53 protein-coding genes (1 of these 53 running past the window's edge) are annotated in these 56,153 nt (G+C 68.8%); 21 read left to right on the top strand and 32 right to left on the bottom strand.

Features of this window, described 5'->3' with window-relative positions:
• From cysD to E5679_RS16575, 5 genes are all read right to left on the bottom strand, one after another.
• Nucleotides 1–286: the beginning of a sulfate adenylyltransferase subunit CysD gene (gene cysD, locus E5679_RS16595; protein ID WP_249336193.1), read on the bottom strand. The gene continues 656 nt to the left of window position 1, outside the view; the window shows 286 of its 942 coding nt (coding positions 1–286); it begins with the start codon at nucleotides 284–286; the stop codon falls past the left edge of the window.
• Entirely contained in the window at nucleotides 283–987 is a 705-nt protein-coding gene (locus E5679_RS16590; RefSeq protein WP_138417896.1) for a phosphoadenylyl-sulfate reductase, read from the bottom strand. The genes cysD and E5679_RS16590 overlap by 4 nt, the downstream gene beginning before the upstream one ends.
• Nucleotides 984–2,708 carry a nitrite/sulfite reductase gene (locus E5679_RS16585; protein WP_138417894.1) on the bottom strand — a complete coding sequence of 575 codons (1,725 nt, stop codon included), beginning with the start codon at nucleotides 2,706–2,708 and terminating at the stop codon, nucleotides 984–986. The genes E5679_RS16590 and E5679_RS16585 overlap by 4 nt, the downstream gene beginning before the upstream one ends.
• Nucleotides 2,709–2,793: 85 nt before the next feature.
• Nucleotides 2,794–3,993, bottom strand: a complete 1,200-nt coding sequence (locus tag E5679_RS16580; RefSeq protein ID WP_249336192.1) for an MFS transporter — start codon at nucleotides 3,991–3,993, stop codon at nucleotides 2,794–2,796.
• The gene (locus E5679_RS16575; protein ID WP_138417892.1) at nucleotides 3,990–4,676 is read right to left on the bottom strand and encodes a sirohydrochlorin chelatase; all 687 of its coding nucleotides are present in this window, start codon (nucleotides 4,674–4,676) and stop codon (nucleotides 3,990–3,992) included. The genes E5679_RS16580 and E5679_RS16575 overlap by 4 nt, the downstream gene beginning before the upstream one ends.
• A 58-nt stretch (nucleotides 4,677–4,734) precedes the next feature.
• On the opposite strand from E5679_RS16575, the gene E5679_RS16570 reads away from it, so the two are divergent.
• Entirely contained in the window at nucleotides 4,735–5,163 is a 429-nt protein-coding gene (locus tag E5679_RS16570; protein WP_138417890.1) for an SMI1/KNR4 family protein, read from the top strand.
• 271 nt (nucleotides 5,164–5,434) lie between these two features.
• Here E5679_RS16570 and E5679_RS16565 read toward each other — a convergent pair whose 3' ends face one another.
• From E5679_RS16565 to E5679_RS16550, 4 genes are read right to left on the bottom strand one after another with little or no spacing between them, the layout of a single operon-like run.
• Entirely contained in the window at nucleotides 5,435–6,535 is a 1,101-nt protein-coding gene (locus tag E5679_RS16565; protein ID WP_138417888.1) for a polyprenyl synthetase family protein, read from the bottom strand.
• 13 nt (nucleotides 6,536–6,548) lie between these two features.
• Entirely contained in the window at nucleotides 6,549–7,811 is a 1,263-nt protein-coding gene (locus E5679_RS16560; protein WP_138417886.1) for a geranylgeranyl reductase family protein, read from the bottom strand.
• A 10-nt stretch (nucleotides 7,812–7,821) separates the two neighbouring features.
• On the bottom strand, nucleotides 7,822–8,589 hold the full coding sequence (locus E5679_RS16555; RefSeq protein ID WP_275092560.1) for a demethylmenaquinone methyltransferase: 768 nt from the start codon (nucleotides 8,587–8,589) through the stop codon (nucleotides 7,822–7,824).
• Between the two features lie 40 nt (nucleotides 8,590–8,629).
• The gene (locus E5679_RS16550; RefSeq protein ID WP_138417882.1) at nucleotides 8,630–9,646 is read right to left on the bottom strand and encodes an L-idonate 5-dehydrogenase; all 1,017 of its coding nucleotides are present in this window, start codon (nucleotides 9,644–9,646) and stop codon (nucleotides 8,630–8,632) included.
• 90 nt (nucleotides 9,647–9,736) lie between these two features.
• On the opposite strand from E5679_RS16550, the gene E5679_RS16545 reads away from it, so the two are divergent.
• From E5679_RS16545 to E5679_RS16525, 5 genes are all read left to right on the top strand, one after another.
• Nucleotides 9,737–10,471: a GntR family transcriptional regulator gene (locus E5679_RS16545; protein ID WP_138417880.1), complete on the top strand. Its 735-nt coding sequence runs from the start codon at nucleotides 9,737–9,739 to the stop codon at nucleotides 10,469–10,471.
• A gap of 31 nt (nucleotides 10,472–10,502) precedes the next feature.
• Entirely contained in the window at nucleotides 10,503–11,795 is a 1,293-nt protein-coding gene (locus E5679_RS16540) for an isochorismate synthase (RefSeq protein ID WP_138417878.1), read from the top strand.
• A 173-nt stretch (nucleotides 11,796–11,968) separates the two neighbouring features.
• Nucleotides 11,969–12,910 carry an ABC transporter substrate-binding protein gene (locus tag E5679_RS16535; protein ID WP_138417875.1) on the top strand — a complete coding sequence of 314 codons (942 nt, stop codon included), beginning with the start codon at nucleotides 11,969–11,971 and terminating at the stop codon, nucleotides 12,908–12,910.
• Between the two features lie 5 nt (nucleotides 12,911–12,915).
• Nucleotides 12,916–13,935, top strand: coding sequence for an amino acid ABC transporter permease (locus E5679_RS16530; RefSeq protein ID WP_138417873.1), 1,020 nt, complete (start codon nucleotides 12,916–12,918; stop codon nucleotides 13,933–13,935).
• Nucleotides 13,932–14,759, top strand: coding sequence for an amino acid ABC transporter ATP-binding protein (locus E5679_RS16525; protein ID WP_138417871.1), 828 nt, complete (start codon nucleotides 13,932–13,934; stop codon nucleotides 14,757–14,759). Before E5679_RS16530 ends, E5679_RS16525 begins: the two co-directional genes overlap by 4 nt.
• 102 nt (nucleotides 14,760–14,861) lie before the next feature.
• Here E5679_RS16525 and menD read toward each other — a convergent pair whose 3' ends face one another.
• Entirely contained in the window at nucleotides 14,862–16,568 is a 1,707-nt protein-coding gene (gene menD / locus E5679_RS16520) for a 2-succinyl-5-enolpyruvyl-6-hydroxy-3-cyclohexene-1-carboxylic-acid synthase (RefSeq protein ID WP_138417869.1), read from the bottom strand.
• Nucleotides 16,569–16,808: 240 nt separating this feature from the next.
• On the opposite strand from menD, the gene E5679_RS16510 reads away from it, so the two are divergent.
• On the top strand, nucleotides 16,809–17,546 hold the full coding sequence (locus E5679_RS16510; RefSeq protein WP_275092559.1) for a uracil-DNA glycosylase: 738 nt from the start codon (nucleotides 16,809–16,811) through the stop codon (nucleotides 17,544–17,546).
• Between the two features lie 7 nt (nucleotides 17,547–17,553).
• Here the strand turns inward: E5679_RS16510 and E5679_RS16505 are convergent, their stop codons facing one another.
• Nucleotides 17,554–19,599, bottom strand: coding sequence for a PhoX family protein (locus E5679_RS16505; protein ID WP_138417867.1), 2,046 nt, complete (start codon nucleotides 19,597–19,599; stop codon nucleotides 17,554–17,556).
• Between the two features lie 77 nt (nucleotides 19,600–19,676).
• On the opposite strand from E5679_RS16505, the gene E5679_RS16500 reads away from it, so the two are divergent.
• The gene (locus E5679_RS16500; protein ID WP_138417865.1) at nucleotides 19,677–22,331 is read left to right on the top strand and encodes an MGH1-like glycoside hydrolase domain-containing protein; all 2,655 of its coding nucleotides are present in this window, start codon (nucleotides 19,677–19,679) and stop codon (nucleotides 22,329–22,331) included.
• Here the strand turns inward: E5679_RS16500 and E5679_RS16495 are convergent.
• Together E5679_RS16495 and E5679_RS16490 are read right to left on the bottom strand one after the other, a co-directional pair.
• Nucleotides 22,315–23,337, bottom strand: coding sequence for an o-succinylbenzoate synthase (locus E5679_RS16495; RefSeq protein ID WP_138417863.1), 1,023 nt, complete (start codon nucleotides 23,335–23,337; stop codon nucleotides 22,315–22,317). The two genes, E5679_RS16500 and E5679_RS16495, sit on opposite strands and share 17 nt — an antisense overlap.
• Nucleotides 23,334–24,050, bottom strand: coding sequence for a M50 family metallopeptidase (locus tag E5679_RS16490; protein ID WP_138417861.1), 717 nt, complete (start codon nucleotides 24,048–24,050; stop codon nucleotides 23,334–23,336). The genes E5679_RS16495 and E5679_RS16490 overlap by 4 nt, the downstream gene beginning before the upstream one ends.
• Before the next feature lie 69 nt (nucleotides 24,051–24,119).
• On the opposite strand from E5679_RS16490, the gene E5679_RS16485 reads away from it, so the two are divergent.
• A complete protein-coding gene (locus tag E5679_RS16485) occupies nucleotides 24,120–24,980 on the top strand; it encodes a phosphatase PAP2 family protein (protein WP_249336191.1) in 861 nt (286 codons plus the stop codon).
• Here the strand turns inward: E5679_RS16485 and E5679_RS16480 are convergent.
• Genes E5679_RS16480 through pdhA form a run of 5 tightly spaced genes read right to left on the bottom strand, consistent with a single transcriptional unit; the run spans nucleotide 24,971 to nucleotide 30,646 of the window.
• A complete protein-coding gene (locus E5679_RS16480; protein ID WP_249336190.1) occupies nucleotides 24,971–26,131 on the bottom strand; it encodes a MinD/ParA family ATP-binding protein in 1,161 nt (386 codons plus the stop codon). The genes E5679_RS16485 and E5679_RS16480 overlap by 10 nt on opposite strands.
• Nucleotides 26,132–26,182: 51 nt before the next feature.
• Nucleotides 26,183–26,998: an MBL fold metallo-hydrolase gene (locus E5679_RS16470; protein ID WP_138417855.1), complete on the bottom strand. Its 816-nt coding sequence runs from the start codon at nucleotides 26,996–26,998 to the stop codon at nucleotides 26,183–26,185.
• 54 nt (nucleotides 26,999–27,052) lie between these two features.
• Nucleotides 27,053–28,420, bottom strand: coding sequence for a dihydrolipoamide acetyltransferase family protein (locus tag E5679_RS16465; protein WP_138417853.1), 1,368 nt, complete (start codon nucleotides 28,418–28,420; stop codon nucleotides 27,053–27,055).
• Entirely contained in the window at nucleotides 28,420–29,475 is a 1,056-nt protein-coding gene (locus tag E5679_RS16460; RefSeq protein ID WP_138417851.1) for an alpha-ketoacid dehydrogenase subunit beta, read from the bottom strand. Before E5679_RS16460 ends, E5679_RS16465 begins: the two co-directional genes overlap by 1 nt.
• Nucleotide 29,476: 1 nt before the next feature.
• Entirely contained in the window at nucleotides 29,477–30,646 is a 1,170-nt protein-coding gene (pdhA, locus tag E5679_RS16455) for a pyruvate dehydrogenase (acetyl-transferring) E1 component subunit alpha (RefSeq protein ID WP_249336188.1), read from the bottom strand.
• Between the two features lie 142 nt (nucleotides 30,647–30,788).
• Here pdhA and E5679_RS16450 point away from each other — a divergent pair, with 142 nt between their 5' ends.
• Nucleotides 30,789–31,241, top strand: a complete 453-nt coding sequence (locus E5679_RS16450) for an Lrp/AsnC family transcriptional regulator (protein ID WP_138417849.1) — start codon at nucleotides 30,789–30,791, stop codon at nucleotides 31,239–31,241.
• 6 nt (nucleotides 31,242–31,247) lie between these two features.
• On the opposite strand, the gene E5679_RS21625 is transcribed toward E5679_RS16450, so the two are convergent.
• Entirely contained in the window at nucleotides 31,248–32,261 is a 1,014-nt protein-coding gene (locus tag E5679_RS21625; RefSeq protein ID WP_138417847.1) for an HNH endonuclease, read from the bottom strand.
• A 52-nt stretch (nucleotides 32,262–32,313) separates the two neighbouring features.
• Here E5679_RS21625 and E5679_RS16440 point away from each other — a divergent pair, with 52 nt between their 5' ends.
• Nucleotides 32,314–32,535, top strand: coding sequence for a hypothetical protein (locus E5679_RS16440; protein ID WP_138417845.1), 222 nt, complete (start codon nucleotides 32,314–32,316; stop codon nucleotides 32,533–32,535).
• A gap of 134 nt (nucleotides 32,536–32,669) precedes the next feature.
• On the opposite strand, the gene E5679_RS16435 is transcribed toward E5679_RS16440, so the two are convergent.
• From E5679_RS16435 to paaA, 6 genes are read right to left on the bottom strand one after another with little or no spacing between them, the layout of a single operon-like run.
• The gene (locus E5679_RS16435; protein WP_138417843.1) at nucleotides 32,670–33,452 is read right to left on the bottom strand and encodes an enoyl-CoA hydratase/isomerase family protein; all 783 of its coding nucleotides are present in this window, start codon (nucleotides 33,450–33,452) and stop codon (nucleotides 32,670–32,672) included.
• Between the two features lie 10 nt (nucleotides 33,453–33,462).
• Entirely contained in the window at nucleotides 33,463–34,635 is a 1,173-nt protein-coding gene (gene paaE, locus E5679_RS16430; protein ID WP_138417841.1) for a 1,2-phenylacetyl-CoA epoxidase subunit PaaE, read from the bottom strand.
• Between the two features lie 4 nt (nucleotides 34,636–34,639).
• Entirely contained in the window at nucleotides 34,640–35,134 is a 495-nt protein-coding gene (gene paaD, locus E5679_RS16425; protein WP_138417839.1) for a 1,2-phenylacetyl-CoA epoxidase subunit PaaD, read from the bottom strand.
• The gene (gene paaC / locus E5679_RS16420; RefSeq protein WP_138417837.1) at nucleotides 35,128–35,985 is read right to left on the bottom strand and encodes a 1,2-phenylacetyl-CoA epoxidase subunit PaaC; all 858 of its coding nucleotides are present in this window, start codon (nucleotides 35,983–35,985) and stop codon (nucleotides 35,128–35,130) included. Before paaC ends, paaD begins: the two co-directional genes overlap by 7 nt.
• Nucleotides 35,982–36,275 carry a 1,2-phenylacetyl-CoA epoxidase subunit PaaB gene (paaB, locus tag E5679_RS16415; protein WP_138417835.1) on the bottom strand — a complete coding sequence of 98 codons (294 nt, stop codon included), beginning with the start codon at nucleotides 36,273–36,275 and terminating at the stop codon, nucleotides 35,982–35,984. Before paaB ends, paaC begins: the two co-directional genes overlap by 4 nt.
• Entirely contained in the window at nucleotides 36,275–37,270 is a 996-nt protein-coding gene (paaA, locus tag E5679_RS16410; RefSeq protein WP_138417833.1) for a 1,2-phenylacetyl-CoA epoxidase subunit PaaA, read from the bottom strand. The genes paaB and paaA overlap by 1 nt, the downstream gene beginning before the upstream one ends.
• A 104-nt stretch (nucleotides 37,271–37,374) precedes the next feature.
• Between paaA and lepB the strand changes: the two genes are divergently transcribed.
• Together lepB and E5679_RS16400 are read left to right on the top strand one after the other, a co-directional pair.
• Entirely contained in the window at nucleotides 37,375–38,061 is a 687-nt protein-coding gene (lepB, locus tag E5679_RS16405) for a signal peptidase I (RefSeq protein WP_138417831.1), read from the top strand.
• 4 nt (nucleotides 38,062–38,065) lie between these two features.
• The gene (locus E5679_RS16400; protein WP_138417829.1) at nucleotides 38,066–38,758 is read left to right on the top strand and encodes an arsenate reductase/protein-tyrosine-phosphatase family protein; all 693 of its coding nucleotides are present in this window, start codon (nucleotides 38,066–38,068) and stop codon (nucleotides 38,756–38,758) included.
• On the opposite strand, the gene E5679_RS16395 is transcribed toward E5679_RS16400, so the two are convergent.
• The 3 genes from E5679_RS16395 to E5679_RS16385 form a co-directional block, all read right to left on the bottom strand.
• Nucleotides 38,689–40,149: a tyrosine-protein kinase domain-containing protein gene (locus E5679_RS16395; RefSeq protein ID WP_249336187.1), complete on the bottom strand. Its 1,461-nt coding sequence runs from the start codon at nucleotides 40,147–40,149 to the stop codon at nucleotides 38,689–38,691. The two genes, E5679_RS16400 and E5679_RS16395, sit on opposite strands and share 70 nt — an antisense overlap.
• Before the next feature lie 86 nt (nucleotides 40,150–40,235).
• Nucleotides 40,236–41,432, bottom strand: a complete 1,197-nt coding sequence (locus E5679_RS16390) for a hypothetical protein (RefSeq protein WP_138417827.1) — start codon at nucleotides 41,430–41,432, stop codon at nucleotides 40,236–40,238.
• Nucleotides 41,429–41,671, bottom strand: coding sequence for a PqqD family protein (locus E5679_RS16385; protein ID WP_138417825.1), 243 nt, complete (start codon nucleotides 41,669–41,671; stop codon nucleotides 41,429–41,431). Before E5679_RS16385 ends, E5679_RS16390 begins: the two co-directional genes overlap by 4 nt.
• A gap of 146 nt (nucleotides 41,672–41,817) precedes the next feature.
• On the opposite strand from E5679_RS16385, the gene E5679_RS16380 reads away from it, so the two are divergent.
• The 7 genes from E5679_RS16380 (at nucleotide 41,818) to E5679_RS16350 (ending at nucleotide 50,318) form a co-directional block, all read left to right on the top strand.
• Nucleotides 41,818–42,873, top strand: coding sequence for an LCP family protein (locus E5679_RS16380; protein ID WP_138417823.1), 1,056 nt, complete (start codon nucleotides 41,818–41,820; stop codon nucleotides 42,871–42,873).
• A 40-nt stretch (nucleotides 42,874–42,913) separates the two neighbouring features.
• The gene (locus E5679_RS16375; protein WP_138417821.1) at nucleotides 42,914–45,100 is read left to right on the top strand and encodes a S9 family peptidase; all 2,187 of its coding nucleotides are present in this window, start codon (nucleotides 42,914–42,916) and stop codon (nucleotides 45,098–45,100) included.
• 83 nt (nucleotides 45,101–45,183) lie between these two features.
• Entirely contained in the window at nucleotides 45,184–45,645 is a 462-nt protein-coding gene (locus E5679_RS16370; RefSeq protein ID WP_138417819.1) for a hotdog fold thioesterase, read from the top strand.
• A 71-nt stretch (nucleotides 45,646–45,716) separates the two neighbouring features.
• A complete protein-coding gene (gene paaK / locus E5679_RS16365; protein WP_138417817.1) occupies nucleotides 45,717–47,063 on the top strand; it encodes a phenylacetate--CoA ligase PaaK in 1,347 nt (448 codons plus the stop codon).
• A gap of 10 nt (nucleotides 47,064–47,073) precedes the next feature.
• Nucleotides 47,074–47,697 (top strand): TetR/AcrR family transcriptional regulator, encoded by a 624-nt coding sequence (locus E5679_RS16360; RefSeq protein WP_138417815.1) that lies wholly within the window; start codon nucleotides 47,074–47,076, stop codon nucleotides 47,695–47,697.
• 91 nt (nucleotides 47,698–47,788) lie between these two features.
• On the top strand, nucleotides 47,789–49,492 hold the full coding sequence (locus tag E5679_RS16355; RefSeq protein WP_212746993.1) for a phospholipase C: 1,704 nt from the start codon (nucleotides 47,789–47,791) through the stop codon (nucleotides 49,490–49,492).
• 55 nt (nucleotides 49,493–49,547) lie between these two features.
• A complete protein-coding gene (locus E5679_RS16350) occupies nucleotides 49,548–50,318 on the top strand; it encodes a DUF427 domain-containing protein (RefSeq protein ID WP_138417813.1) in 771 nt (256 codons plus the stop codon).
• A 103-nt stretch (nucleotides 50,319–50,421) separates the two neighbouring features.
• On the opposite strand, the gene E5679_RS16345 is transcribed toward E5679_RS16350, so the two are convergent.
• The 4 genes from E5679_RS16345 to E5679_RS16330 are packed head-to-tail and all read right to left on the bottom strand — an operon-like array spanning nucleotide 50,422 to nucleotide 55,389.
• Complete coding sequence (locus tag E5679_RS16345) at nucleotides 50,422–51,312, bottom strand: alpha/beta fold hydrolase (RefSeq protein WP_249336186.1); 891 nt, start codon at nucleotides 51,310–51,312, stop codon at nucleotides 50,422–50,424.
• A gap of 1 nt (nucleotide 51,313) precedes the next feature.
• Nucleotides 51,314–52,486, bottom strand: coding sequence for a mannitol-1-phosphate 5-dehydrogenase (locus E5679_RS16340; protein WP_138417811.1), 1,173 nt, complete (start codon nucleotides 52,484–52,486; stop codon nucleotides 51,314–51,316).
• Nucleotides 52,483–54,507, bottom strand: a complete 2,025-nt coding sequence (locus E5679_RS16335; RefSeq protein WP_138417809.1) for a PTS mannitol transporter subunit IICBA — start codon at nucleotides 54,505–54,507, stop codon at nucleotides 52,483–52,485. The genes E5679_RS16340 and E5679_RS16335 overlap by 4 nt, the downstream gene beginning before the upstream one ends.
• Nucleotides 54,508–54,561: 54 nt before the next feature.
• On the bottom strand, nucleotides 54,562–55,389 hold the full coding sequence (locus E5679_RS16330; RefSeq protein WP_138417806.1) for a TetR/AcrR family transcriptional regulator: 828 nt from the start codon (nucleotides 55,387–55,389) through the stop codon (nucleotides 54,562–54,564).
• A 174-nt stretch (nucleotides 55,390–55,563) separates the two neighbouring features.
• Here E5679_RS16330 and E5679_RS16325 point away from each other — a divergent pair.
• The coding region (locus tag E5679_RS16325) for a phosphoenolpyruvate-utilizing N-terminal domain-containing protein (protein ID WP_249336185.1) at nucleotides 55,564–56,153 on the top strand (590 nt) is incomplete at its 3' end.

Here is a 56,153-nt window from a genome sequence, read left to right as displayed (position 1 = left end):
GCCGCGCGACCGTCCGGTCGCGGAAGTCGAGGACCTCGGGGAAGTTGTGGCCCGTGTCGACGTGCAGCACAGGGAACGGGATCTTCCCCGGCCAGAACGCCTTCGCCGCGAGGTGCAGCATGACCACAGAATCCTTGCCGCCCGAGAACAGCATGGCTGGACGCTCGAACTCGGCGACGACCTCGCGAATGATGTGGATCGACTCGGCTTCGAGGGCGTCGAGGAGCCCGAGGGACCCGACCTCGGCGGCAGTGGACCCGACCTCGGCGGTGGTGAGAGTGCTCATACGTGGAGTCCGCATTCTGTCTTGTCGGTGCCGGACCAGCGGCCGGCTCGGGGGTCCTCTCCGGGGGCGACGGCACGCGTGCACGGTGCGCAGCCGATGGAGAGGAACCCCTGGGCAAGGAGGGGATTGACGGGCAGGAGGTTGTCCTCGGAGTACTGGACCAGCTGGTCAAAGGACCAGGGCGCGACCGGGTTGACCTTCACGAGGCCGTTCTTCTCGTCGAACGTGACGAGCGGGGTGTTCGTGCGGGTCGGAGCCTCGTCGCGGCGCACGCCCGTGAACCAGAGCTCGTAGCCCGCGAGCGAGCGGTGCAGCGGCTCGACCTTCCTGAGGGCGCAGCAGCGTGCGGGGTCGCGGGCGAAGAGGTCCTTGCCCTCGGCTGCGTCCTGCTCGGCGACAGTCTGCCGCGGGAGCACGTCCACGATGTTGACGCGCAGGTTCTCCGCCACCTCGTTCCGGGTCTGGTAGGTCTCCGGGAAGTGGTAGCCGGTGTCGAGGAAGAGAACATCAACCCCGGGCAGCTGCTCGGCGACGAGCGCGGGCAGCACAGCGTCCGCCATCGAACAGGCGACGGCGGTGGCCTCCGTGGCGAAGTTCCTCGCCACCCAGCCGATCACCTCGTCAGCCGACGCATCCCAGCCGAGCTCGGCGGACCCTGACTCGGCAAGGGCGCGAAGTTCCTCAAGAGAACGCTTGGTCACTGGAGTGCCTCCTCTTCAGCCGCGAGGGCCCACTCGGCAAAGCTCTGGTTCTCGTCGGTGCGATCGGCGAGGAACCGACGCGTGACGCGCTCCACGTAGTCAGGGAGATCCTCAGCGGTCACCTTGAGGCCACGAACCGTGCGGCCGGTACCAGCCTCCTCGCGGGTCTCCGACGCGAGGCCGCCGCCGAGGTGAACCTGGAAGCCCGGGGTCTGGCCGCCGTTGCCATCCGGCAGCAGCTGGCCCTTGAGCCCGATGTCCGCGGTCTGGATGCGGGCGCACGAGTTGGGGCAGCCGTTGACGTGCAGCGTCAGGGGCTTGAGCAGCTCGTTCGCCGGCACGCGCTTCTCGAGTTCGGCGATGGCGGCGGTGGCCGTGTCCTTGGTGTCCACGATCGCGAGCTTGCAGTACTCGATGCCCGTGCAGGCGATGGTCGAGCGGCGCCACGGGCTCGGGTTCGCGTAGAGTCCCAGCTCCTCGAGTCCGGCGACGAGCGACTCGACCCGGCTCTCCTCGACGTCGAGCACCACGATCTTCTGATGCGGCGTGGTGCGCAGCCGCTGCGAGCCGTGCGCCTCGATGAGGTCGGCGAGCTTGAGCAGCACCTCGCCCGAGACGCGGCCGACGGTCGGGGTCGCGCCGACGTAGAAGCGGCCGTCCTTCTGGGCGTGGACGCCCACATGGTCGCCCGGCGTCGTCGGCTTCTCGGGCGCGGGACCGTCGGGAAGCGGCGCGGAAAGGTATTCGGTCTCGAGGACCTGCCGGAACTTCTCGGCGCCCCAGTCCGCCACCAAGTACTTGAGGCGAGCGCGGTTGCGGAGCCGGCGGTAGCCGTAGTCGCGGAAGATGCTCGTCACGCCGACCCAGACCTCCGCGGCGCGAGACGGCTCCACGAACGTCCCGAGGCGCACGGCGAGGTGCGCCGACGTCGAGAGCCCGCCGCCGACCCAGAGGTCGTAGCCGGGGCCGAGTTCAGGGTGCACCACACCGATGAGCGCGAAGTCGTTGATCTCATGGACCACGTCCTGGCTCGGGTGGCCCGTGATCGCCGTCTTGTACTTGCGCGGCAGGTTCGCGAAGCTCTCGTCGCCGATGTAGCGGTCCGCGATCTCCCGGATCTGGGGCGTGGGGTCGATGATCTCGTCGGCCGAGATGCCTGCGACGGGCGAGCCGAGGATCACGCGCGGCACGTCGCCGCAGGCCTCCGTAGTGCGAAGCCCCACGGACTCGAGCCGCCGCCAGATCTCCGGCACGTTCTCGATCTCCACCCAGTGCAGCTGGATGTTCTGGCGGTCCGTGATGTCCGCGCTGCCGCGGGCAAAGTCCCGCGAGATGCCGCCGATCACCCGGAGCTGCTCGGTGGTGAGCGCACCGCCATCGATCCGGACGCGCATCATGAAGTAGCGGTCCTCGAGCTCCTCGGGCTCGAGCGTTGCGGTCTTGCCGCCGTCGATCCCGGGCTTGCGCTGTGTGTAGAGGCCCCACCAGCGGAACCGGCCGTGCAGGTCCGTGGGGTCGATCGAGTCGAAGCCGCCCTTGGCGTAGATGGTCTCGATCCGCTCGCGGACGCTGAGGCCGCCGTCTTCCTGCTTCCAGACCTCGTTCCCGTTCAGCGGCTCGGTCCCGTCGATCTTCCACTGCCCGTTGGGCTTGGAGGAACGGGGCCGCGCAGAACCCGAGCGAGCGGGTCCGGAACGCGCAGAGAGGGCGGTGTCAGTCATATTTCGAGGGTACGGACCCCCCTCGGCGTGTCCCCACCGTTACTCAACGCGAGGTCACTCGGGGACACATTTCTTCGCATTCGCGTCATGAACCTTGACCGGGCCACGGACTGCGGGCGCCGTAGCGCCGCAGCCACAGCGCGACCCCCACGCACAGCACGTATCCCGTGCCCACGGTGAGCCATCCGACGTCGTACCCGCCCGACGCGTCGGCGAGAAGCCCCATGACGAACGGCCCGAGCGCAAAGCCGGTGTACATCCCCATCGCGAGGACCCCGGACGCCGCACCGACGCGTTCCGCGGGGACCACCACCAGCACGGCCGAGTTTGTGATGACGTTCGCGCCCAGCACCGTCGCGCCGTGGAGTGCCACGCCTGCCCACAGGAGCGCGGGCTGGTGGAGCGCGCCCGCCCCGAGCAGGCACAGGACGCCGACGACCGCACCCGCCGCGAGCGCGATGAGGATCCCGGACGGGCGGCGCCCGAGCGCCATCTGCCGCCCCCAGATCACGCGGCTCGTCACCCCGACCACCCCCGAGACTCCGGCAGCGGCGCCCGCGAGGACGAGCGGGAAGTCCAGGACGCGGACGGCGTAGAGCGGGAGGTACACGTTCGTGGCCTGCATGCCCAGGCCCGAGAAGAACGCGAACGCCGCAAAGAGCCACACCGGAAGCGGAAGGGGCTCGCGCGCGCCCGGGCCGCGTGCCGCCGTCGTCCGCGGTCTGGGCGCCTCCGCAGGAAGCTTGCGCAGCGCATACCAGAGCAGCGCCAGCGCGAGGAGCGCGGCGAGGCCGAACGCGCCATGCCAGCCGAGCCAGAGCGACGCCGCTGGGATCAGCAGGCCCGCCACGAGCTGACTCGCCTGCACGCCCGACTGCTTGACCCCGATCCAGCCCGATCGCTGCGCCTGCGGGACTGCGGTGACGACGAGGCGGTTGGTGGTCGGATTCGAGATCGACTGGGCCGGGCCGGCAATGATCACCGACGCCAGGAGCACCCAGAAGTTCTGGGCGAGCGCCGCGACCACCAGCGCGAGGACGGTCCCGCCGAAGATCAGGACGATCTGTTGGCGGCTTGTTGCCCGGTCGCTGAACCGGCCGAGCCACGCGCTTCCCACCGCCGCGCTCGCGAACACCGCGCCCGCCAGGAGCCCGAACTGCGACTGCGTCATGCCCAGGTCGTGGAGGATGAGCGGGCTCACCGCGCTCAGGCCGTAGTTGAGCAGCGGGCCGACGCCCATCGCGCAGACGAGGACGAACAGGAGGGAGGCGGGGGCGCGCTTCACAGGGCGGCGAGCGCCGCGTCGAAGCGGTCGAGGGCGATGCGCGCGACCTCCGGCGTCGGCAGGAGCGGAGCGGCGACCGCGTCCGCGCCCGCCTTCGCGAGCTGGTCGTGGAAGTAGCCGGGGGCCAGGAGGTAGCTCGCGATGACCACCCGATCGGTTTCCTCGGCACGAAGCTCGGCGACCGCGTCCGGGACGTTCGGCTCCGCGCTCGCGCCGTAGGCGGGCAGGATCCGGTTCGGGATGAGGTGGCGCAGCATGTCGGCGAGCCGCTCGACGTCCTCGGCCGCCGTGGGGTTGGACGAGCCTGCCGCCGCGAGCACGACGGCGTCCTGCCCTCCCAGGCCCACCTCCCCCAGCCGTTCGGCGAGCACCCCCGCAAGGCGCGCGTCGGGACCGAGGGGCGCGGCCGCCGTCGTCTGCTCGCGGGATTTCACGGCGCGCCCGATGTCCACCTTCACGTGGTAGCCGACGCTCAGAAGAAGAGGCACGACGACGGCGGGCACCCCCGCGGGCAGGCCTGCGACGACGTCGGGCAGCTCGGGACCGTGGACGTCGACGTAGGCGTCGAGCACCGTGACGTCGGGGCGTGCGGTACGAAGCTCGTCGACGACCCGGAGGATCGCGGCCTTGCCGTCCGGGTTGCTGGTTCCGTGGGCACACGCGACGAGGATCGGCTGGGTCATAGTCGGAGCCTACAGGGGCGAGGATCCGGCGTCCGGCGGAGTGATTAGGATGAACGTCATGAGCGAGATGTTCTTGGAGAAGTTCCGCGCGCTTGTTCCCAAGTACCTCGGCGATCCATGGAACCCGAGCGATGGGATCTCGGAGGACGAGCTCGATGACGCCCTCGGGGAGCACGCCTTCACAATCCCGCTCGCTCTGCGCGAGTTCTACCTCGCCCTCGGCGGCTCCGAGCTCATGGAGGCCTACCACTACTTCTGGGATCCGGAGGAGCTCGAGGTCGACGAGGAGGGTTTCCTCATGTTCCTCGAAGACGAGGACGAGCAGTTCACCTGGGGCTTCCGCTCCGGCGACCTCCGCGTGCCCGACCCGATCGTGTACCGGAAGAACAACGCGCGCGGGGAATGGGTCTCCGAGGACGGGACGTTCTCCGAGTTCACGTTCGACATGTTCGACTGGGTCTTCTCAGAGGACGAAGAGCACGTCTGACGGCCGCGAAGTCACCTTCTCGCACGCCAGTCACCCTCAAGCGGACTTCTCCGCGAGAGGGTGACTTTTTTGTTGCCGCCGCGGGACTCGGAGGGCCCGAAAAAAAATTTGACGGAAAGCACTGGACTTATGACAGATCTGTCATATGCTTGTTACCGGATCCACTTCAGCCTCCAGTGGATTCGGGTGCGAACGGAAACGGGCCCTGGGAAGCGGTACTCCGCCAACCAGGGCCCAACCGTTTTAAGCCGAACCGATATGAGCGCCGCTCCTAGGCCCTGCGATCGACGACGGCGTCCGCGAACGCCGCGAGCGAGGCCTTCACCACCCCGTCGGGCAGCGGGGACAGGGCGGCCTTCGCCGCGTCGGCCCACTCGCGGGCAGCGGCCCAGGCGTCGTTGGTGACGGGATGCGCGGAAAGCGCCGCGACGGCCTTGGCGAGGGCCTCGTCGGACGTGAGGTCGCCGTCGACGAGGCGGAGCACCTCGGCGGCGGAGGCATCGCCGTCGGACGCGGCCCGGCGCAGCAGGAGCACCGGAAGCGTCGGCACGCCCTCGCGGAGATCAGTCCCGGCGGACTTGCCGGAGGTCACCTTGCCGCCGGTCACGTCGATCACGTCGTCGGCGAGCTGGAACGCCACCCCCACGTTCTCGCCGTACTTCACCAGCACGTCCTCGTACTCGTCGGGAGCACCGGCAAAGATCGCACCCATCTGGCCCGACGCGGCGATGAGCGAACCGGTCTTGTCCGCGAGCACGGAGATGTAATGGTCCACGGGGTCCTCGTCCTCTCGCGGGCCCACGGTCTCGTGCAGCTGGCCAAGGCAGAGCCGCTCGAACGTGCGCGCTTGGATCGCGAGCGCCCGTCCCCCGAGCTCCGAGACGAGGATCGAGGCGCGTGCGAAGATCAGGTCGCCCGTGAGGATCGCCACCGTGTTGCCCCAGACCTCGTGGGCCGTGGGCGCGCCCCGACGGTAGGGGGCCGAATCCATCACGTCGTCGTGATACAGGGTCGCCAGGTGCGTGAGCTCGACGACGGCGGCCGCCTGGAGGACCTCGGGCCGCGTCCAGTCCCCGAGGTGCGAGCACAGGAGGGTGAGCAGGGGACGTATCCGCTTGCCGCCGGCTTCGACGAGGTGGCGGCTCGTGGCGTCCGCGAGCGGATCGGAGTTCGCGATGGCTTCCCGCAGCCGCTTCTCGACGCGGGCCATGTTCGTCGTGATGGCCGGACCGAGCTCGGGATCGCTCGCGATCGCAGCGAATCCGGCGGGCAGCTGGATCCCGGCGGCGATGGCCGTCGTCGTCGGGGCCGGCTCGGACGCCTCTGGGCGCCCATGGCCCGCGTGGGTCCAGCTGTGTTCAGTGTTCGTCACGGGTCAAGCCTAACTAGTGCGTGTTCTTGGTTGCGGGCGTCAACGACTCGAGCAGGCGGATGGCTCGGTCCTCGAGGCCCCCTCTGCGCGGTTCGGTGAGATTGGCGAGCAGCCGGACGACCACGCGCATGAGCGCGGGGATCGGCATCCCGGTCCGCAGCGCAAGGCGCATGACCGCCGGACGGCCGATCAGCGCGGCGAACGTCCGGCCGAGCGTGAAGTGGCTCCCCCACTCGCCCCGCACGTGGTCCGCGTAGGCGCGGAGGCGATGGTCGACGTCGGCCCCTCCGCTCGCGTCGGCGAGGAACTGGGCCGCGTAGCGTCCCGACTCCATGGCGTAGCTGATGCCCTCGCCGTTGAAGGGGCTCACCATGCCGCCCGCGTCGCCGAGAAGCGCCATGCCCGGCACCACGTGCGGGGTGCGGTTGAAGCCCATGGGCAGCGCGGCACCCCGCACCGGACCGACCTGGTTCTGCTCCGCGAAGCCCCACTCCTCGGGCATGGCCGCGGTCCAGTCGCGCAGCACCTGCCGGTAGTCGAGGCTGCCGAACTCCTTGGATGAATTCAGGATCCCGAGCCCGACGTTCGAGGTTCCGTCGCCCACGCCGAAGACCCAGCCGTACCCGGGCAACGGCTTGCCGTCGCGTCCGGGGAGTTCAAGCCAGCCCTCCATCCAGTCGTCCTCGTGGCGGGGGCTGCGGAAATAGGTGCGGTACGCGACGCCGAGCGGACGGTCGTCGCGCTTCGCGAGGCCGTAGGACACGGCGGCGCGCGTCGAATTGCCGTCGGCGGCAAGGACGACGTCGGCTCGAAAGTCGCGCGTCTCCCCCGTCTTCCGGCCGTCCGCGTCGAGGATCTGGGCGCGGGCGCCCACCACGCGCCCCGCGCCGTCGCGCAGCACCTCGCTCACGCTGTGTCCCTCGAGGAGGCGTGCGCCCGCGGACTCGGCGTGCCGGGCGAGCGCCTCGTCGAAGCCGAGACGCGTTCGAATGAGGCCGTAGTCCGGGAACTCGCCGCCCGATGGCCACGCGAGCTCGACCGTCCGCCCTCCCGCGATGAGGCGCAGCCCGCGATTGCGCCGCCAGCCGTCGGCCTCGTCGTGCGGGAGGCCCAAGAGCTGGATCTCGCGGACGGCACGCGGTGTCAGCCCGTCCCCGCAGACCTTCTCGCGCGGGAAACGGGTCTTCTCGAGAACCGTCACGTCTGCCCCGGCTCGCGCCAGATAGTGGGCAGCGGTCGAGCCGGCCGGACCGGCCCCGACGATCAGAACCTGCATTGGAAGAGTTTCAGCCGGCCGAGCGGCGGGCACGGCGGAGCTTCTCGACCGGACCCGAGTGCGCTCCGGCCGGGACCGGCTTCGTGGCGCGGTGCACGGCCACGATCCCGCCCGAGAGGTTGCGGTACGCCACGTCCTCCCAGCCGTCCTCGGTCAGCCAGGCCGCGAGGTGGTCCTGGTCGGGCCAGGCCCGGATGGACTCGGCAAGATAGACGTAGGCATCCGGGTTCGAGGATGCCTTGCGGGCAATCGGCGGGAGGGCCCGCATGAGGTACTCGAGGTACATGGTTCGCCACAAGGGGTTCACCGGCGAGGAGAACTCCGCGACCACGAGCTTCCCGCCGGGCTTGGTGACGCGGAGCATCTCGCGCAGCGCGGCATGCGGGTTGCTGACGTTGCGCAGGCCGAACGAGATGGTGACGGCGTCGAACGCGTTGTCTGCGAACGGCAGCTTCGTGGCGTCCCCCGCGATGAAGTCGATGTCCGGACGACGGCGCTTGCCGACCTTGAGCATCCCGAGCGAGAAGTCACAGGCGATGACGTCGATGCCTGCATCCGCGTACGGCTCGGACGACGTGCCCGTCCCGGCCGCGAGGTCCAGTACCCGCTGGCCCGGCTGGGCGCCGACGGCGTCGAAGACCACCTTGCGCCAGCGGCGGGTCTGGCCGAGGGAGAGGATGTCGTTGACGACGTCGTAGCGGGGCGCCACATCGTCGAACATGCTCGCCACTTCCTCGGGGAGCTTCTGGAGGGATGCCCTCTTGCCTGTGCTGGTCACCCGCCCCATTCTGCCAAACTTCCGCGCGGCTTCTGGCACGTCAGAACTTCAGGAGCACCTTCGAGGACCCCGTGCTGCGGTCGCCCGCGACGCGGAATGCCTCGACCGCATCGTCGACGGGGAACTCGTGAGTGAGCATCGGCTCCACGTCGAGGCCTTCGGCCAGGTACTCGAGCGCCGTCGAGATCTCGTCGATGAAGCGGAACGTTCCGCGGTAGTCGATCTCGCGGAAGACGAGCTCGGCGAGGGACACCTCAAGGGTGCCTGCCGGGAGGTTGCCCACCTGCACCACGACGCCCCCGCGCTTGACCGCGCGCAGCACGCTCGTCACAGCGGGAGGGGCGCCCGAGGCCTCGAAGACGACGTCCGTCTCAGGGAGGGAGCCGCCTTCGGCGAGGTTGACGACGTCGTCCGCTCCCATGCGGCGGGCGATCTCAAGGGACGCGGAGGCCAGATCGCTGGCCACGACGCGCGCGGCGCCCGCCTTGCGAGCCGCGGCCACCACGAGGACGCCGATGGGGCCGGCACCGTTGACGAGGACGGTCTTCCCCTCCACCGATCCCGCGCGGTTCACGGCGTGGATGGCCACGCCAAGGGGCTCGGCCACGGAAGCGAGCCGCGTGCTCACGCCCTCGGGCACCGGCCGGAGCTGGCCAGCGGGGACGATCTTCTGCGCGGCGAACGCGCCTTGGGTGTGCGGGCGGTACGCGGCCGAGCCGAGGTAGCGGACGGAGCCGCAGAGGTTGGGGCGGCCGGACGTGCAGAACTCGCACTCGCCGCACACGGTCGCGGGATGGATCGCCACGGCCTGGCCCACCTCAAAACCGCTGACCTCGGAGCCGAGCGCCGCGATCCGGCCGGCGACCTCGTGCCCGAGGATCAGCGGATCCTTGAGGATGCTGAGCCCCGCGGCACCGTGCTTGACGTAGTGGAGGTCGCTGCCGCAGATGCCCCCGTACTCGATGTCGACCAGAGCGTCCTGCGGGCCGAGCCCGCTGGACTCGATGGGGTCGAGGCGCAGATCTCCGGCTGCATGGACGACGACGGCCAGGCTCATGGGTTCCTCCTGACGGAAAGGGTGGGGTCGAAGCCATTGTACGCACTGCCATACTAGATGTGCCACGTGTGCGCCCCTAGTCTTGGACCCATGGCCCCGTCCCTCCCGGGCGAGCCGACGCCGTCAGCCGTCCGCCCGCCGTCGAACCGCGAGCTTGCCTACGAGCACATCCGCGAGCTGATCGTCCGCGGCGACGAGCCCCCCGGGGCGCTGCTGAGCGAGAACGACCTGGCGCTCCGGCTCGACCTCAGCCGCACCCCAGTGCGCGAGGCGCTCCTCCTCCTGGCACAGGAAGGGCTCGTGGACGTGCGGCCGCAGCGCGGCAGCTACGTATCCCTCATCGATCCCGACATGGTGCGGCAGGCCCAGTTCATCCGCGAGGCCATCGAGATTGCCTCCCTCGAGGCGTGCGTCGCGAAGTGGACGCCCGAGCTGGGGGCGGAGGTCGAGGGGATCCTCGCCGCCCAGGACGCCTGCAGCACGCCGGAGGAGTTCTATCCGCTCGACGAGCACTTCCACCGCACATTGCTCGGGATCGCCGGCCACGACTTTGCGTGGGCAGCCGTGCAGAGCGCCAAGGGACATCTGGACCGGGCCCGGTATCTCGGGCTGAGCGGCTACCGCTCGATCGCCGAGTACGCGGCCGACCATCGGCGGCTCCACGACGCCATCGCCTCGGGGAGCCTCGATACCGCCCAGGAGGAGCTGCGCTCGCATCTCCGGTTCGTGCTCGACGACCTCGATCAGATCCAGACAGCACGGCCCGAGCTCTTCCGAGTCCCCCGTGGGCCGGAGCGGCGCCCTGCGCGGCCCGCGCGCCGGTAGGGCGGCACACAACAAGTACCCTTGATCCATCATGACCTCCCCCCTGCGCGCCCTCACCGTCGATCTGGGCGAGACCTTCCCCCTCGGCGATTTGGCGGACGCGATCACTGAGCCGTCTGCGCTGTGCTGGATCCGCCGGGGCGAGGGCCATCTCGGCTTCGGGGAGAGCGCGCGGTACACGGTCACCGGCCCCGACCGCTTCATCGAAGCCGAAGCGTGGTGGAAGCAGCTCACGCTGGACGCCGACGTCATCGACCCGCTCCAGCATCCCGGCACTGGACCCCTCGCCTTCGGATCATTCGCCTTCTCCCGGACGTCCCAGTACGAGTCGCGGCTCGTGGTGCCCGAGATCGTCGTCGGCATCCGGGACGGCCGTGCGTGGGCCACCCAGCTCACCACGGACGGAACCGCGCCCTCCGAACGCGCGCTGCGTGCCGCCGTCGACCACTGGCTCGAGCCGCGGCCGTCGGGCGTCGCGAACGGAAGCCACCTCACCATCCGCTCGGGGCGGCTCGGGGAGCAGCGCTGGATGGAGGCGGTGGCGTCCGGGGTCCGGCACATCCGCTCGGGGGAGCTTGAGAAGCTCGTCCTCGCCCGAGATGTGGTGGTGGAGGACGACGGCGGGATTTCGCGGGACCGCGTGCTGCGCCGCCTTGCGTCGGCGTACCGCGATTGCTGGGTCTACGGCGTTGACGGCTTGGTCGGAGCGACGCCGGAGATGCTCATCCAAGTCGAGGGGCGTACCGCGCAGGCGCGCGTCCTCGCCGGAACGCTCGATCGTCGGGACGCCGACGGCGCTGGACCGGGCTATGCGGAGCGGGTCCTCGCGGGATCGGCGAAGCAGCGCCACGAGCACCAGATCGCGATCGAGTCGCTCACCACCGCGCTCGAGCCATTCTCGGAGGCGCTCAACGCCCACGACGAGCCGTTCATCCTCGAACTGCCGAACGTGTTCCACCTCGCGTCCGACGTCAAGGCCGAGCTCGCGGAGATCGAGGGGCACGTACCCACCCCGCTCGCGCTCGTGAACGCCCTGCATCCGACCGCCGCCGTCTGCGGGACGCCGACCCGGGTGGCTGGCGAGCTCCTCCGGGAGCTCGAGGAGCTCGACCGAGGACCCTACGCCGGTCCCGTCGGCTGGCTCGACGGCGCCGGCAACGGCGAGTTCGGTATCGCCCTGCGCGGAGCTGTTCTCGAGGGGACGACGGCGGCCCGCCTGTACGCGGGGTGCGGGATCGTGGACGGCTCTGTGCCGCAGGCGGAACTCGCAGAGTCGTGGGCCAAGTTTCGGCCCATGCTCGAGGCGCTCGGAGTTGAGCGCTGACGTCTGGCATTCCAGAAGCTTCCCCGCGCGGTGGGCTTGCGCGGTATCCCCTTTTGTTGTCCAATGGTGAAACGAAAGTTGCATGTGACGAACATCTCACCGGTCTGAGGACCGGCTAGGATGGATGTCGCTCTAGCACCTGATTGCCAGTACCTCCAAGTAAGGGACGACATATGACTTTCTCCACGAAGTTCGCTGCCAAGGGCGCCGTGGTCCTCGCCGTGGGCGCGCTTGCGCTCACCGCCTGCACGAACGCTTCCGAGACGGGCGGCGGTGCGAAGCCGGCGGGCTCGGGCTCGGCCGCCGCCAGCTTCGATCCGAGCACCGTCCAGAAGGACGACTCGCTGGCGTCGCAGGTGCCCGCCGCGATCAAGTCCAAGGGCACGCTCGTCGTCGGCTCCGACACGACGTACGCTCCGGCCGAGTTCCTCGGCGGTTCGGACAACCACACCCCGATGGGCTACGACGTCGACTTCGCCAAGGCGATCGCGGCGACTCTCGGCCTCAAGGCCGACGTCCAGACGGCCGACTTCACGGGCATCCTCCCGGCCCTCGGCCCCAAGTACGACCTCGGCATCAGCTCCTTCACCATCACCAAGGAGCGCCTTCAGGCGGTCAACTTCGTGAGCTACTTCAACGCCGGCGTCGCCTGGGCGGTCCAGAAGGGCAACCCGAAGAACTTCTCGGTTGACGACGTCTGCGGCAAGACCATCGGCGTCCAGACCGGCACGACCGAAGCCGACGAAGTGAAGACCCTCAGCGACAAGTGCATGTCGTCCGGCAAGAAGGCGATCGACATCGTCTCCCTCGCGGCGCAGACCGACCTCAACACGCGGCTCGTCAACGGCGCTCTTGACGCCATGTCCGCCGACTCGCCCATCATTGGATATGCGGTCACCCAGACGAACGGTGCCGTGCAGAAGATCGGCGACACGACCGAGGTCGCCCCGGAGGGCATCGCCGTCGCGAAGAGCGACACCGCGCTTGCCGACCTCATCCAGAAGGTCATGACGAAGCTCATGGCCGATGGCACCTACAAGAAGATCCTCGACTCCTGGAACAACGCCGACGGCGCCGTCTCCAAGGCCGAGGTCAACCCGTCCGTCTCCTCGTGAATGTCATGACTGCTCGTCAGGCGGAGACCGCCGAAGCCACCAAGAGCGGCGCACCGGAACTGATCAAGGCGGTTCCGGTGCGCCACCCGGGCCGGTGGGTCGCAGCCGCCATCATCCTGATCCTGGCCGCCCTGGCGGTCCAGAGCCTGGCGACCAACCCGCGCTTCGGGTGGGGCACGGTCGCCGCGTACATCCTGGACGTGAACATCGTCCGCGGCGTGGGCTGGACGCTGCTGCTGACCGTGCTGTCCATGCTGATCGCCATCATCCTGGCGATCGTGCTGGCCTTCATGCGCCAGTCGGACAACCCGATCCTGCGCTGGTCGTCCTGGTTCTGGGTCTGGTTCTTCCGCGGCACCCCCGTGTACACCCAGCTGATCTTCTGGGGCCTGGTCACCGTCCTGTACCCCACGATCTCCTTGGGCATCCCCTTCGGCCCCGCGCTGGCCACCTACATCCTCAGCGACCCGACCAAGGGCTTCATCCCCGCCATCCTGGGCCTGGGCCTGAACGAGTCCGCCTACCTGGCTGAGATCTTCCGGGCCGGGCTGAAGTCCGTGGACAAGGGCCAGGTCGAGGCCGCCGAGGCCCTCGGCATGCGCGGGACCAAGATCATGTGGCGCATCGTGCTCCCCCAGGCCATGCGCGTGATCGTGCCTCCGACCGGGAACGAGACCATCGGCATGCTCAAGACCACCTCCCTGGTCCTGGCCGTGCCGTTCACCCTGGATCTGACCTTCGTCTCCAACGCCCTGGCCAACCGCACCTACCAGCCCATCCCGCTGCTGATCGTCGCGGCCGCCTGGTACCTGCTGGTCACCAGCATCCTCATGGTCGGCCAGCACTACATCGAGAAGTACTACGGCAAGGGCGTGGACAACCTCGTCCCCGCCGCCGTCAACCCCGCCGCCGCCAAAGCCGCAGCAGCGGGCGGTACCGGGGCCGGCTCGGACCTGGGCACCGGCACCACGATCCCCGGCGGCCCCACCGCCGCCGGGCCGACCATCGAGGAGAGCGGCCGATGAGCACCCCAGCCCAGACGACGCCGAACAGCCAGCCCGCCCCCGCCCCCGCCTCCCTGCGCGGGGCCAAGGACCTCGTCCGGATCGAGGGAGTGCACAAGTACTTCGGCGAGCATCACGTCCTGCGCGGGATCGACATGACCGTCAAACAGGGCGAGGTCTCCGTGCTCATCGGCCCCTCGGGGTCAGGCAAGTCCACCCTCCTGCGCTGCGTGAACCACCTCGAGACCATCAGCGCTGGACGGATCTGGGTCAATGACGAGCTCATCGGCTACCGGGAGCGCGCCGGAAAGCTGCACGAGCTGCATGTGAAGGAGATCGCCGCCCAGCGCCGCAACATCGGCATGGTCTTCCAGCGCTTCAACCTCTTCGGGCACAAGACCGCCCTGGAGAACATCATCGAGGCCCCCATCCAGGTCAAGGGCCAGGACAAGGCCACCGCGAAGAAGCGCGCCCTCGAACTCCTGGACCGGGTCGGGCTCTCCGAGCGGGCCAACCACTACCCGGCCCAGCTCTCCGGCGGCCAGCAGCAGCGCGTCGCCATCGCCCGGGCCCTGGCCATGGACCCCGAGCTGATGCTCTTCGACGAGCCCACCAGCGCCCTGGACCCTGAGCTCGTCGGCGATGTGCTCAACGTCATGAAGGACCTAGCCAAGTCCGGCATGACCATGGTCGTCGTCACCCACGAGATCGGCTTCGCACGCGAGGTCGGGGACACCCTGACGTTCATGGACGGCGGCGTCGTCGTCGAATCGGGCAACCCCCGCGACGTCATCGCCAATCCCCAGCACGAACGCACCCGCAGCTTCCTCAGCAAGGTCCTCTGAGCCCGCAAGTCCTCGGAGTACCGCCCGAAGAAGACGCCTTGTCGCCCTTCAAGACGCTCGTCTTATCGGCGCCAAGGCGTCTTCTCGTGCGTCGCGCCGGGATTATCTGTACCCGAAACGGTGCTGCGGGGAGACGGATTCCGTGACCGCCGAGCGCAGGCGCTCGTGCAGGCCGCGCAGGCCGGAACGGTCCACGCGGGCCTCGATGATCTCCCGGCCGCCCGTCCGCGGCGCGCAGAGAGCGGCAGAGGCCTCCGCCGTCGTCCGTACCATGGTGTGCCGCACGCCGTATCCGGCGGCGAGCGCGCGGAGATCGGCCTTGTGCGGCGTGCCGAAGAGCCGTTCGACGGCGGCCGCTGCGGCGGGGCGCTCGCCGTCGTCGCCGCCCACGCGGCCGTGCTCGAGGAGCCCGAAGATCGCTCCGCCCGAGTCGTTGAGCACGACGATGCGCAAGGACGGCTCGGCCTCCCCGGTGCCGAGGAGAAGCCCGCCGATATCGTGCAGGAACGTGAGGTCACCGAGGAACAGGGTCGTGTCGGTGCGGTTGCCCAGCCAGAGTCCGGTCGCGGCGGACACCGTCCCGTCGATGCCTGCGAGCCCGCGGTTCGCGAAGACTCGCGCGCCGGGCTCGGCGGGAGGCGGCGCGGCGAGGTCCACGTCCCGGATGCCGTTCGAGGAACCGAGCATGAGCTGCCCTCGCGCGTTCCTCCACACGAGCTGCGCCAGCCGAGGTCCTGACAGCGGCGCGCTCGCGAGCACGCGGTCCACGGACTCCTGGGCGGCCGCGCCGGCGATGAGCCACGCGTCGAGCCAGCCCTCCGCGCCGCGGCCGGCAAAGTCTGAGAGCTCGTCGAGGTCTGCCACGAGCCGCTCGCGACGTCGTCCCTCCTCGAACCATGCGACGGGCCGCGGGTGGAACAGCGCGGTTTCCACACCAGGTCGCGCGAGGAGTGCCGTGACGGGGCGGCTCAGCGTGGGCCGGCCGAAGAGGACCACGCGGTCTATACCCTCGCCGGGATGCCCGTCGAGCAGCAGCCGATACGGCCCGACTGCGTGCGAACCGAAACGCGCGTTCGATGACGGCTCAGCCAGGAGCGGCAGGCCGTGCGCGACGGCGAACGCCTCTGCGAGCGGCCCGGCCCCGTGCCCCGCGAGCACCACGGTGCGCCGTGGCGGAAGGCCGCCGAGCGCGGCGACCGCCGGACGCCGGTACGCGAAGCCCTCCGTGGGCGGCTGCTCCCACCCGGCTTCAGAAGGCTCCCACTCGCCGGCCGGCACGAGCGGCTCGCGGAAGCAGACGTTGAGCTGGACGGGCCCCGAGGGCACGCCGGGCAGGAGGCCCGAGGCGGCGCTCAGCGCGGTGCGCACGGCGGACGACGGCGACTCCCCCGCCGCAATCGACGTTGCGAACCGCACGTGCTCGCCGAAGAGGTCGAGCTGCTCGGTCGTCTGGTTCGCCCCGGTCCCGTGAAGCTCCGCGGGCCGGTCGGCCGAGAGCACGACGAGAGGAACCTCCGCGTGGTTCGCCTCCATGACGGCGGGGAGGAGATTGCCGACCGCCGTGCCGCTCGTGGTGACGACCGCCGTCGGCCGCCCTGAGGAGAGCGCGGCCCCGAGCGCGGTGAAGCCGCCGGCCCGCTCGTCGATGCGGACCGCGAGCTCGAGCAGCCCACGCCCCTCGGCCTCCGCGAGCGCATACGCAAGGGGCGCGCTGCGCGAGCCGGGGCAGACCACAACGCGACGGACGCCGCCCGCGAGGAGTCCGGAGACCACCTCGCGGGCGGCGTCGAGAGAGCCGAGAGAAGTCACCCTCTTATCGTAGGCTCGCGGTCGTAGACGAGCAGGCCATCGTCGCGGAGTCGCGCGCCCGCCGTCGGCCTGTGCACATGACCGCAGTCCGAACGCGCGCTGCCTGATCCAGCAGCTCGTCCATGGCCGCCAGGAAATCCGGGTGGCGCGTGGCAGCCAGAGCGCCAGCGCGTCGCGCCCTGCGGTTCCGTGACCGAAGGTCAGAAGCGTCGCGCGGGAATCTGTGCTGGACTCCATGGTGTGAGTATCCCTGCGGTCGTGGCTCGCCAGACGAGCAGCATTCGAGACCTCGACACCGCCGTCACAGAGTGCCGCGCCTGTCCGCGGCTCGTGGCGTGGCGGGAGGAGGCTGGGAGGGTCAAGCGCAGGGCGTTCCAGGACTGGGACTACTGGGCGCGGCCCGTTCCGGGCTTCGGGCCGCCGGACGCGTCGCTCGCGATCGTGGGGCTCGCGCCCGCGGCCCATGGCGGCAACCGCACTGGGCGGGCGTTCACGGGCGACCCCTCCGGCGACGCCCTCTTCGCCGCACTGTACGACCTGGGCCTGGCGTCCCAGCCCACCTCAACACACCGCGACGACGGGCTCGAGCTGCGGGGAGTCCGGATCAGCATGCCCGTGCACTGCGCGCCCCCGGGCAACCGGCCTACCACCGCCGAACGGGACACCTGCCGCCCCTGGCTGGCCCGGGAACTGGAGCTGCTGCGCCCGACCCTGCGCGCGATCGTGGTGCTCGGCGCATTCGGCTGGCAGGCGCTGCTGCCGGTGATGGCCGACGGCGGGTGGCGGCTCCCGCGGCCACGGCCGGCTTTCGGGCACGGGGCCGAAGTGCGTGTTCCGGGACCCGACGCCGACCGCGCCGTGCATCTGGTGGGCTGCTACCACCCCAGCCAGCGCAACATGAACACCGGCACCCTCACCCCGGCCATGCTCCGCGAGGCGCTCGGTCGGGGTGGGGTGCTCGCGGGGCTGATCGGTTGACCGCGCCCTACTTCTTGGCCTTCTTGGCGTGCTCGACGGGCAGCACCTGGACGATCGCTGGCCGCGGCGCGCGGGCCGCGCCAGCCGGCAGTGGCGAACCGGCCCCCGCGTAGTCCGGGAAGTACGAGTGCGGCGCGTCGAACGTGCCCTCCTCTCCCGGGTGCTGGACTGCCACGAAGACGTGCCGCTCGTCGTCGCGCACCACGGGGCCACACGTCTCCGCGTCGCGCGGCACGGAGAGGAACTGCTCGACCTTGCCACGCTCGGGACCCTCGAGCGTCACACGGAAGAGGCCGTCGTTGAATCCGATCGAACTCGGGGCACCGTCGGTGGCGAGCCACATGTAGCCTGACGAGTCGAACGCGACGTTGTCCGGGCACGAGATCGGCGAGACCTTGTCCGCAGGGAAGCCGGCGAAGTACGTGGCCTGGTTCGTCGCCGGGTCACCGCACACGAGCAGGAGGTTCCAGCCGAACGTCCTGGCCGTCTGGTCGCCGCCGTCCTCCGTGATCTCCACAATATGGCCGTCCCGGTTCTGGCGGCGGGGGTTCGCCTCGTCGACCGGGGCATTGCTGCCCACGCCGCGGTTTGAGTTGTTGGTGCAGACCACATAGACCTTCCCGGTCACGGGGTGCGGCTCAACGTCCTCGCAGCGGTCCATCTTGGTTGCCCCTACAGCGTCGGCGGCAAGGCGCGTGTACACGAGGACCTGCTCGACGCTCATGTCCGGGACGGCGGACTTCCCGTCGAGAACGAGCGGCAGCCACTCGCCCCGGCCGTCGAATGCCCCGTCCGCCGGGAGTCTGCCGCTTCCGTCGATCTCGGTCGCCGGGGAGTTGCCCGCGAAGCGCGCCACGAAGAGGTCGCCCTCGGACAGGAGGGTCTTGTTGTGCTCCCGGTCTGCCTTGCTGCTGCCCGGACGGTAGACGCCCTTCGAGACGAACTTGTAGAGGTAGTCGAAGCGCTCGTCGTCGCCGGAGTACGCGACGACCCGCCCGTTGCCGGCCACCCGCACGTTCGCTCCCTCGTGCTTGAAGCGGCCGAGTGAGGTGTGCTTCTTGGGGGTCGACGTGGGGTCCAGGGGGTCTACCTCGATCACCCAGCCGAAGCGGTTGGCCTCGGTGGCGTAGGCGGGGTTGCGGGTGTCGAACCGCGGATCGTCGAGCTCCCAGAGGCGCGTCGTGGCCCTGTCGGCGAGGCCGTAGCGCTTCTCCTCCTTGGAGGTGCCGGGCGCCCGGAAGTATCCGTTGAAGTTCTCCTCGCCGGAGAGGACCGTGCCCCACGGCGTAGTGCCGCCGGAGCAGTTGCCGAGCGTGCCGCGAACCGTCCGGCCCACCAGCGGCGTGCCGGCCGCCGGACCGGTGAACTCGAAAACCGTGTCGGTGAGGTAGCGGCGGTTGAGCGGAGCTCCCTTGACGTAGCGCCACGCCTCGTTCTTGTTCTGACGCACGAGTTCGACGACGGAGAGGCCGTGCGCGGCCCGGGCCACGGCGCGCGTCTCGGCCGGTTCCGCTGCGACCTGAGCGTCAGAGAACATGATGCCCTCGTTCGTGTACTCGTGGTTCGTGAACAGGACTGCCCGTTTCCCGGCTGTGCCCGGAAGTTCGATGATGTCGGTGTAGTCGTTGTTGTAGCCAAACTGGCGGGCCTGGGCCACCGCGGTCTGATGCTCGAGGTCGAACTCCGGGCTGTCATCGAAAAGACCGTCGCCCCACCGGATGATCGGCTGCCACGCGAAGCCCTCGGGGACGGTGAACTCGTCCACGAGCTTGTCCACGGGGCGGATCGGGGTGAAGTCGAGGGTAGATTTCGGCGGCCTACCTGCAGGCTGCCCGCCCGCGAACGCGAGCGTGAGTGCGCCAACGAGCCCGACGCCGAGGGCTGAACGGCGGGAGAGCTCGCCGGAGACGATGTCGCGGAAGTAGCCGTTCGAGGACGTGTTGCAGACCTTGTTGAGGCACGCGTTGTCGCACTTGAGCGCGCAGGTGACGGCGCTGCGCTTGCCGCGGACATGGTCGAGCATGGGCAGGAGGAGACGACGGGGGTTGGTCATGGGCACAGCCCATCATTCACGGTGAACACGCAGGCTGCTCTCAGGTTAATTTCAGAAAAACCTGCAGGACTTGCGCCATGCCTGACACAGCCGAGCACAGACGCCTGTCCGAGTCCCCGGGCGACTCGGATCCCTGGCGCCTCTGGGGCCCCTACCTCGCCGGACGCCAGTGGGGCACCGTCCGCGAGGACTACTCCGCCGACGGCAACGCGTGGGACTTCTTCCCGTTCGAGCACGCCCACCGCCGTGCCTATCGATGGGGCGAGGACGGGATCGCGGGGCTCTGCGACCGCTTCGGTTTCCTCAACTTCGGCGTCGCACTCTGGAATGGGCACGATGACCGCCTCAAGGAGCGCTACTTCGGGCTCACCAACGGCCAGGGCAACCACGGCGAGGACGTCAAGGAGCACTGGTGGCATCTGGACGCGACCCCAACCCACTCCTGGGCAAGGACCCTCTACCGCTACCCCCAGGCCGCCTACCCCTATGAGGAGCTCGTGCGCGCCAACGCCTCGCGCTCCCGTGTCGAGCCGGAACACGAGCTCGCGGACACGGGGGTCCTCGCCGAGAACCGATTCTTCGACGTCGAGACCATCCATGCGAAGGCCTCGCCCGACGACATCTGCGTGACGATCACGGCCACGAACCAAGGGCCCGATCCTGCGCCCCTCGACCTCGTGGCGCAGCTCTGGTTCCGGAACACCTGGGCTTGGGGACGCGACGAGCGGCGGCCCGCGCTGCGCCGCCTGCGGCCGCCCGAGCTGATGCCGGGCGGGGTCGCCGCCATTGAGGCGACCCATGGATTCCTGGGCCGCTACATCTTGGCTGCCGACACCGTGGTCGACGCGCCGGGCAGCCCCTTCCCCGAGGTGCTGTTCTGCGACAACGAGAGCAACGACGTTGCACTTTTCGGGGCACCGACCAATCCTTCGCCGCACCCGAAGGACGCGATCGACGCCGCCATCGTGCGCAGCGACCGGTCCCTCCTCAACCCCGGGGACGTCGGAACGAAGGCGGCCTTCCGCTGGCACTTCCCGACGATCGCCCCGGGGTCGAGCGTGACGGTGCGGCTCCGGCTCACCGGAGAAGCACTGCCCCTCAACCCCTTCGGGGTGGGGTTCGACGACGTTCTCGAGGACCGCGAGCGCGAGGCAGACGAGTTCTACTCGGCCGTCGTGCCACAGACGCACCCTGAGGACGCGCTCGTGGCTCGCCGGGCCTTTGCCGGCCTCCTGTGGGGCAAGCAGCACTACCGCTATTCCGTGCGGGAATGGCTCGAGGGCGACCCGGCCTTCCCCGCGCCCCCAGAGAGCCGGAGGCAGCCGTGGGGCCGCAACACCGGCTGGCGCCATCTGGCCCTCGCAGACGTCATCTCGATGCCGGACGAGTGGGAGTACCCGTGGTTCGCCTCGTGGGACCTCGCGTTCCATTGCGTCGCGCTCGCCCACATCGATCCGGACTTCGCCAAGCACCAGCTGGTGCTCCTCTGCCGCGAATGGGCCATGCACCCTGACGGCCAGCTTCCCGCCTACGAATGGGCCTTCGGGGACGTCAACCCTCCGGTCCATGCGTGGGCGGCCTGGCAGGTGTTCTGCATCGACGGCGCGCGGGACAAGGAGTTCCTGACCCGGGTTTTCACGAAACTGCTGCTGAACTTCTCGTGGTGGGTGAACCGCAAGGACGCGGACGGCTCGAATCTGTTCGAGGGCGGGTTCCTCGGCATGGACAACATCGGCGCCTTCGACCGGTCGAAGGGCCTCCCTCCGGGCTTCCGCCTCGAGCAGTCGGACGCGACGAGCTGGATGGGCTTCTACTGCCTCACGATGATGCGCATCGCCCTCGAACTCGCGCGCGACGATCGCGTCTGGGACGACCTCGCGACGAAGTTCCTCGAGCACTTCCTCGCGATCGCGCAGGCCATGGACACCTTCGGGAGCGCCGGGGTCTCCCTGTGGGACGAGGACGACGGCTTCTTCTACGACGTGCTCGTGGGCGACGACGGCGGGCAGGAACGGCTGCCGATCCGCAGCATGGTAGGTCTCCTGCCTCTGCTGGCAGTGGCTGTCACCCCAGAGTGGGCCGCGGAGTCACTGCCCGACTTTGCCCGGAACCTGCATTGGCTCCAGCAGCACCGACCGGATGAGATGGGTGCGCTCGTGCGGGCTTCCGACGGGCGCCTCACGCTCGCGGTCGTCCACGATGCCCGGCTCGCGCGGATCTTGGCCCGTCTCCTCGACGAGGGCGAATTCCTCTCGCCGTACGGCATCCGCTCGCTGTCGGCGGCTTACCGGCGCCCGATGACGGTCGACGTCGCCGGCCAGCCCATGACCATCGCGTACCTTCCGGCCGAGTCCGACTCGGGCCTGTTCGGCGGCAACTCCAATTGGCGCGGTCCTGTGTGGTTCCCGGTGAACGTCCTCGTGGCCGACGCCCTGGCCACCTATGCCGAGGGCATCGGCTCGGACCTGGCGGTCGAATTCCCCCATGGCTCGGGCCAGACGCTCCCCCTCGCGGACGTCGCCCGGGAGCTCGAGCAACGCCTCGTGCGGCTCTTCCGGCCGGCGCCGGACGGCCGGCGGCCGAGCACGCCCCGGCATCATCCGTCGGGCCCGCTCTGGGACGCGCACCCGACGTTCAGCGAGTACTTCCACGGCGACACGGGCGCCGGAATCGGGGCGTCTCACCAGACCGGATGGACTGCTCTCGTGGCGCACCTCATCTGCCGGAGGTAGTCGGACTGTCGCCCACCAGAACCCCGTAGCAGCGGCGCAGCCGCTCGAGCCACCACTCCCGCCGCTCCTGCGGGGCGGCGTGCTTCGCGAGCAGTTCGGGGTCTGGCGCCACGGCACCGCTCGTCACCGTGCCGACCGACAGGGAGCCGCCGCGGGGCACCAGCGGCGGGCGGACGACGTCGTCCGCGAACAGCGCAGCGGTTCCGAGCCCGCAGGCGTACGGCAGCTCGGGGAGCGCCGCGGCGAGCGCCACGCCAGCGGCGAGCCCTACCGACGTATCCAGCGCAGAGCTGACGACGGCGGGCAGTCCCGCCTCCCGCACGATCTCGAGCGCGCGCCGCACTCCCCCGAGAGGGGCCGCCTTGACAACGATCAGGTCCGCGGCGCCCGCCCGGGCCACCCGGAGCGGATCCTCCGCCTTCCGCACGCTCTCGTCCGCGGCGATCGGCACACGGACCCCGGCCTCCGCCAGACGCGACCGGACTTCGGCCAGCCCGTCCACGCCGGGGGCCGGCTGCTCCGCGTACTCCAGTCCGTACGGGGCGAGAGCCGTCAGGGCCGCGACCGCTTCCTCGACGCTCCACGCGGCGTTCGCGTCGACGCGGAGGGCCGCGTCGGGAAGCGCGGCGCGGACGGCTGCGAGCCGGGCGACGTCGTCGGCGAGGCTCTGGCCCCGCTCGGCGACCTTGACCTTCACGGCAGAGACCGGCCCGTACTTCGCGAGGACCTCCGGGACGCGCTCGGCGGCGACGGCGGGGACGGTCGCGTTGACCGGCACGCTGTCCCGCACCGGCTTGGGGAACCCCTCCCACGCGGCCTCGACGGCTGATGCAAGCCAGCGCGACGCCTCGCCGTCGTCGTACTCGAGGAACGGCGCAAACTCGCCCCACCCGGCTGGGCCGCGCACCAGGAGCGCCTCCCGTTCGAGGACGCCGCGGAAGCGGACGGTGAGCGGCAGGCGGACGACGACGGCTGTCGCCTCGAGTTCGGCAAGGGAGGGGATCACAGGGCCACCTTAAGCGCGAGCCACGCACCCGCCGCGCACAACCCGATCACCGCGGCGAACGAGCCAAGCCACACGGGTGCGGGCACACCGGTCCGGCGCGCGAGGATGAACGCGTCCGAGCTGCCCAGTTCCCGACGACGAGTGGTGTGGACCGAGACGAGGTTCCACCAGTCGCGCACTGCGCCCAGGATGAGCGCGAGGCCGGCGGCCAGCGTGACGTGGCCTTGGACCTCCGGCGGAACCGCAACCACGAGCACCCCGACGGCGACGATCGCCCCGAGCAGGATGAACACGCCCTGCACGTTGCGGATGAACAGGAACGTGAGGACAAGCACGACGACGGTCGCAGACAGCGCCGCGCGCCCCCAGCCCTGCATCGACGCGGCAACGAAGCCCGCCCCGACGGCCGCGGGCGCCGGGTAGCCCCAGAAGCCGAACCAGACCGCTCTCCCCCGGCCGACCCCGAGCGTCGTGCCGCCCTGGTCCCTGCGCAGCGTGATCCCGGTGACCCTCATCCCCGTGGCCAGCCCCGCGAACGCATGCCCGAGCTCGTGGACGATCGTGACGAACCGGCCGAAGAACCGCCACAGCACCGGCACGAGGCACAGGGCCGCGGCGGCAGCGAGCAGCCACGCGACCTCGGCGGCAGGCAGGGACAGGGGCGGGGTGCGGGTGAACCCGTCGACGAACGCGTTCCACCAGTCGTGAACCATGAGAACAGCATGCGCACAGACGGATGTGGGACCCTAATTGGCATGGTTTCCACCCGAGCGAACTCTCCCATGCCCGTCCGTGAGACCGTGGCAGGGCCGGGCCTGTTCCTCATGGCTGCCCTCGTGTCGGCGCTAGGGGTGGTAGGGACCTACTGGCTGTTCGTCCGCACGACGACCGGCCAGTACATCGACGAGTCCGCTCTCGACGAGGCCGTGGCCGTCTACGGCAGGGCCGCGAAGGCGGCGCTGGGATTCCTCGATGCCCTGCCGACCATCGCCGTCGTCGTGGGCGTCGGGGGCCTCCTCTATGCCGCGGTCGTCAAGCGCCGCTGGTCCGCCGCGCTCATAGCCTTCGCCGCCGCGGGCCTCGCCAACATCGTCACGCAGCTTCTCAAGGCCTACCTGTTCACGCGCCCCTACACCGGAATCCAGACGCTCATGGAGAACTCGCTCCCGTCAGGGCACACGACTGCTGCGGCGTCGGCGGCCGGGGCCATCTTCCTGGTGTCCTCGCCCGCATGGCGTCCTTTCGTGGGCTTCCTCGGCACCACGTTCGCGGTCGCGGCTGGGGGTGCGACGCTCGTCAACCAGTGGCATCGCCCCGCAGACGTCATCGCGGCGCTCCTGGTCGTGGCGGCATGCCTCGCGCCGGCCGGGTGGCTCGTGCTCCGCACCGGACAGCAGTGGAACACCTGGGACGGCTTCGGGAGCCATTGGGCGTCGTCGCGGCTCTGGCTCAGCCTCCCGCTGCTCATCGGACTCGGGGCGACCGCCCTCGCCGTCGCGATGCTCGTCAAGATCGCCCCCGGCAGCGGTGTGGAGAGCACCACCCACTACTTCTGGACCGGCCTCTCGCTCATCGTCATCAGCGGGTATGTGATTGGGACGGCCGCGACGTGGCTGTTCGCGGTATCCGTCCGTCAGCGGTAGCCGTCGACGATCGCCGCCGCGATCTCCTTGTACGCCCGCCGCGTCTCGGGCCGCACGGCCTCGAGCGAGACGAGGTCGCCGTCCGCGACCGCCTTGTCATGGGGCACGCTGATGAGCATCCGGCACATGCCGGCGAGCGTCTCCTCGATTGCGGCCTTGTCGACCCGCGCAGAGACGTCGTCCTTGTCGGTGACGACGACGATTGCCTCCTTCGCGAGGTGCTCGAACCCGTGCGCGGAGAGCCACAGCAGCGTGTCGCGGGCGCGCTTGGCGCCGCTCACCGCGAAGCCGGCGGCAACCACGATGTTGTCCGCGTTGTCGAGGATGCCCTTCATGGCAAGCCGGCTGACGCCCGTCCCGCAGTCCGTCAGCGTCACGCCGTAATGGCGTGAGACGAGCGAGTAGACACGCTCATAGTCCTCGGCCCTGAGGGAGTCGGACAGATCAGGGTCCTGCTCGCCGGCGAGCAGGCGTAGGCTCCCGACTTCGTGAAGGTACGCATCGAGGGCTACGCGGGAGTCGTTGTCGCCGAGTTCCCGCAGGAGACGCGTGATGGTGAGCTGCCGCTCCGACTCGTACGCGCCCTCGCCGAGGGCACGCTCGATGAGATCACCCGCGTCGGGGTTCGCGTCGATCGCGCACACGCTTCCCGACCGGACGCTCGCGAGCGTCAGCCCCACACCCACGGTCGTCGACGTCTTGCCCACGCCGCCCTTCATGGACAGCAGCGCGGTGTTGCGGCTTCCCTCCAGGCGACGACGGATGCGACGGTCGAGCTCCGCCTCCTCGCGTTCCACGACCGACGGCCCAAGGTTGAGCGCACCGCCTGTCAGCCGATACAGCCACCCGCGGAAGCCCCCTCGCGGGGGCGCAGCCTGGGACGGCTTGATGAAGCCGGCCGGCTGTTCTGGCTGTAACGGCGGTTCTGGCTGTAACGGCGGTTCTGGCTGGGCCGGCGCCTCGATGACTGGGGCCGGCGCCTCGATGACGGCACTGCCGGTGTCGGCCAACGCTGGCTCTTGCACGGCCGGCCGTACTTCCGCTTCGCGCTCCCCCGCTTCGCGCTCCCCCGCTTCGCGTTGTTCCGCTTCGCGCAGCCGCCTCAGCTCCCGCCGGGTCAGAGGCACAGCCTGAGCACCGTCGTCGACCATCCTGCCCCTTTCACCCTGACCCCGCTGGCACCTCTGGTGCCCGCTGCAACTCTAGTGCAGAGTGCTGGCCGCCTTCAGGCGGCCGATGAACAGGCGCGACTGCTCGGGGCCGTACGGGAGGATCGGGATGGCCTTGGTGGCGTCGTGCGGCGACTCGCGGGTCGCCTGACGTGCGGAGCGCACCGCCGTCGCCATCGTCTCGGCCATCGTGCGCACGGCGACGTCCGTGCAGAGCCCGCCGTGTCCCGGGACGAGGTGCTCGTAGCGGTGCCGGAGCGCGGAGATGTGGCGCAGGGTATCGGCCCACTCCTCCGGATACGAGTCGCCGAACTCGGGGTACGAGCCCTCCTCGACGAGGTCGCCGCTGAACAGCGCGGTCGACGTCCCGACGAGGAGATCGCCGTCTGTGTGCCCCCTGCCGAGGTAGAACAGCGTGACGGACTGGCCGCCCAGGTCGACGAGCACCGGCTGGTCCCGCACGATCGCCTGCGGGACGACGATCTCGGTGTGCTCGCCCTCCCCTGCGGCCATTTCGGGCTCACGCTCGGCGACCTCGGCGCGAACGTCGTGGCCCGTCGCCGCGATCGACGACGCAGCATTCTCGTGCGCCCAGAACTCGGTCACACCTGCGGCCGCAAAGACCGCGTTGCCGAAGTAGTGGTCGTAGTGCGCATGAGTGTTCACGACGACGAGCGGCAAGTCCGTCTTCTCCCGCACCGCGTCGAGGATCTGGCGCGCCTGGCGCGGCCCCTCTCCCGTGTCCACCACGAGGGCGCGCTCCGTCCCGATCACGAGCCCGATGTTGAGCCGCAGCGGCTCGAGACTGAGCGTAAACGTGTCGCCGCCGAGGTCGCGCCATTGAGCCATGCCTTTAGTCCTTCACTTCCGGGGCAGATCGTGGTCCCGATTCTGCCATGGGCCTCAGAGGTCGGCGAGGATGCTGCCCGGGTGTTCGACCGCGTCAGCGACGTAGCGGAGGAAGCCGCCGGCGGTGCCGCCGTCGCACACGCGATGGTCGAAGACCAGCGTCAGCTGGACGACCTTCCGCACCGCGAGCTGCCCCTCGACCGCCCACGGCCGGTCCACGATGCGCCCAACCCCGAGGATCGCCGCCTCGGGATAGTTGATGATCGCGGCACTGCCATCGACGCCGAACACTCCGTAGTTGTTGAGGGTGAACGTGCTGCCCGTGAGGTCCGCCGGTGACGCTTTCCCGTCGCGGGCGACGGCGGTGAGGCGCCTGAGCTCCGAATCCAGCTCGCGTGCGTTCAGCCGGTGCGCGCCCCGAATGCTCGGGACAACGAGGCCGCGCTCGGTCTGCGCCGCGAAGCCGAGGTTGACGCCGTCGAACGCGACGATCTCCTGGGTGCCGTCGGCTGCCGTGTCGATCCGCGTGTTGAGCTCGGGGAACTTCCCGAGGCCCGCGAGGACGAAGCGGGCGATAAACGCGAGCAGGCTCGGAGTCCGCTCGGGATCGCGCTTCTTGAGGCCCTCGCGCAGTTCGACGAGCTCCGTCGCGTCGACGTCCACCCAGACCGTGGCCTCGGGGATCTCGGTGCGGCTCCGGGCCATGGCCTGGGCCACGGCTTTCCGGATGCCGCGGACGGGCGTGCGCGACGCGACGCCGAGACCGGTGCTCGTGTCTGTGTCCCCCTCCGCCGACGTCGGGGCCTGGGCCGCCGACGTCGGGGCCAGCGCAGCCGAGGTCGGGGCCTCTGCTACCAGTTGGACGTCCCGGCGCAGGATGAGGCCGTCGGGACCGGAGCCCTTGAGGGTGTGGAGGTCGATGCCGAGGTCGCGCGCGAACTTCCGGACCAACGGAGACACCACTCGGATTGCCTGACGGGCTGCGGGCTCGGCCGTCGCGACCGCCGTCCCATTCTGCGCGCCGTTCAGGGACATCGGCTCTCCCTTGCGACGACGCTTGCGCCCCGAGGCTGAGGAATCCGACGTGCCGTATCCAATGAGCACGTTGCCGGAACCGGCGCCGGCGCGCTCCTCCGTGCGGTACGCCTCTCCGGCGGACCCGACCTCGGCGGCACTGGACCCGACCTCGGCGATGCTGATGAGGGGGCGCCCGACGTCGAGGGTCTCCCCCGGCTCGCCGTGGAGCTTGGCGACCACGCCGGCGAACGGCGACGGCACCTCGACGACGGCCTTCGCGGTCTCGACCTCGACCACCGGCTGGTCGACCGTCACGGAGTCTCCGACGGCCACGAGCCACCGGACGAGTTCCGCCTCGGTGAGCCCCTCGCCGAGATCAGGCAGCAGGAATTCGCGGGTCATCATCAGTCCTCCCACTGGAGATCGTCGAGGGCGTCGAGGATTCGGTCGGCGCTCGGCAGGTACCAGTGCTCGAGCTTCGGCGGCGGGAACGGGATGTCGAAGCCGGTCACTCGGCGCACGGGAGCCGCGAGCGAGTGGAAGCAGCGCTCCTGGACGCGAGCGACGATCTCGGAGGCCACCGAGGCGAAGCCCTGTGCCTCAGCCACGACCACCACACGACCCGTTTTCCGAACAGACGCGGATACGGTCTCATCGTCGAACGGCACAATCGTCCGCAGGTCGACGACCTCGACCGACCGCCCCTCCTCCGCCGCCGCTTCCGCAGCGGCAAGGGCGGGCGGGATCGCAGGACCGTACGCGATGAGCGTCGCGTCCGTGCCGGGGCGGACGACGGCGGCCCGTCCCTCGGCCTTCTGGCCCGCCTTCGCCTCAACCTCCTCCCGCAGCGCGGCGAGGTCCACGGCTTCCTTGGACCAGTAGAGTTTCTTGGGCTCCATGAACACGACCGGATCGTCGCTCGCGATGGCCTCGCGGAGCAGCCGGTAGGCATCCGCGACGCTCGACGGCGTGAAGACCTTCAGCCCGGGAGTGTGGGCGTAGTAGGCCTCGGACGAATCGCAGTGATGCTCCACACCGCCGATCCCGCCCGCGTAGGGAACGCGGATGACCATCGGCAGCTTCACCCGGCCGCGTGTCCTGTTGTGCATCTTCGCGACGTGGCTGGCGATCTGCTCGAAAGCGGGATAGGCGAAGGCATCGAACTGCATCTCGACGATGGGCCGCATCCCGTTCATGGCCATGCCGAGGGCCATTCCCACGATTCCCGACTCGGCAAGCGGAGTGTCGAAGCAGCGCTGCTCGCCGAACTCGGCCATCAGCCCGTCGGTGATCCGGAAGACGCCACCCAGCTTGGCGACATCCTCGCCGAAGACGATCACGCCGTCGTCCGCCCGCATTGCGTCCGCCATGGCCGTGGTGAGGGCCTTTGCAAAGGTGACGGGCTCAGGCCCGGCGCTGGCGGCCGCGCGCGCGGCTGCGGCCTCGGCTACGGTGCTCATCTCAGTGCTCCTTCTGGGACGGCTCTTCGCGCGAGAGTTCGTCGGCCAGGAAGGCTGACTGCTCACGCAGCTGCGGCGTCGGTTCGGTGAAGACGTGGCGGAAAAGGTCCTGCGGGTCCAGCTGCGGTTCGACGCTGAGCCCGTCGCGGAGGTGCTGCGCGATTTCCTCGGCGTCGCCGGCGAAGGCTGTTTCGACGTCGTCCGTGAGGTGACCCGTGGACGTCAGGTAGTGCCGCATGCGGTGGAGCGGGTCCTTCGCCGCCCACGCCTGGACCTCCGCTTCGTTGCGATAGCGGGTCGCGTCGTCGGCGTTCGTATGGGCCTGCATCCGGTAGGTGTTCGCCTCGACGAGGAGCGGGCCGGAGCCTGCCCTCGCGAGCGAGACGGCCCGGTCGAGGACCGCGAGGAGCGCGACGACGTCATTGCCGTCCACGCGCTCGCCCGCCATCCCGTACCCGACGGCCTTGTGGGCGAGCGACGGCGCGACCGTCTGGTGCGCGAGCGGCACCGAGATCGCGTACTGATTGTTCTGGACGAAGAACACGACCGGCAGGTGGAAGACAGCGGCGAAGTTGAGGGCCTCGTGGAAGTCTCCCTCGCTCGTGGCGCCGTCGCCGCACATCGCCAGCACCACGGTGTCCTCGCCGCGGAGCTTCGCCGCATGGGCGACGCCGACGGCGTGCAGCAGCTGGGTGGTGAGCGGGGTGCTCTGGATGCCCACGTGGTGCTCGTGCGGGTCGTAGCCTCCGTGCCAGTCGCCGCGGAACAGCGTCATCGCCTCGACCGGGTCGACGCCCCGGGTCATGACGGCGACGGCATCGCGGTACGTCGGGAACATCCAGTCGCCGTCCCTGAGGCACAGGGCGGCGGCGACCTGACAGGCCTCCTGGCCGTGGCTCGACGGGTAGACCGCGAGCCGCCCCTGACGGACGAGGGCGGAGTTCTGGTCGTTCACGCGTCGCCCGATGACGAGGCGGCGATAGGCCTCGAGCAGTTCCTTGTCGCTCGGGACGGGGTACTGGTGGCCGGGGGTCGATCCGCGCTGGTCCTCCGGCAGGATCGTGCCGTCCTCGGACAGGATCTGGATCTGGCCGTGCACCGGGAGCATGTAGTCCTCGATGCTGATCCCAAAGCGCTTGACGGCCTCCTGGGCCTCCGCGGGAATGGTCATGGTGCCTCCTCGCAGCATGTCCTGTTCTGACACAGGCGTGTTGACACAAGTATGGGTTCTAGGCCGGATTCGTATCCATAAATCTGCTCAATCTTGGAATTCTGGAAGCAGGGAGGGAAGATTTGTAGACGAAACGTCAGGAATGACCCAGATCACAGGAGGCTCCATGGACGATGTGGATCGGGCCATCCTCGCCCAGCTCACCGAGGACGCGCGAAGGTCGGTGACGACCATTGCCGAGAACGTGCACATCTCCCGCGCCCACGCCTACAACCGCATCGCCAAGCTCCAGGAACAGGGCATCATCACGAAGTACACGGCGCTGGTCGATCCCCTCAAAGCCGGCCTGCGCTCGAGCGCGTACGTGACCCTCAAGGTGCGGCAGCACTCGTGGCGCGAGCTGCGGGAGCAGCTCAGGGCGATTCCCGAGGTGCACCACATCGCGCTCGTGGGCGGCGACTTCGACGTGATCCTGCTCGTCCGCGCGCTGGACAACACAGATCTCCGCCGCGTCGTGTTCGACCAGCTGCAGAGCATGCCCGGCGTCTTGGACACGCAGACGTTCCTGGTCTTCGAGGATCTCGACACGAGGTGATGGGATCTATCCGGCCTGTCGTTCGGGTGGCCCCGGAGGCTTCTGCCCCGGAAGGCGCGGCGGAGGCGAAAAGTACTCATGCCCTGTGGGCGTGATCGTCACGATGTCCGCGCCCGGTGCATCGGGCGTATCTCCCGCAACGACCGCCTGCTCCCAGCCGGGCGAGTCCTTCGTATAGTTGCACCGCTCGCACAGGCCCTGCCCGTTCTCGACGCTCGTCTCGCCGCCGTGCGCGACCTGGACGACGTGGTCGATGTGTTTGATCGAGGTGTCGCAATAGGGGGTCCGGCAGGCCTGATCGCGAATCGCGATGAACTCTGCGAGGGCACGAGGGAATCGCCGCGACTTCGCTTCCATGGCCACGAGCTCGCCGGTGGTCGGCTCCAGATAGAGGCGGCGAAGCCAAGCTCCCGCGAGAGAATCAGACGCCCCGGCAATCATGGCTCGCGCCTGGCCAGCGGGGATCGTCCCATAGCCCTGAAGCCGGGCCGGCTCACGGCCAGCGGAGAGGAGCGACGAGTCCGTCATGACCAGCCCGACGCGGAGTGGGACGGCGTCGGCACGGTCCTGGCCCGTCACGAGCTCGACAAGAGTGTCGGCCGCGACCTGCCCGGCGGTCCTCTCGTCGCCCATGGCCCGAGCCTGCCCCACGGCACGCTGGAGGGCGCCGCCGACGGCTGCCGCTTGCGTCACCGGAAGGATCGCGGTGACCTTCGCCATGGAATCGGGTAGCCGGCGGATCGTCACGCGGCGTTCGGACTCCGCCTTGCGTACGCGGGCGAGGGCTGCGCCGTCGTCGATCGCGTCGACGCGCGCGCGCACTGCATCCTGAACACCGCGACCGCCGAGTCCTTCACAGCGACGCGGGTCGCCGCACAGCTCCCTGTCGACGGCGGACCGATCGACAGGTCGAAGGACCTCCACCGCCTCCGCCACGACGATGGCACGCTCCTCGTTGAGGTGTCCGGCCGCGAGGGCGTCGAGAGTGTGCGGCATCTCGCGGACGAGCCGGTTCGACATCGCGAGAAGCCGCGCACCGCGGGATGGTGAGACCTTGCGCGCGAGGGGCGATTTGAGCCGAAGCCGAACGTTCCTTCACCCGCGCGGCGCGAGAATCGAGCCCTTCTTCGCAGAGGGCCGCAAACTCCGCCTGAACTCGAGCCTGCTCGGCCGCCGCAGCGGCCTTCAGGCGCTCGAGAGCAGCGATGCGATCGATGAGCTGCGGACCAGTGAACTCCTTCAGCCCGCCCGAAAGCCCGAGCCTGGCGACGAACGACGCGATCTGGTCATTTGACGGTCCCTCAGCCTGACGCCTTAGCCCATCGAGTGCGCTGCGCCAGTCCTCCGCACCCGAGTCCCCCATTTCGAGCATGCGGCAAGCTTATCGAAGAAGACTTCGATAGTAAAGTCGATAGTCGAAATAGTGTTCTACTTCCCCGAGAACACCGGCTTTCGCTTCTCCTGGAAGGCCTTGAAGCCCTCGCGGTAGTCGTCCGAGTCGCACAGAGCCGCCTGGGCCTTGTTCTCGGCGTCCATCGACTCCCAGAGCCCCAGCCGCCGGTCACGGACCTGCGCGACGAGTTCCTTCGAGGCCACGAACGCCCCCGTGGCGCCGTGAGCGACGCGAGCCACCACCTCACGAGTCCGATCGATCAGCTCGCTGGCTGGGAAGGCCCGGCTGAAGAGCCCCGAGCGCACCGCCTCGGCTCCGCTCATGAGATCGCCGGTGTAGATCAGGTCGAGCGTCCGGTGCATGCCGAGCCGCTCCGTGAAGTACCAGTGGCCCCCGGAGTCGAGCGTGGCCCCGAGATTGGCGAATGGCGAGCCGATCTTCGCGTTCTCGGCGACGTAGACGACGTCTGTCGCGAGCAGGAGCCCGAGGCCAACCCCGAGCGTCGCCCCTTGGGCCGCCGCGAACGTCGGCGCTGGGAACGCCGCCATCTTCTGCATGAGCGGAGTCACGAGGCCTCCGAGGTACCCGAGCACGTCGTCGTCGGCGGGGTCGACCCCGGAGATGTCCCGACCCGCGCAGAAGGCTCGCCCCACGCCGCGCAGGAGCAGCGCCCGCACCTCGCCGCGGGAGGCGGCGGCAGCGGCGTCGTCGTACGCCTGCGACAGCTCGGCGAGCGCCGCGGGGTCGACGGCGTTGAGCTTGCCGGGGGCGTCCAGGACCACTTCGGCGACGCCGTCGGACATGGTGAGCGAGATCAAATTTCAGCTCCTACGCATCGAAGTCAACGGACACCGCGTCCGAGGTGGGGCGCGATTGGCAGGTCAGGACGTACCCGCGCTCAAGCTCGTCGGGTTCGAGCGCGTAGTTCTCCGCCATGTCGACCGTTCCCTTGACGAGCTTTGCGCGGCACGTGCCGCACACACCCCCGGCGCAGGCAAACGGAACATCGGGGCGCACGCGGAGAGCCGCATTGAGGATCGTCTCGTTCGCGGCGGCAGGGCTCTTGACGACTCCCGAAAGCCCATCGAGCCGGAACTCGATGTCGAAGCTCTTGCCGTCGTCCTCGATCACCGGCCGACCGATGTTGCCTTCGAGGTTCGTCGGGGTGCCCGTGGTGAAGAGCTCGAAGCGCACCTTCTCCGGTTCGACGCCGCGCGCCGAGAGCGTGTCCCGCACGAGCTGGACGAGTTCGAACGGGCCGCAGAGGAACCACTCGTCGACGTCGTCCGCGTGGATCACGGTGTTGAGCAGCGTGGTGAGCTTCTCTGCGTCGACCCGGCCCGAGAGCAGCGGCGAGATACGCTGTTCTCGCGAGAGCACATGGTGGAGCGCGAAGCGGGACGGGTACTTGTCCTTGAGGTCCGCGAGTTCCTCGACGAACATCACGTCCATCGCGGCCTTGTTGGCGTAGATGAGGTCGAAGCGCACGTTCTCGTTGGCGGCAAGCACGGTCTTCGCGATCGCGATGACGGGCGTGATCCCCGAACCGGCCGCGACGGCGACGAACGTGTGCTCTTCCTCGGTGTCGATGCTCGACGGGTCGTTGAGGGCGGTCATCTTGTGCTTCGAGATGAAGGCTCCGGCCGGGCTCATGACATCGAGCGTGACGCCCGGTTCGAGATTCTCGTTGGCCCAGGTCGAGAACAGGCCCCCGAGGTCCTTCTTGATCGCGACGCGGATCTCGCTGCTGCCGTCCTCGAACCGCTGCGGCGGGGCGCAGATCGAGTAGCTGCGGCGGATGTCCTGATCCAGAACGTGCGCGCGGAGGGCCACGTACTGGCCGGGAATGTAGTCGTACTCATCGGCGAGCCCGGGCGGAACCGCGAACGTCACCTCGATCGCATCGTTGGTGAGGCGCCGCACTTCGCTCACCTCGAGCGGGTGGAATGATGCACGACGGCGGCCAGTCGCCTCAGTGTCTTCCGTCAGCTGGTCTGTCATCTGTCTACAGCACCTTGAAGTAGTCGAAGGGTTCCCGGCAGTCCTGGCACACATAGAGCGCCTTGCACGAGGTGGAGCCGAAACGGGAGAGCTCCCGGGTGTTGAGCGAGTGGCAGCGAGGGCACTTTACGGCGAGGCCGAGGCGGACGGGGCCGGCCGCAGCGCGACCCGTGGGGGGCGCGATCCCGTACTCGGTGAGCTTGGCCTTGCCCTCTTCAGTCATCCAGTCCGTAGTCCAGGCGGGCGACAGCACGAGGTCGACCTTGACCTTCCCGTACCCCGCCTCGCCGAAGACGCGCCGCAAGTCGTCCTTGATGGCGTCCATCGCGGGGCAGCCCGAATACGTCGGCGTGATGGTCAACCGGACCGTCCCGTCCGCGTCGAGGTGACCGTCGCGGAGAATTCCCAGATCGCGGATGCTCAGAACCGGGATCTCAGGGTCGTTGACCGTGGCCGCGAGCTCGAGGATCTCGGTATCGAGGGTGCTGGTGCTCACCATGTCGCACCCGGATGCTTGCGCGCGAGGACCTGCATCTCGGCGAGCAGGTAGCCGAGGTGCTCCGTATGCTCGCCTCGACGGCCGCCACCGCTGGCGCGGGGAACGGCCGGCAGGGTCAGCGTGGCCTCGTCGAGCACGGCCGCGATCTCGGCATCGAACTCGGCGCGAAGCGATGAAGGCAGCACGCCGACCGCGCCGATCCTCTCGGTGAGCTCATCGTCGTCGAACAGCTCGTCGACGTAGGGCCACATGAGCTCAAGCGCCTCCTGCATGCGACGGTGGGACTCCTCGGTCCCATCGCCGAGCCGGAGCGTCCACTGCGTCGCGTGGTCGCGGTGGTAGTCGACCTCCTTGAGCGCCTTCGCGGAGATCGCTGCGATCGTGGCGTCCGTCGAGTTCACGAGCCGCGAGTAGAGGAGGCGCTGGAAGACCGAGACGACGAGCTGCCGCGCGATGGTCACCCCGAAGTCCCCGTTGGGCTGCTCGAAGATCCACGCCGAGCGGAACTCGTCCTCTTCCCGCCAGTAGGCGAGGTCGTCCTCCGTCTTGTCCCACGCATGGCCGGCGTAGGTGAGGAAGGACCGCGCATGGCCCAGCAGGTCGAGGGCGATGTTGCCGAGGGCGATGTCCTCCTCGATCTCCGGGCCCCGCGAGATCCAGTGACCCAGGCGCTGGGCGAGAACCAGGGAGTCGTCGCCGAGGCGCAGGGCGTACTGCGCGACATCTTCAGTCGGCCGGTCCGTCTGCAGCGCGATGTCCTCGGGCCGCAGGGCGTTGCCCGGGGTGACGCGGGTCGCGGACGCTGCGGCGTCGCCAAAACTGTCGAGGGAGTGGTCCTGGTGGGTGCTCACAGGTGCTTCACGCCCTCGCTCTTGGTGTAGTACGTCGCGTGGCGGTAGTCCTTCCCCTGCGGCGATTCGAAGAACGAGCCCTTCGCGTCAGGGTCGGAGGCCGTGATGGCGTCCGAGGGGACCACCCAGATCGAGACGCCCTCGTTGCGACGCGTGTAGAGGTCCCGCGCGTTCCGCAGAGCCATCTCAGCGTCGGGTGCGTGCAGCGAACCCGCGTGGACGTGCGAGAGCCCACGGCTCGACCGCACGAAGACCTCCCAGAGGGGCCAGATGTTCGGCTGATTGCTCATCAGGCAGCGCCTGCCTTCCGCTTGTTGTTCTGCTTCTCGGCGTACGCCCGCGCTGCCTCGCGCACCCAGGCGCCGTTCTCGTGCGCCTCGCGACGCCGCGCCAGGCGCTGGGCGTTGCACGGGCCGCGGCCCGCGATGACGTCCTTGAACTCCTGCCAGTCGAGCTCCATGTGGATCCACTTGCCCGTCTCCTCGTCGAACCGGAGCTCGGGGTCCGGGAGCGTGAGGCCGAGGACCTTGACCTGCTCGGCGATCATCCCCACGAAGCGCTGGCGCAGCTCGTCGTTGGAGAAGCGCTTGATGTTCCACGCCATGGACTGCTTCGAGTTCGGCGAGTCGTCGTCGGGCGGCCCGAACATCATGAGGGCGGGCGCGTAGAAGCGGTTGACGGCATCTTGGGCCATCTGCTTCTGCTCGGGCGTGCCGTGGGAGAGCTCGAGGAGGATCTCGAAGCCCTGCCGCTGGTGGAATGACTCCTCCTTGCAGATGCGCACCATCGCGCGTCCGTAAGGGCCGTAGCTCGCCCGGCACAGCGGGACCTGGTTGGCGATCGCCGCGCCGTCCACGAGCCAGCCGATCGCCCCCATATCCGCCCAGCTGCGAGCCGGATAGTTGAAGATCGACGAGTACTTCGCCTTGCCGTCGAGGAGCTGCTGGTTCAGGACGTCGCGCGGGGTGCCCAGCGTCTCCGCTGCCGAATAGAGGTACAGTCCGTGCCCCGCCTCATCCTGCACCTTTGCCATGAGGATGGACTTGCGCTTGAGGCTCGGCGCCCGGGTGATCCAGTTGGCCTCAGGCTGCATGCCGATGATCTCGGAGTGCGCGTGCTGCGAGATCTGGCGCATGAGGGTCTTGCGGTACGCCTCCGGCATCCAGTCTGTGGGCTCGATTCGAGAGTCTTCGGCGATGATGCGGTCAAAATACGCCTGGCCCGCCGCGTCCTCGTCGGACATGGGGGCGCTTGCGGGCACCGGTTGCAAAGCCGCAGCTGCCATGGCTCCTCCTCAATAAATTACCGACCGTTCGTTCAGAATATGCGGGAGCCATTACTGGCGTCAAGCCATCTCAGTGCTCCGAAGCGGCTGTTAGCGTCCGCTCCATGAGCCCCCGCTTCCGCTTCGCCCTCAACCTGCTCGTAGCGTTCGTGGTCGCGGGCCTGCTTCAGTCTTTCGTCGTCAAGCTCTACCGTGTGCCGTCCGGCTCGATGGAGCCGACCCTCCAAGGCAGCGCGAGCGGCGGCGACCGCATCCTCGTCAACCGGCTCGCCTACCTTGGCGGGTCACTAGAGGCGGGCGACGTCGTCGTCTTCACCCGCCCAGCCGCGTGGCAGCCGGTCGCAACGAACGACGACGGCCCGCTGGGTTCCGCGGTCCGCGCCTTCGGCGACCTGACGGGGATCGGCCCGGGAAGCGAGCTCTACCTCGTGAAACGAGTCGCGGCGCGCGGCGGCCAGACGATCGCGTGCTGCGATGGAGAGGGCCGTGTGCAGCGCAATGGTGTGGCGCTCGACGAGCCCTATGTCACGAAGGACCTGCCCTTCGAAGCGGGCCGCCTCGACTGCGTGACCGCTACCCGCTCGTCCCGCTGCTTCGGCCCTTTCACCGTGCCCGACGGCGAGCTCGTGGTCCTCGGCGACCATCGCTCCGCCTCGGCCGACTCGGTCATCGCGTGCCGGGCGGCGGCACGACCGACTGAACAGTGCCTGCGGACCGTTCCCGTCAGCGCAGTTGTCGGAAGGGTCGAGGCACGCCTGTGGCCGCTCGGGCGAATCGGTCTGTTAGCGTGATCCGATGATCGTCGGAACCCCCTTCCGCATCCTCACGGTCTGCACCGGCAACGTGTGCCGCTCTCCCCTCGCGGAGCGGCTGCTCCAGTCCGGCCTCGACGAGGCGGCGCCGGGCTCGTTCAGTGTCTCGAGCGCTGGAGTCCGGGCTCTCGTGGGGCAGCCGGCCCAGCCGCGATCGGCCGAGATCGCGCGGCAGCTCGGAACGAGCCTCGAGACGTTCGCCGCGCGGCAGCTTACCGAGCGCGTCGTCGCCGACGCCGACCTCGTCCTCGTTCTGGCTGAGGACCACAGAGCGCCGCTGCTCGCACTCGCGCCTTCCGCACTCAAGCGGACATTCACCCTTCGGGAGTTCGCCCGGATCGTCGAGCTGCTTCCTGGCCCGACGACCCGCGAGACCGTTCAGGAGACGTGGCACCGCTACGTCGCCGAGGGCGATAGGATCCGTCACCGCGCGAGCGGCGACAACGACGTGACCGACCCCTACGGGCTTGACGCATCCGTCTACGAGCAGATGGCCCGCGAAATCGTTCCCGCCGTGAGCACCCTCATCAGCGCAGCCGAGCCGAGACGCCGACGGCGCCCCTTCGGCCCGGGGAGCCGGGCCGAACTCCGCGAAGCGGAGCGCCGTCAGCTGGCCGAGCGCCGACCCCTCAGCGCGGGGACCGGCTCGGGGGCCTCCTCGGGCTTGCTCACATAAGTGCCGTAGTAGCCGTAGCTGTACGTGTCTGGGCCCTTCGTCGGGACGCAGTTGAGGATCACGCCGAGCACCCGGCCACGGACGCGCTCGAGATTCCCGAGGGCCCGCTGCAGGTGGTCGGTCGTGGTCTTGCGAGCTCGGGCCACCACAAGCGTGCCGTCCGCGGCGCGTGAGAGGACGGCCGCGTCCGTGACGGGCAGAAGGGGCGGCGTGTCGATCAGCACGACGGCACGGCGTGAGAGTTCGGCCAGGAGGTGCTGCATGGCCCGTGAGCCCAAGAGCTCTGACGGGTTGGGAGGGATTCGACCGGCGCCGAGGACCTTCAGGTGCGGCATGGGCCCCCACGGCTGGAGGACGTCGTCGAGCGCAGCTCGGCCCGTCAGCACGTCAGTGACGCCTACCTCGCCCGCGACCCCGAACACCTTGTGCACGGTGGGGCGGCGCAGATCGGCATCGACCACGATCACTTCCTCACCTGCCGCAGCGATGGTCGCGGCGAGGTTCCCGATCACGGTGGACTTGCCCTCGGATGGCAGCGAACTCGTCACCAGCAGGATCCGCGGCGGATTGTCCACGTCGATGAAGTGCAGGTTGGTGCGCAGTTCGCGGAGCGCCTCCCCCATCGCATGGCCCGCGCCGTGTCCCGAGACGTCCAGGATGCGGGTCGAGCCCAGAAGCCTCTTGTCCCGCGGGAGGGTCCCCACCACGGGAACCCGGAATCGGCGCTCGACCTCGCCGGTTCCGCGGATCCGCCGGTCCAGATGGTTGCGCACGAGGGCATAGACGAGGCCGAGCAGGAGGCCTCCGGCCGCGGAGACGCCGAGAGCCAGCTTGAGGTTCGGCGAGACCGGCGCCCCGGGCACGACCGCCTTCGCGAGCGGAACCACCTTCGTGGCGGGCTCCTGGCCAGGCGACGACGTGGACTTCTCGAGCTCGTAGACCTGGGCGGCAAGCGCGGTGACCCACGCATCCGCAACATCCTTGGCCTTCACAGGGTCAGAAGCGCTCGCCGTCACCTGGATTTCCGGCGAGTCGACAGGGACGACCACTCTCACGGTCCCCGCGATTGCCGGTGCGGAGACATCGAGCCGGAGCGCCTTCACCACGCGTTCCGCGACGACGACGGAGTCGCCGAGGGACTTGTAGCTCTTTGCCTTGGACTTTGAGAGGTTGTCCCCCGCTAGCGAGAGGTTGAGGTTCTCGGAGCCTCCAGTAAGGACGATCCCGTTGGATTCGGCCTCGTAGACCCGTGGCTGCATCAGGTACCACCCGTAGCCCGCGGCCGTCGCGGCCGCGATGAAGAGGAGAATCCCCAGCCAGTACGCGCGCACTACCGAGAGATAGTCTGCGAGCGTCAGGCCGCGCTCTTCCGTGGCGTTGTCATGCAGCAAACTTGCCGTCCTCCCCCAAAATCAGGCCACCATCACGCCGCATCACGGCATTCGTTGTACGGACAGTATCGCGATGGCCGGACCACTTAGAGGCGCGCAAGCACTCCATGGCCCTCGAGCTCAGTGATGGCCCGCTCGAGCAGGTCCGCGTAGCCCTCTGGAAGCCCTATCTCGGGGGCAATGCGCTCCGCGAGGCCCGCGAAGTCGGCTGGGGTCGCGAGCGCTCGCCAGATCGCGGGGGCAATCCCGGAGAGCCGCACGACCCGCTGATCCACCATGACCAGGAGCTCGCTGTTGCCCGGTTCTCGCCCCACAAGTTCGACGGCGTCGACCACGTCGGCGCGCCGCAGCAGGCCGACCGACGCCGGCCCGCAGACGTCCGCCCCGTCCACCGCCGCCCCGTCCACGGCCGCCCCGTCCACCGACGGCTCGCCATCGAGCGCAGCCCGCCAGCCGCCGTCGACCGGTGTACGGGCCAGGAGGCCGGGCAGGAGTTCGGCGAGGTCGGCCGCTTCCCGGTACGTCACGCGCAGCGCGCCACCGCACGCATCCAACACGGAGCAGAGCCACTGAAGGGGCCGGTGCACCTGGGCGAGCGAGGACGTCTGCGGCGCGAGCTCAATGATCGCCTCGGCGTGGCTTATCGCCTCCACGCACGGCCCCTGCACGCTCGCCGAGCGGGCCAGGAGCACGACGGCGGCGAGGGTCGCCTCGGATGGGGCGTCGCGCAGGCCCAGGTCGTCCGGGCCGATCTGGCGCTTCGGGGCGGGCGGCGGGTCGGTGATGACGGAGAGCGGCTTCGGATACGGGGCGAGCAGCCCCGATCGCTCGAGGCCGACGGTCTCGTCGCTCACGTAGCCGAGCGCTGGCGCGAGAGTCTTGGTCGCCGTTGTCTTGCCCACGCCCGAGCGTCCCACGAGCGCGGCGGTCCGGCCGGTCCGGGGGTCGGCCAGTCCCGACGCGTGCAGCATGAGCAGGTCGCCGGCCCGCGCCTCGATGGCGCATACCGTGACGGCGCTGGTGAGCTCGGACGCGAAATGGCCGTACGTCTCCCCCGCCACCCGAGCACCACCGCGTGCGGTGAGCACGCGAGCCGAGAACGGGGCAACGTCGTCGTCCAGGGCCTCCGGCGGGCGCCCGAGAAGCGGACCCCCGAAGAGCGCACCCTCGGAGAGGAGGCAGCGCGACCACGCACGCCGCAGCCGGTCGCCCAGCTCCTCGGTGATGCCGGAGTCGAAGAGGACAGCGACCCGCGCGCCGAGCACGAGGAGGTCGAGCCTCACTCGACTGCCTCCGCCAGGCCCTGCTCTTCGAGCTGTGTCAGGAACACGCGCGCTTGGGCTGCGATTGCGGGGTCCTCTCCGTAGATCCGCTGGAGCTCGTCGAGGATCTCGGCTTCGGAACGGGTGCCGTCGACGAGCGACCAGATCACGGCCGCGGAGTAGACGAGAACCACAGGGCGGCGGCGCTCGAGACTCAAGAGCGCGACTCGCTGGCCGTCGTCGGCGGCGACTTGGGCCAAAAGTGCACTTCTGCGCCAGATTCGCATCATTCCTCCCCCCACCAGGTGCCCCGAGCAAAGTCTGGCCAACCATCAGGGCACACTGATACTATCCGCCGCACCCGAGAGGACGAGCCCACCCATGAGAACGAACAGATGAGCACCCCGTGACTGTGGAGAAGACCGCCTCGTCCCGGAAGACGTCGCGCAGGAAGAAGCCCGTGGGGGCCTTCGTGCTGCTCGGCGCCCTGCTCCTTGTCCTCCTCGCCGGCATCACCGCCGTCGGATACCTCGCAACCCTCTCCAACAACTTCGACACCAACACGAAGAAGATCACCAACGCGTTTCCGCAGGAGTCCTCGCGGCCGGCCGAGCCGAAGCCCACGGCCGACGGCAAGACGCCCGTGAACATCCTCCTCGTCGGTTCGGACAGCCGCGGCGCAACCGCACTCGAGGCGGAGTCGGGCTCCGCCTCGAACCAGCGCTCGGACACCATGATGCTCGTCCACATCCCGGCAGACCGGCAGCACGTCTACGTCATCTCGATCATGCGCGACCTCTGGGTGCCGATTCCCAACCACGGCTCCGCGAAGGTCAACGCAGCGCTCGCATTCGGCGGCGTCCCGCTCATGGTGCAGACCGTCGAGTCCCTGCTCGGCCAGCGGCTCGACCACGTGGTGTTCATGGACTTCGAGGGCTTCAAGGGACTCACGGACGCCGTCGGCGGCGTCACGATCGACGTCAAGGCGCCGTTCACCGCGGGTCAGACCTCGGACATCCACTTCAACGCCGGGCCGCAGACCATGAACGGCGATCAGGCCCTCGCGTTCGTCCGCGAGCGCTACGCATTCGCGGATGGTGACTACCAGCGCGTCCGGGACCAGCAGGCCTACCTCAAGGCGCTCGTCAGCAAGATCGCCACACCCCAGACCCTGACCAATCCCGTGACCCTCGCCAACGCCGTCAACGGCTTCTCCCCATACCTCACCGTGGATTCCTCGTTCACCTCGGAGAAGGTAGCGGCCCTCGGGCTCGAGCTCACGGGCATCCGGCCGAAGGACATCGTGACCTTCACGCTGCCGACGAGCGGGACCGGCTGGTCCACGGACGGGCAGTCGATCGTGCTCCTCAACCAAGGCGCCACAAGCGCCCTCGCGGACGCGCTTGCGAAGGGGACGATGCCGCAGTACGTGGCGGCGAACAATTTGGCCAATGGGAACTGATTGGCCAATGGAAACTAAGCCCCCTAGTTAGGGTGGGTCCATGAGCGAAGCGCCCACCGCCAAGAAGGTACCGAGCCGCCGCGAGCACCATGGCGACGTCTTCGAAGACCCCTACGAGTGGCTCCGGGACAAAGAGGACCCCGAGGTGGTCGCGCATCTCGAGGCGGAGAACGCGTACACCGAGGAAGTGACAGCGGACCAGCAGCCGCTGCGCGACGCGATCTTCGACGAGATCAAGCGGCGGACCCAGGAGACCGACCTGTCGGTGCCGAGCCGCCTCGACGACTGGTGGTACTACTCACGCACCATCGAGGGCAAGCAGTACCCCGTGTACTGCCGCGTTGCCGCCTCGGAGGGCGGGAGCTTCGCGGGGGTCGACAGCTGGACCCCGCCCGACGTCGTTCCAGGCGTGCCCGTTCCGGGCGAGCAGGTGCTCCTCGACGGGAACGCCGAGGCGAAGGGCAAGCCCTTCTTCGCGCTCGGCGGTGCCGCCGTGAGCAAGGACGGGAACCTCTACGCCTACTCCGTGGACAACGCGGGCGACGAGACGTTCACCCTCCGCATCAAGGACCTGCGCACCGGGGAGCACCTTCCCGAAGTCATCGAGAACGTGTTCTACGGCCTCGAGTTCTCGCCTGATGCCCGGCGGCTGTTCTACGTGGTGGCGGACGAGTCCTGGCGCCCGTATCAGGTGCGCGTCCACACGCTCGGCACTCCCGTCGAGGAGGATTCGGTGCTCTACGAAGAGTCCGACGTCTCCCAGTGGACGTCGATCGAGCTCTCGGCCGATCGCCGGTGGCTGCTGCTCAGCGTGGGCAACTCGGAGTACAGCGAGACCCGCTACATGGATCTTGAAGATGCTGGCGATCTCGAGGCTCCCGGCGCGCGGCTCGAGCTTCTCCTGAGCCGCGACGAGCGGATCCTCCACGCGGCGGAGGTCTTCGAGCACGACGGCGAGACCCAAGTCCTGCTCGTCCATAACGATGGCCCGCAGGGCAAGGCGATCAACAGCATGATCTCGACCGCTCCGCTCGCCGAATTCCGCAGGCCGCTCCGCGAGCAGCGCTGGCGGACAGTGGTGGCGCACGACGACGCCGTCAAGATCGAAGGGGCCGAGGTCACTGCGACTCATCTCATCGTCTCCCTGCGACGGGACACGATGGAGACGGTGCGCTTCGCACCCCTCGCCGAGGCGCTCGCGGCCAGCTCTGCGCCGTCGTTCGCGGAGCCCGCATTCGGCGAGGAGCTCTACACGGCGGGCGCCAGCGTGTCCGACTTTCGTGCGCCCGTCGCTCGGCTGCGCTACACCTCGTATTTCACGCCGCCGCGCGTCTACGACTACGTGCTCGCCACCGGCGAGCTGCTTCTGCGCAAGGAGACGCCGGTGCTGGGCGGCTACGATCCTTCCGAGTACGTCGCCGAGCGCGCGTGGGCGACGGCCGACGACGGCACCCAGGTTCCGCTCTCCGTCCTGCGGCGGGCGTCGCTCCGGGCGGACGGGACGAATCCCGCCTTGATCTACGGCTACGGCTCCTACGAGCTCAGCATGGATCCCGGCTTCGCGATCGCTCGGCTGAGCCTGCTGGACCGGGGCATCGTGTTCGTCATCGCGCATATCCGCGGCGGGGGCGAACTCGGCCGGAGGTGGTACGAGGACGGCAAGAAGCTGCACAAGAAGAACACGTTCACCGACTTCATTGCGGCGACGGACTGGGTCGTGGAATCCGGGTGGGCCGACCCCTCGCGCATCGCGTGCATGGGCGGGTCCGCGGGCGGACTCCTCATCGGCGCCGTGCTCAATCTCGCGCCCGAGAAGTACGCGGCCGCCGTCGCGCAGGTCCCGTTTGTGGACGCGCTCACCACGATCCTCGATCCGGAACTCCCCCTCTCCGCCCTCGAATGGGAGGAGTGGGGCAACCCCATCGAAGACGCCGAGGTGTATGCCTATATGAAGTCGTACACGCCATACGAGAACGTGCGGCCGGCCCCCTACCCCACGATCGCCGCCATGACGTCGTTCAACGACACTCGTGTGCTGTACGTGGAGCCGGCCAAGTGGGTGCAGAGGCTGCGGGAGGAGTCGACGAGCGGCCGCCCGATCGTGCTCAAGATCGAGATGGACGCGGGGCACGGGGGTGCGTCGGGTCGCTATGAGGAGTGGAAGGACCGTGCCTGGGCGTACGCGTTCATCGCCGATGCGCTCAAGGCCCGGGAGCTGATCTCCTAGCCCAAGTCCCCCTGTGTGCCTTGACACACGCTCGCGATTGGGATTACCTAATGAACATTCGGTAAAGAATTGCGAGGTAACCCATGAGCGATGTTGCTCCCGCCCACACTCCCGCCCACCCGATCCTCACCGACGACTACGCCACGGAATGGATGGGCCTCGAGGTCCTCTCACTCGGCGACGGCACGGCGACGGTCGCGACCACGCTCCGGCGGGAGATGCTCAACGGCTTCGGGATCGCTCATGGCGGAATGATCTTCGCGATCGCCGACTCCGCCTTCGCCCTCGCGTGCAATCCCCACACGCCTGACGAGGACCAGGCCGGCACGATCACCGTCGCCGCCGGCGTGGACGTCAACTTCCTCGCCCCCGCGCACGTCGGCGAGCGCATCACTGCCGTCGCCGCCGAACGAGCCCACTCGGGCCGCAGCGGCCTCTACGACGTCCAGGTGTTCGCCTCGGCCCCGGACCGGGCCAGCGAGGAGCCGCCCGGGCGCCTGATCGCCGAATTCCGCGGCCGCTCCCGCACCATTCCCAAGCGCTAGCAGTACCAGCGCTAGCAGCACAAGCTCCGCCGTCGTCCTCCCCAAGCCCGCCATCTTTCGAAAGCCACGCCATGACCCAGACTGCCCCCGCTCCGCAGACACCCCAGGCTTCCTTCCGCCCCGCCCTCCTCGACGCCGAGGAGACGATGACCCGGGACCAGATCGAAGCGCTCCAGCTCACCCGCCTCCAAGAGACCCTGGCGTACGCCTACAGTCGCGTACCGCTCTACCAGCGCAAGTTCGACGAGGCCGGGGTGCACCCGAGCGACCTCAAGGAGCTCGCCGACCTCGCAAAGTTCCCGTTCACCACGAAGGAAGACCTCCGCCAGGAGTACCCGTTCGGCATGTTCGCGGTCCCGATGGACCAGGTGGCTCGCATCCACGCGAGCTCTGGCACCACGGGGCGGCCCACGGTCGTCGGCTACACGAAGCAGGACCTCGACACGTGGGCCACCCTCGTGGCCCGCTGCCTCCGCGCTTCGGGCGTCCGCCCGGGGATGAAGGTGCACAACGCGTACGGCTACGGCCTCTTCACGGGTGGGCTTGGTGCGCATGCGGGCGCCGAGAAGCTCGGCGCGACCGTCATTCCGATGTCCGGCGGGCAGACCGAGAAGCAGATCCAGCTCATCCACGACTTCGAGCCAGACGCCATCCTCTGCACCCCGACCTACCTGCTCACCATCGGCGACGCGATGATCCACAAGGGCCTCGATCCCCGTGCGACCTCGCTCAAGTACGCCGTGCTCGGCGCCGAGCCGTGGACTCAGGAGATGCGGCACGAGCTCGAGGAGATGTTCGGCATCAAGGCGTGCGACATCTACGGCCTCTCCGAGGTCATGGGTCCGGGCGTCGCGGGCGAGTCGGTCGAGACGCAGGACGGGAGCCACATCTGGGAGGACCATTTCCGCCCGGAGATCGTCGACCCGTTCGACCTCACGAAGACGATGGCCGACGGCGAGACCGGCGAGCTCGTGTTCACGTCGCTCACCAAGCAGGCCCTGCCGATCATCCGCTACCGGACGAAGGACCTCACGACTCTCCAAGCCGGGACGTCGCGCCCGGGACACCGCCGCATGGGACGTATCTCCGGCCGCAGCGATGACATGATCATCCTGCGCGGCGTCAACCTCTTCCCGTCCCAGATCGAGGAGATCGCTCTGCGGATTCCCGAGCTGAGCCCGCACTTCCAGCTTGAGATCACGCGGCCCGAGGGACGCAGAATGGACGAGCTCACCGTGAAGATCGAACCGCGGGAGGGCACCACGGCGGAGCAGCGCGCCGCGGCGGCCGCGACCCTGCGGCAGCAGATCAAGATCCACATCGGTTCGTCATGCCGTATAGACGTCGTCGAGCCGGGCTCGCTCGAGCGCTCGAACGGGAAGCTCCGCCGTATCTACGACCTCCGCACCAAGGAATAGACTCAAACCCATGCCTTCCGCTGCCCCGACAGAGACCCCAGGACCCACCGGACGCCGTGGGCGCCCCGGCTACGACCAGCAATCGGTGCTGAACGTGGCGGTCCAGGTCTTCAACCGGCACGGCTACGATGCCACCTCTATGGGCATCCTCGCCGAGAATCTGGGCATCTCGAAGTCGGCGATCTACCACCACGTGCCGTCGAAGGAGGACCTGCTCGCGCTCGCGCTCGAGCAGGCCTTGGGCGGACTCGAGTCGGTGTGGGACGCGCAGGAGTCCCAGGAGGGTTCCGCGGAAGAGCGTCTTGAGTTCGTCGTCCGCTCGACGGTGAAGGTTCTGACCGAACGGCTCCCGTTCGTGACGCTCCTGCTCCGCCTGAGGGGGAACACCGAGACCGAGCGGAAGGCCTTGGAGCGCCGGCGCGGATTCGACCGCAAGGTGGCCGAGCTGATCGAGGAGGCGCGCGAGGAAGGGACCGTGCGGAAGGATATCGATCCGCGCACGGTTTCGCGCCTCCTCTTCGGCACCATCAACTCGATCGTCGAGTGGTATCGGCCGGGTGGCTCGCTCACCTCCGAGAAGCTCGCGGACGATGTGGTCGCGGTCCTGTTCAACGGTCTCCACACGCGCGCATGAACAGTTGTTGAATTGATCCAAAACTCCGGCTTCGGAGGCATTTCGCAGGTCTAGGGTCTTCTCCGGAAGCCCCCTCGAGAAAGACCATGAAATGCCGAAACTCAGCATGCGCGCCGCCGCTGTGACGAGCGCCCTCGGGCTCGTCGCCGCCGGCGGTGCCCTCGCCGCCGCCCTCCCAGCGCAGGCCGCTACTGCTACCACTGCCACGCCCATCAAGCACGTCGTGGTGATCTTCGGGGAGAACGTCTCCTTCGACCACTACTTCGCGACCTACCCCCAGGCGGCCAACACCCCTGGTGAGAAGGTCCAGGGAACGGGTACTCCGGCGTCGTCGTTCACGGCCGCCCCTAACACGCCCAAGGGCATCAACACGCTCGCGAACGCGAACCTCCTCGCGCCGAACAACCCGAACTCGGTCCAGCCGTCTCGGCTCACGCCCAGCCAGGCCGTCACGTGCGATCAGGACCACGAGTACCAGGCCGAGCAGAAGGCCTACAACGGCGGACTCATGGACAAGTTCGTCGAGAACACCAGCACGGACACGTGCAAGGCCCCGATGTACTCGGCTCCGGGCCTCACGATGGACTACTACGACGGCAACACCGTCACGGGCATCTGGAACTACGCCCAGCACTTCGCGATGAGCGACAACAGCTACAGCGACACGTTCGGTCCCTCGACGCCGGGCGCGCTCAACCTCGTCTCGGGCCAGACCCACGGCGTGACGAGCATCGACGCACTGACCGGGCAGCCGACGGCAACGCCGGACTCCTATTCGGTCAAGTCCCCCAACGCGCAGGGCGTCGGCACGGTGACTGAGGACCCGGACCCCGCATTCGACGACTGCTCCGACAACAGCCGCAACGGCAAGCCGAACGCGCTCGCGAAGATGAGCGGCAAGAACGTGGGCGACCTCCTCAACGAGAAGAACGTCTCGTGGGGCTGGTTCCAGGGCGGATTCACGCCGAACGGCACGAAGAACATCGCGGGCACCGATTACGCGCAGTGCACCACCGCGCACCCGAACATCGTCGGAGCGTCTCGGGTGGACTACAACCCGCACCACGAGCCCTTCCAGTACTACGCCTCGACCTCGAACCCGCACCACCTCCCGCCGGCCAACGATGCTGAGATCGGCCACAACGGCCAAGCGAACCACCAGTACGACCTCACGGACTTCGCCAAGGTCGTGGACTCGGACAACATGCCGGCCGTCTCCTACCTCAAGGCGCCGAACTACCAGGACGGCCACGCCGGCTACTCCGACCCGATCGATGAGCAGAAGTTCGTCGTCGAGCAGATCAACGCGATCGAGAAGTCCAAGAACTGGGACTCCACGGCGATCGTCCTCGCCTACGACGATTCGGACGGCTGGTACGACCACGCCGCGACGAAGGTCCTCAACGCTTCGAACGACCCGGCCAACGACGCCGCGATCTGCACGGACGCAGCGAAGGCCGGCACTCCGATCCTCGGTGGCTATGCTGACCGCTGCGGGCCGGGTCCCCGTCAGCCGCTCCTCGTGATCTCGCCCTACGCCAAGAGCAACTTCGTGGACCACACGGTGACGCAGCAGTCCTCGATCCTCAAGTTCGTCGAGGACAACTGGGGCCTCGGCCGTCTCGGTGACGGCTCGTTCGACCAGATTGCCGGCTCGCTCGGGAACCTGTTCGACTTCACCCACGCGCGCCGCGACGGCCTGATCCTCAACCCGGCGAACGGCACTGTGGTCCAGGCAGACTATTGCGCGGGCAACAACGGCCAGCACCTCGGCCAGGGCGGTTCCTGCCAGTAGCGCTTCTCATCTGAGGACGCTTGCGTCCTGAGGATCCCGAGAGCACGCTGGCCGTATGGCAGCCGTCAGAATTTCTGAACAACTCAAGCGCCTCGTCCCCCAACTGCGCTTCGAGCCGACACCCAAACGGCTCCGCGCGCGGCTGGGGGACGAGCTTGTTCTCGATTCCAGGCGGGCGATCGTGCTCTGGGAACCTCAGGGCTGGCTTCCCGTCCACGCGGTGCCGGCGGACGACGTCGTCGCCTCCTTGGAGCCGAATCCTCCTGATGCTGCGCTCACCCCGCCGCACACGGCTGACGGCGACCCCCTCGCCGTGCGCGTCGGCGGGATCCTCGTTCCGGGTGCGGCGTTCCGCCTCGCGGATCCCGATCTGGAGGGCTACATCGCGTTCGACACCGACGCGTTCCAGTGGTTCGAGGAGGACGAGCCGATCATCGGGCACCCGAGGGATCCGTTCTCGCGCATCGACATGCGCGCGTCGTCGCAGCATGTGCGCGTCCTCCTGGACGGCGTAGTGCTGGCCGAGTCCACACGGCCCGTCATCCTCTTCGAAGGCCAGCTCCCGCCCCGCGCCTATCTTCAGCCGGAGGACGTGCACTGGGACCTCCTCGCGCCGGTGGACCTCGTGACGATCTGCCCCTATAAGGGGCACGCGCAGTACTGGGCTGCGCCCGGGCTCGGGGACGGCCGCCCGGTGGCCTGGTCCTACGGCCCCGAGTTCCCCGAGATGGCCCAGATCCACGGCCTGATTGCGTTCTTCAACGAGAGGACGGACATCGAGGTCGACGGTGTCGCGACGAAGCGGCCCACGACGGCGTGGGCGTAGGCTTCTTCCGACCCAGCTTCGTCCGACCCAGATTGCGAGTGCTACCCGATCTGCCTACACTCAAACACGTGACCTGCATCTCAACGGCGCGATGCAGGTTTTTCTATGCGCGGAAGAAGTCCGCCGCCCGCTGAGCCACCACCTCGGGCCTGTGGTCCACGATGAAATGGCCCTCACCCGGGAGGATCTCCACAGACGTCCTCGCGGGCAATCCCGCGCGGTAGCCCATGCGCTGCAAGGCAGCCGACGGATCGTTCTCGCCGATCATCACGAGCACCGGAGCGGTGAACGGCTCGCCCGCGAAGCGTCCCGCGACCAGGCGCACGAAGGCCGGCAGGATGAAGTTCCGGTACAGCGCCGACCCGGCTCTCGCCCGGTCCTTGTCACGGAGCCGGGCGAGATACAGGTCGATGTCCGCGTTCGAGAGGCCCCGCGGCGGCTCGAAATGCTTGAGCAGCATTCTGACGATCCGCTGCTTCCCCCAGGCCATGGCCCATACCCCGATCCCCGCCGTGGCGAGCGGGACGTCGAACCAGATCGTGGGCACGAGGCGGAGGATGCTCGCGTCCGGCCTGATGTGCAGGTCGGGACAGCTGAGGACCACGAGTGCTTCCACGAGGTCGGGCCTGTCCAGGGCGAGCAGCTGGGCGACGATCGCTCCCCAATCGTGCGCGATGATCCGGACTCTGCCGAGGTCGAGCTCCTCGATCAGCAGGACGATGTCCTCGACGAGGGTCCTGGCGTCATACCCCGTGCGGGGCGCGTCCGTCCATCCCGCGCCCCGCTGGTCCACCGCGATGACGTGGTACTGCTCCGCGAGGCGCGGGATGACGTCATGCCACTCCCACCAGTTCTGGGGGAAGCCATGGAGAAGGAGCACCGGTTCGCCCGAACCGGCCTCGACCACATGCATGAGGAGCCCACGCACGTCCAGCCAGCGGTGAGCGACCCCGGCAAGCCCGGGCATCGCCGTCGTGAGCTCGGGGTCGCTCATGCTACTTCGCCGTCCGGGCCTTCCGTGCGTCGCCGATGAGGCCGACGACGGCGCGGTACAGCGGGTGAGTGGGCTCGAGGCTCGTGAGCTCCTGCGCGACCTCGGAGTCGCTCGCCCCACTCGCAAGGGTCGCTTGGAGGCGTTGGGCTTCCTCGTCATCGGCCGCGTCGAAGCGCAGGGCGGCACCCATCGCCTCGAGCAGCGCGTCCGTGGGGAGGCCGCGCTCGGCGAGCTCGGCCGCGGGACCCACGAAGCGCTCGTGGCGGCTCAGCTTGCGCAAGGGCGCGCGGCCCACCCGGTCGACGGTGTCCGGCAGCTCCGCGTTGGCGAAGCGCCCGAGGATCTTGCGGATGTAGGCCTCCTGTTCCTCCGGCGCGAAGCCGTACTTCGCCACGAGCAGGGACTTGGTCTCCTGAAGGACAGCCTCGACCTTCTCACGGATCGCGAGGTCGGCGATCGCCTCGGCGATCTTCTCCTTGCCCGCCTCGCGCCCGAAGTAGGCGGCAGCGGCGTGCCCCGTGTTGACCGTGAACAGCTTGCGCTCGATATACGGGCCCAGGGAGTCCACCCAGGTGACGCCTGGGATCTCGGGAGTCTCTCCGTCGAACGGGCCGCGCTCGATGGCCCACTCGAAGTAGGGCTCGACCCGCACGTCGAGGCCCCCGCCCGCGGCCTGCGCCGGGACGATCCGGTCCACCGCGGTGTTCGCGAACACCGCCTTGGCGTCGACGTCCGCCTCGGAGAGTCCCTCGCCCTTGGCCGCCACGCGGATTTCCGCCTCGAGGATGTCCGTCGCGTTGATCGCGTTCTCGCAGGCCATGACCGCGAGCGGGGGAAGCTCGGTCGACCGGGCCGCGATGCCGCGGGCGATCGCGGGGGCCACGAACTTGAGGATGTTCGGGCCCACCGCGGTCGTCACGACGTCGGCACGGGCGATCCGCTCGACGAGCTCTGCCTCGTTCGTGGCCGAGTTGACGGCGGAGTAGCGGTCGACCACATGGCCTACGCCGCCCTCCCCCACCTCGTGCACGGTGTACGACGGCGTCTCCTGGAGGGCGTCGATGAGCGGCGCGGCCACGTCAGCGAACACGAGCTCATACCCCGCCTCATGGAGGAGCAGGCCCACGAAGCCGCGGCCGATGTTCCCGGCGCCGAAGTGGACGGCCGACTTCACGCGTTCACCCTTCCGAAGATGTCGAGGACCTCGTCGACGCTGCCTGCCGCCTCGAGGCGCGCCACCTGCTCCTTGTCGCCGAAGATCTTGGCGATCTTGGCGAGGATGCCGAGGTGCTCCTTGTCCTTGCCCGCGATGCCGACGACGAACTTGACCGGCTTGCCCTGCCAGTCGATCGGCTCGTTGTAACGGACGAACGTGACGGCAGAGGCCAAGATGTGGCCCTTGGCCTCATTCGTGCCGTGCGGGATGGCCAAGCCGTTGCCCATGAACGTCGAAACGGAGCGCTCGCGGTCGTGCATCGAGGCGACGTATTCGTCGTCGACAGCGCCCGTGGCCTTCAGGAGCTGGCCCGCCTCGTCGATGGCTCCCGCCATGTCTGCCGCGGCTCCGCCGAGGACAATCGACTCGCGCCGGAGGACGTCCCTCGTCTCGCTGTGGACGTGGGGAACCGGAACGTGGGATGCCGCCGCCTCAGCATCGGTGGCGGGCTCCGTCTTTGCCGGCACGCCCTCGAACGGCACGGGCTCGGTGGCTGACTGCTCATCGAGCAAGTCGACGATCTCGTCGTATTTCGGGCTGCCCATGAAGTTGTCCACGGTCACGAGCTGGGCGCTCGGAGTCTTCTCCTCCGCCCTGAGCGCCAGGTCCTGATGGACCACCACCAGGTCGTAGGTGTCCGTGAGGTTCGCAATCGCCTTGTTGACGACGGTGACGTCCTTGTGCCCGGCCGCACGGATCTTGTTGCGGAGCACCGAGGCGCCCATCGCGCTCGAGCCCATGCCGGCGTCGCACGCAAACACGATGTTCTTGATCTTGGTGCCGGTGAGGGTCGCCGCTCCCGCTCCTGCAGCTCCCCCGGCGAGGACCGTCGAGGCCATCGACTTGCGGCCCTTCATGCCCTCCATGCTCGCGGTCGCGGCGGCGAGATCGCCTTCCTCGCGATCCCTCGAGGCCCTCAGGATGATCGAGGCGATCGCAAACGAGACCGCGCACGCCAGGATGACGGCGAGGATCACTCCGAAGTAGCTGTCGCGTGCGGTCTGTGCGATGACCGCGATGATCGAGCCTGGCGCCGAAGGAGCGACGAGGCCCGAGTGGGTGATGGCGAGGGTTGCGATCCCGGTCATGCCGCCGCCGATCGTGGCGAGGATGAGGATCGGCTTCATGAGGATGTACGGGAAGTAGATCTCATGGATGCCGCCGAGGAAGTGGATGAGCGCGGCCCCCGGCGCCGAGGCCTTCGCGGCACCCTTGCCGAAGAACATGTACGCGAGCAGCACGCCGAGGCCCGGGCCCGGGTTCGCCTCGAGGAGGAACAGGATCGACTTGCCCTGCTCCGTGGACTGCTGGATGCCAAGCGGGGTCAGCACGCCGTGGTTGATCGCGTTGTTGAGGAAGAGGACCTTGGCCGGCTCGATGAAGATCGACGTCAGCGGGAGGATTCCGTTGCTGACCATGAACTGGACTACCGAACCTGCGAAGGTGCTGAACGCCTGCACGACAGGGCTGATCGCGTAGAAGCCGAAGAGCGCGAGGACCGCACCCCAGATGCCAGCCGAGAAGTTGTTGACGAGCATCTCGAAGCCGGGCCGAATCTTCCCGTCCCAGATAGCGTCGATCTTCTTCATCGTCCAGCCGCCCAGCGGACCCATGATCATCGCGCCGATGAACATCGGGATCCCCGCGCCGATGATGACGCCCATGGTGCCGATCGCGCCCACGACGCCGCCGCGGACGTCGTAGACGGCCTTGCCGCCCGTGTAGGCGATGAGCAGCGGGAGGAGATACGTGATCATCGGGCCGACGAGGCCGGTGTACGGAACACCCGCTGCGTCCTTCCCGAATCCGCCGATCGCGGCGACCGGGAACCAGCCCTTTTCGATGAAGATCGCGGTAATGAGGCCCCAGGCAATGAAGGCCCCGATGTTCGGCATGATCATGCCGGAGAGGAAGGTGCCGAATTTCTGCACCCCGGCCCGCGCGGCATGGAGCCTCGTGGGGGCTGCGGTGGTCGACATGGTTCCCTGCTTTCGTGTCAGGAGGCAGCCACACGGGCCGCCGGGGTTATGGGGTTAGCCTTCCCCGTTTGCACCGTTCGTACCCGCTTCCGGGGCGGTGGAGAGACGGTGGAGCCATTCGAGGAAGAGCCGCATCTCGGTGCCGGAGAGCTGCTCCGGGTACGAGGACTCGAGGGTGGCATTGAGGGCGATGGCCGCCGCGACGTAGGACGGCTGGCCGGTGGTGATCGCGCCGCGCTCCGGATCGTCCACGAGGGACTGATCGGAGACGACCGATCTGAGGACGGCGTCACGGGTCTGCGCAGAAAGCGGGAGCGCCGCGATGTCGTCCGAGGTGAGTGGCTGGTCGGACTGATCGGCCAACAGCATGAGGGTGACTCCGATGTTGGCCGCGAGGATGGCCCGCGCCGCCTGAGCGGGCGGAGCAGCGAGTTGGCCGGCTGCCGCGGCGCGTCCCAGCTCCCGCTCGAGGAGGTGCTCGGCCTCCTCGACGAGGACTGGACGGCGCCCCGGGCCGGTGTTGCCGAACATGAGCATGTACAGCTGGGCGTGGGACAGTCCGAAAAGAACGTGGATGTCCCACAGGCGTTGGACGTCGAGGAGCGGGCTCGCCGAGCGCTCCACGGTGCCCTCGCGCTGGACGAACTCCTCGAAACCACGGGCGACGACGGCCTCCATCAGCCCGTCCTTGTCACCGAAGTGGTGGTAGAGCGTGGGCGCCGTGACGCCGGCGAGCTCGGTGATCTGCCGTGTGGACACGGGCTTGCCGTTGGATACGGCGAGCAGCTCCATGGCGGCCGTGATCAGGCGTTCGCGGGGAGAAGCCTGAGCGGATCCTCCGTTCGGGGCGTCGCCGGCGACACCCGTTTCCGTTTCACGCATGACCGCTAGCGTAACCGATATAGCAACGCTATACAAGAGGTGAGAGTGAGCTGAACCACATTCGATGGGGCGTGGTGAGGATCACGAAACATGCTTGTATAGCAACGCTATAGGCGCTAACGTAACCCGGACCGATGGTCCGAGGCCGTCCCCACCTACCGAGAGGATTCCCGCATGAGCAAGACCTTCACCGGCGTTGGTGTGACTCCGGGGCGGGTTGTGGGGCCGGTGCGGCAGATGCCGGCCCCGGTGCGGGAGCCGCACGCGAATGTCGCGATCCCGGAGGGGGTGGGCCCGGAGTCGGAGGCCGAGCGGATCCGGGCCGCGTCCAAGGCCGTCCAGGCGGAGCTGAAGGCCCGGGCGGCGGCGGCCTCGGGGGACGCCCGGAACGTGCTGGAGGCCACCGCGCTGATGGCCGCGGACCCGATGCTGGTCAAGGGCGCGGTGAAGCTGCTCTCCCCGGGCCCGCACGGGCCGGCGCGGACCGCGGAGCGGGCCGTGTGGGAGTCCGGGGCCGCGGTGGCGGAGAAGCTGAAGTCCCTGGGCGGGTACATGGCCGAGCGGGCCGCCGACGTCCTGGACGTCCGGTCCCGGATCGTGGCCGAGCTGCGCGGGCTGCCCGCCCCGGGGATCCCGGCCTCCCCGACCCCGTTCGTGCTCGCCGCAGAGGACCTCGCCCCGGCCGACACCGCGACCCTGGACCCGGCCCGGGTCCTGGCCCTGGTCACCTCCGGCGGCGGCCCGCAGTCCCACACCGCGATCCT

The organism is Sinomonas gamaensis (assembly GCF_005876955.1).
GTDB lineage: Bacteria > Actinomycetota > Actinomycetes > Actinomycetales > Micrococcaceae > Sinomonas > Sinomonas gamaensis.
Note: the sequence above shows the minus strand (reverse complement) of the source record. Positions and strands in the feature narration are given on the sequence as shown.

Excerpts from the sequence above, each read along its gene's own strand:
- E5679_RS16560 (WP_138417886.1), bottom strand. The coding sequence starts at position 7,811 with ATGCAGGTTCTGATCGTCGGGGCCGGTCCGGCCGGCTCGACCGCTGCC.
- E5679_RS16540 (WP_138417878.1), top strand. The coding sequence starts at position 10,503 with ATGACCTCCCCCCTGCGCGCCCTCACCGTCGATCTGGGCGAGACCTTC.
- paaD (WP_138417839.1), bottom strand. The coding sequence starts at position 35,134 with ATGGTGAGCACCAGCACCCTCGATACCGAGATCCTCGAGCTCGCGGCC.
- E5679_RS16360 (WP_138417815.1), top strand. The coding sequence starts at position 47,074 with ATGCCTTCCGCTGCCCCGACAGAGACCCCAGGACCCACCGGACGCCGT.
- paaE (WP_138417841.1), bottom strand. The coding sequence starts at position 34,635 with ATGACAGACCAGCTGACGGAAGACACTGAGGCGACTGGCCGCCGTCGT.
- E5679_RS16485 (WP_249336191.1), top strand. The coding sequence starts at position 24,120 with ATGCCCGTCCGTGAGACCGTGGCAGGGCCGGGCCTGTTCCTCATGGCT.
- E5679_RS16355 (WP_212746993.1), top strand. The coding sequence starts at position 47,789 with ATGCCGAAACTCAGCATGCGCGCCGCCGCTGTGACGAGCGCCCTCGGG.
- E5679_RS16370 (WP_138417819.1), top strand. The coding sequence starts at position 45,184 with ATGAGCGATGTTGCTCCCGCCCACACTCCCGCCCACCCGATCCTCACC.
- E5679_RS16330 (WP_138417806.1), bottom strand. The coding sequence starts at position 55,389 with ATGCGTGAAACGGAAACGGGTGTCGCCGGCGACGCCCCGAACGGAGGA.
- E5679_RS16500 (WP_138417865.1), top strand. The coding sequence starts at position 19,677 with ATGCCTGACACAGCCGAGCACAGACGCCTGTCCGAGTCCCCGGGCGAC.
- E5679_RS16465 (WP_138417853.1), bottom strand. The coding sequence starts at position 28,420 with ATGATGACCCGCGAATTCCTGCTGCCTGATCTCGGCGAGGGGCTCACC.
- paaB (WP_138417835.1), bottom strand. The coding sequence starts at position 36,275 with ATGAGCAATCAGCCGAACATCTGGCCCCTCTGGGAGGTCTTCGTGCGG.
- E5679_RS16535 (WP_138417875.1), top strand. The coding sequence starts at position 11,969 with ATGACTTTCTCCACGAAGTTCGCTGCCAAGGGCGCCGTGGTCCTCGCC.
- E5679_RS16525 (WP_138417871.1), top strand. The coding sequence starts at position 13,932 with ATGAGCACCCCAGCCCAGACGACGCCGAACAGCCAGCCCGCCCCCGCC.
- E5679_RS16575 (WP_138417892.1), bottom strand. The coding sequence starts at position 4,676 with ATGACCCAGCCGATCCTCGTCGCGTGTGCCCACGGAACCAGCAACCCG.
- E5679_RS16490 (WP_138417861.1), bottom strand. The coding sequence starts at position 24,050 with ATGGTTCACGACTGGTGGAACGCGTTCGTCGACGGGTTCACCCGCACC.
- E5679_RS16335 (WP_138417809.1), bottom strand. The coding sequence starts at position 54,507 with ATGTCGACCACCGCAGCCCCCACGAGGCTCCATGCCGCGCGGGCCGGG.
- E5679_RS16550 (WP_138417882.1), bottom strand. The coding sequence starts at position 9,646 with ATGAGCCTGGCCGTCGTCGTCCATGCAGCCGGAGATCTGCGCCTCGAC.
- E5679_RS16375 (WP_138417821.1), top strand. The coding sequence starts at position 42,914 with ATGAGCGAAGCGCCCACCGCCAAGAAGGTACCGAGCCGCCGCGAGCAC.
- pdhA (WP_249336188.1), bottom strand. The coding sequence starts at position 30,646 with ATGACCATTCCCGCGGAGGCCCAGGAGGCCGTCAAGCGCTTTGGGATC.
- E5679_RS16460 (WP_138417851.1), bottom strand. The coding sequence starts at position 29,475 with ATGAGCACCGTAGCCGAGGCCGCAGCCGCGCGCGCGGCCGCCAGCGCC.
- E5679_RS16470 (WP_138417855.1), bottom strand. The coding sequence starts at position 26,998 with ATGGCTCAATGGCGCGACCTCGGCGGCGACACGTTTACGCTCAGTCTC.
- E5679_RS21625 (WP_138417847.1), bottom strand. The coding sequence starts at position 32,261 with ATGTCGAACCGGCTCGTCCGCGAGATGCCGCACACTCTCGACGCCCTC.
- E5679_RS16350 (WP_138417813.1), top strand. The coding sequence starts at position 49,548 with ATGGCAGCCGTCAGAATTTCTGAACAACTCAAGCGCCTCGTCCCCCAA.
- E5679_RS16345 (WP_249336186.1), bottom strand. The coding sequence starts at position 51,312 with ATGAGCGACCCCGAGCTCACGACGGCGATGCCCGGGCTTGCCGGGGTC.
- E5679_RS16400 (WP_138417829.1), top strand. The coding sequence starts at position 38,066 with ATGATCGTCGGAACCCCCTTCCGCATCCTCACGGTCTGCACCGGCAAC.
- E5679_RS16585 (WP_138417894.1), bottom strand. The coding sequence starts at position 2,708 with ATGACTGACACCGCCCTCTCTGCGCGTTCCGGACCCGCTCGCTCGGGT.
- E5679_RS16570 (WP_138417890.1), top strand. The coding sequence starts at position 4,735 with ATGAGCGAGATGTTCTTGGAGAAGTTCCGCGCGCTTGTTCCCAAGTAC.
- paaA (WP_138417833.1), bottom strand. The coding sequence starts at position 37,270 with ATGGCAGCTGCGGCTTTGCAACCGGTGCCCGCAAGCGCCCCCATGTCC.
- E5679_RS16530 (WP_138417873.1), top strand. The coding sequence starts at position 12,916 with ATGACTGCTCGTCAGGCGGAGACCGCCGAAGCCACCAAGAGCGGCGCA.
- E5679_RS16480 (WP_249336190.1), bottom strand. The coding sequence starts at position 26,131 with ATGGTCGACGACGGTGCTCAGGCTGTGCCTCTGACCCGGCGGGAGCTG.
- E5679_RS16450 (WP_138417849.1), top strand. The coding sequence starts at position 30,789 with ATGACCCAGATCACAGGAGGCTCCATGGACGATGTGGATCGGGCCATC.
- lepB (WP_138417831.1), top strand. The coding sequence starts at position 37,375 with ATGAGCCCCCGCTTCCGCTTCGCCCTCAACCTGCTCGTAGCGTTCGTG.
- E5679_RS16505 (WP_138417867.1), bottom strand. The coding sequence starts at position 19,599 with ATGACCAACCCCCGTCGTCTCCTCCTGCCCATGCTCGACCATGTCCGC.
- E5679_RS16545 (WP_138417880.1), top strand. The coding sequence starts at position 9,737 with ATGGCCCCGTCCCTCCCGGGCGAGCCGACGCCGTCAGCCGTCCGCCCG.
- paaK (WP_138417817.1), top strand. The coding sequence starts at position 45,717 with ATGACCCAGACTGCCCCCGCTCCGCAGACACCCCAGGCTTCCTTCCGC.